General features: G+C 63.0%; 50 protein-coding genes and 1 pseudogene. 13 read left to right on the top strand and 38 right to left on the bottom strand.

What is annotated here, in order from left to right:
* Both DNX69_RS25300 and DNX69_RS25295 read right to left on the bottom strand, forming a co-directional pair.
* A partial coding sequence (locus DNX69_RS25300) for a mannose-1-phosphate guanylyltransferase/mannose-6-phosphate isomerase (protein WP_110788758.1) occupies window positions 1-1,325 on the bottom strand: 1,325 nt, incomplete at its 3' end.
* A 209-nt stretch (window positions 1,326-1,534) separates the two neighbouring features.
* Window positions 1,535-2,224 (bottom strand): annotated as a pseudogene (locus tag DNX69_RS25295) (IS5 family transposase); the annotation flags it as partial.
* Window positions 2,225-2,432: 208 nt separating this feature from the next.
* Between DNX69_RS25295 and DNX69_RS25290 the strand changes: the two are divergent.
* The 3 genes from DNX69_RS25290 to DNX69_RS25280 are packed head-to-tail and all read left to right on the top strand — an operon-like array spanning window position 2,433 to window position 4,539.
* Complete coding sequence (locus tag DNX69_RS25290; protein WP_110788757.1) at window positions 2,433-3,128, top strand: class I SAM-dependent methyltransferase; 696 nt, start codon at window positions 2,433-2,435, stop codon at window positions 3,126-3,128.
* A 3-nt stretch (window positions 3,129-3,131) separates the two neighbouring features.
* Window positions 3,132-3,512, top strand: coding sequence for a GtrA family protein (locus DNX69_RS25285; RefSeq protein ID WP_110788756.1), 381 nt, complete (start codon window positions 3,132-3,134; stop codon window positions 3,510-3,512).
* Between the two features lie 10 nt (window positions 3,513-3,522).
* Window positions 3,523-4,539 carry a glycosyltransferase family 2 protein gene (locus tag DNX69_RS25280; RefSeq protein ID WP_110788755.1) on the top strand — a complete coding sequence of 339 codons (1,017 nt, stop codon included), beginning with the start codon at window positions 3,523-3,525 and terminating at the stop codon, window positions 4,537-4,539.
* 738 nt (window positions 4,540-5,277) lie between these two features.
* Here the strand turns inward: DNX69_RS25280 and DNX69_RS25275 are convergent.
* From DNX69_RS25275 to DNX69_RS25200, 16 genes are all read right to left on the bottom strand, one after another.
* Window positions 5,278-6,744 carry a hypothetical protein gene (locus DNX69_RS25275; RefSeq protein WP_133256047.1) on the bottom strand — a complete coding sequence of 489 codons (1,467 nt, stop codon included), beginning with the start codon at window positions 6,742-6,744 and terminating at the stop codon, window positions 5,278-5,280.
* Between the two features lie 361 nt (window positions 6,745-7,105).
* Window positions 7,106-8,635 (bottom strand): hypothetical protein, encoded by a 1,530-nt coding sequence (locus DNX69_RS25270; protein WP_133256046.1) that lies wholly within the window; start codon window positions 8,633-8,635, stop codon window positions 7,106-7,108.
* Between the two features lie 25 nt (window positions 8,636-8,660).
* A complete protein-coding gene (locus tag DNX69_RS25265) occupies window positions 8,661-9,461 on the bottom strand; it encodes a glycosyltransferase family 2 protein (protein WP_234827075.1) in 801 nt (266 codons plus the stop codon).
* The gene (gene fcl / locus DNX69_RS25260) at window positions 9,427-10,365 is read right to left on the bottom strand and encodes a GDP-L-fucose synthase (protein WP_110788782.1); all 939 of its coding nucleotides are present in this window, start codon (window positions 10,363-10,365) and stop codon (window positions 9,427-9,429) included. The genes DNX69_RS25265 and fcl overlap by 35 nt, the downstream gene beginning before the upstream one ends.
* A 3-nt stretch (window positions 10,366-10,368) precedes the next feature.
* Complete coding sequence (gene gmd, locus DNX69_RS25255; protein WP_110788752.1) at window positions 10,369-11,451, bottom strand: GDP-mannose 4,6-dehydratase; 1,083 nt, start codon at window positions 11,449-11,451, stop codon at window positions 10,369-10,371.
* Between the two features lie 9 nt (window positions 11,452-11,460).
* The gene (locus tag DNX69_RS25250; RefSeq protein WP_110788751.1) at window positions 11,461-12,477 is read right to left on the bottom strand and encodes a GDP-mannose 4,6-dehydratase; all 1,017 of its coding nucleotides are present in this window, start codon (window positions 12,475-12,477) and stop codon (window positions 11,461-11,463) included.
* A gap of 40 nt (window positions 12,478-12,517) precedes the next feature.
* Window positions 12,518-15,511, bottom strand: coding sequence for a glycosyltransferase (locus tag DNX69_RS25245; protein ID WP_110788750.1), 2,994 nt, complete (start codon window positions 15,509-15,511; stop codon window positions 12,518-12,520).
* 17 nt (window positions 15,512-15,528) lie between these two features.
* Complete coding sequence (locus DNX69_RS25240) at window positions 15,529-16,608, bottom strand: class I SAM-dependent methyltransferase (RefSeq protein WP_133256045.1); 1,080 nt, start codon at window positions 16,606-16,608, stop codon at window positions 15,529-15,531.
* Window positions 16,563-17,393: a class I SAM-dependent methyltransferase gene (locus DNX69_RS25235; protein WP_110788748.1), complete on the bottom strand. Its 831-nt coding sequence runs from the start codon at window positions 17,391-17,393 to the stop codon at window positions 16,563-16,565. The genes DNX69_RS25240 and DNX69_RS25235 overlap by 46 nt, the downstream gene beginning before the upstream one ends.
* A gap of 5 nt (window positions 17,394-17,398) precedes the next feature.
* Window positions 17,399-18,820: an ABC transporter ATP-binding protein gene (locus DNX69_RS25230; RefSeq protein ID WP_110788747.1), complete on the bottom strand. Its 1,422-nt coding sequence runs from the start codon at window positions 18,818-18,820 to the stop codon at window positions 17,399-17,401.
* On the bottom strand, window positions 18,810-19,628 hold the full coding sequence (locus DNX69_RS25225; RefSeq protein WP_110788746.1) for an ABC transporter permease: 819 nt from the start codon (window positions 19,626-19,628) through the stop codon (window positions 18,810-18,812). Before DNX69_RS25225 ends, DNX69_RS25230 begins: the two co-directional genes overlap by 11 nt.
* Before the next feature lie 620 nt (window positions 19,629-20,248).
* Window positions 20,249-21,406 (bottom strand): glycosyltransferase, encoded by a 1,158-nt coding sequence (locus tag DNX69_RS25220; RefSeq protein WP_110788745.1) that lies wholly within the window; start codon window positions 21,404-21,406, stop codon window positions 20,249-20,251.
* 185 nt (window positions 21,407-21,591) lie between these two features.
* Complete coding sequence (locus tag DNX69_RS25215) at window positions 21,592-22,434, bottom strand: ABC transporter ATP-binding protein (RefSeq protein ID WP_110788744.1); 843 nt, start codon at window positions 22,432-22,434, stop codon at window positions 21,592-21,594.
* 249 nt (window positions 22,435-22,683) lie between these two features.
* Window positions 22,684-23,964 carry an ABC transporter substrate-binding protein gene (locus DNX69_RS25210; RefSeq protein WP_110788743.1) on the bottom strand — a complete coding sequence of 427 codons (1,281 nt, stop codon included), beginning with the start codon at window positions 23,962-23,964 and terminating at the stop codon, window positions 22,684-22,686.
* 56 nt (window positions 23,965-24,020) lie between these two features.
* Entirely contained in the window at window positions 24,021-25,094 is a 1,074-nt protein-coding gene (locus DNX69_RS25205) for a branched-chain amino acid ABC transporter permease (protein ID WP_110788742.1), read from the bottom strand.
* A 4-nt stretch (window positions 25,095-25,098) separates the two neighbouring features.
* A complete protein-coding gene (locus tag DNX69_RS25200) occupies window positions 25,099-25,992 on the bottom strand; it encodes a branched-chain amino acid ABC transporter permease (RefSeq protein WP_110788741.1) in 894 nt (297 codons plus the stop codon).
* Between the two features lie 80 nt (window positions 25,993-26,072).
* Between DNX69_RS25200 and DNX69_RS25195 the strand changes: the two genes are divergently transcribed.
* A complete protein-coding gene (locus tag DNX69_RS25195; RefSeq protein ID WP_110788781.1) occupies window positions 26,073-26,438 on the top strand; it encodes an endonuclease domain-containing protein in 366 nt (121 codons plus the stop codon).
* A gap of 203 nt (window positions 26,439-26,641) precedes the next feature.
* Here DNX69_RS25195 and DNX69_RS25190 read toward each other — a convergent pair whose 3' ends face one another.
* The 12 genes from DNX69_RS25190 to DNX69_RS25135 all read right to left on the bottom strand — a co-directional run bounded on the left by DNX69_RS25190 (window position 26,642) and on the right by DNX69_RS25135 (window position 39,453).
* Window positions 26,642-28,573 (bottom strand): long-chain fatty acid--CoA ligase, encoded by a 1,932-nt coding sequence (locus tag DNX69_RS25190; RefSeq protein ID WP_110788740.1) that lies wholly within the window; start codon window positions 28,571-28,573, stop codon window positions 26,642-26,644.
* Window positions 28,570-29,388: an ABC transporter ATP-binding protein gene (locus tag DNX69_RS25185; protein ID WP_110788739.1), complete on the bottom strand. Its 819-nt coding sequence runs from the start codon at window positions 29,386-29,388 to the stop codon at window positions 28,570-28,572. Before DNX69_RS25185 ends, DNX69_RS25190 begins: the two co-directional genes overlap by 4 nt.
* 282 nt (window positions 29,389-29,670) lie before the next feature.
* Complete coding sequence (locus DNX69_RS25180; protein WP_234827073.1) at window positions 29,671-31,491, bottom strand: glycosyltransferase family 39 protein; 1,821 nt, start codon at window positions 31,489-31,491, stop codon at window positions 29,671-29,673.
* A gap of 208 nt (window positions 31,492-31,699) precedes the next feature.
* Window positions 31,700-32,302 carry a hypothetical protein gene (locus DNX69_RS25175; protein WP_110788738.1) on the bottom strand — a complete coding sequence of 201 codons (603 nt, stop codon included), beginning with the start codon at window positions 32,300-32,302 and terminating at the stop codon, window positions 31,700-31,702.
* A gap of 105 nt (window positions 32,303-32,407) precedes the next feature.
* Window positions 32,408-32,821, bottom strand: a complete 414-nt coding sequence (locus DNX69_RS25170; protein ID WP_110788737.1) for a carboxymuconolactone decarboxylase family protein — start codon at window positions 32,819-32,821, stop codon at window positions 32,408-32,410.
* Complete coding sequence (locus DNX69_RS25165; RefSeq protein ID WP_110788736.1) at window positions 32,754-33,188, bottom strand: MerR family transcriptional regulator; 435 nt, start codon at window positions 33,186-33,188, stop codon at window positions 32,754-32,756. Before DNX69_RS25165 ends, DNX69_RS25170 begins: the two co-directional genes overlap by 68 nt.
* Window positions 33,189-33,290: 102 nt before the next feature.
* Window positions 33,291-33,986, bottom strand: coding sequence for an ABC transporter ATP-binding protein (locus DNX69_RS25160; protein ID WP_110788779.1), 696 nt, complete (start codon window positions 33,984-33,986; stop codon window positions 33,291-33,293).
* Window positions 33,987-33,988: 2 nt separating this feature from the next.
* The gene (locus DNX69_RS25155) at window positions 33,989-34,738 is read right to left on the bottom strand and encodes an ABC transporter ATP-binding protein (protein WP_110788735.1); all 750 of its coding nucleotides are present in this window, start codon (window positions 34,736-34,738) and stop codon (window positions 33,989-33,991) included.
* Window positions 34,735-36,036: a branched-chain amino acid ABC transporter permease gene (locus DNX69_RS25150; protein WP_110788734.1), complete on the bottom strand. Its 1,302-nt coding sequence runs from the start codon at window positions 36,034-36,036 to the stop codon at window positions 34,735-34,737. Before DNX69_RS25150 ends, DNX69_RS25155 begins: the two co-directional genes overlap by 4 nt.
* The gene (locus DNX69_RS25145; RefSeq protein ID WP_110788733.1) at window positions 36,033-36,980 is read right to left on the bottom strand and encodes a branched-chain amino acid ABC transporter permease; all 948 of its coding nucleotides are present in this window, start codon (window positions 36,978-36,980) and stop codon (window positions 36,033-36,035) included. The genes DNX69_RS25150 and DNX69_RS25145 overlap by 4 nt, the downstream gene beginning before the upstream one ends.
* 131 nt (window positions 36,981-37,111) lie before the next feature.
* Window positions 37,112-38,344 (bottom strand): branched-chain amino acid ABC transporter substrate-binding protein, encoded by a 1,233-nt coding sequence (locus DNX69_RS25140; RefSeq protein WP_110788732.1) that lies wholly within the window; start codon window positions 38,342-38,344, stop codon window positions 37,112-37,114.
* A gap of 263 nt (window positions 38,345-38,607) precedes the next feature.
* Window positions 38,608-39,453 (bottom strand): uroporphyrinogen-III synthase, encoded by an 846-nt coding sequence (locus tag DNX69_RS25135; RefSeq protein ID WP_110788731.1) that lies wholly within the window; start codon window positions 39,451-39,453, stop codon window positions 38,608-38,610.
* 133 nt (window positions 39,454-39,586) lie between these two features.
* Between DNX69_RS25135 and purU the strand changes: the two genes are divergently transcribed.
* Window positions 39,587-40,450 (top strand): formyltetrahydrofolate deformylase, encoded by an 864-nt coding sequence (gene purU / locus DNX69_RS25130; protein ID WP_110788778.1) that lies wholly within the window; start codon window positions 39,587-39,589, stop codon window positions 40,448-40,450.
* A 3-nt stretch (window positions 40,451-40,453) separates the two neighbouring features.
* On the opposite strand, the gene DNX69_RS25125 is transcribed toward purU, so the two are convergent.
* Window positions 40,454-41,041 (bottom strand): DUF2939 domain-containing protein, encoded by a 588-nt coding sequence (locus DNX69_RS25125; protein ID WP_110788730.1) that lies wholly within the window; start codon window positions 41,039-41,041, stop codon window positions 40,454-40,456.
* Between the two features lie 52 nt (window positions 41,042-41,093).
* Complete coding sequence (locus tag DNX69_RS25120) at window positions 41,094-41,390, bottom strand: hypothetical protein (RefSeq protein WP_110788729.1); 297 nt, start codon at window positions 41,388-41,390, stop codon at window positions 41,094-41,096.
* 245 nt (window positions 41,391-41,635) lie between these two features.
* On the opposite strand from DNX69_RS25120, the gene DNX69_RS25115 reads away from it, so the two are divergent.
* From DNX69_RS25115 to DNX69_RS25090, 6 genes are all read left to right on the top strand, one after another.
* Entirely contained in the window at window positions 41,636-42,814 is a 1,179-nt protein-coding gene (locus DNX69_RS25115) for an ABC transporter substrate-binding protein (RefSeq protein WP_110788728.1), read from the top strand.
* Window positions 42,815-42,964: 150 nt separating this feature from the next.
* The gene (locus tag DNX69_RS25110) at window positions 42,965-43,831 is read left to right on the top strand and encodes a branched-chain amino acid ABC transporter permease (protein WP_110788727.1); all 867 of its coding nucleotides are present in this window, start codon (window positions 42,965-42,967) and stop codon (window positions 43,829-43,831) included.
* Window positions 43,831-44,859, top strand: a complete 1,029-nt coding sequence (locus tag DNX69_RS25105; protein WP_165825324.1) for a branched-chain amino acid ABC transporter permease — start codon at window positions 43,831-43,833, stop codon at window positions 44,857-44,859. Before DNX69_RS25110 ends, DNX69_RS25105 begins: the two co-directional genes overlap by 1 nt.
* On the top strand, window positions 44,856-45,608 hold the full coding sequence (locus tag DNX69_RS25100) for an ABC transporter ATP-binding protein (RefSeq protein ID WP_110788726.1): 753 nt from the start codon (window positions 44,856-44,858) through the stop codon (window positions 45,606-45,608). The genes DNX69_RS25105 and DNX69_RS25100 overlap by 4 nt, the downstream gene beginning before the upstream one ends.
* Window positions 45,601-46,317, top strand: a complete 717-nt coding sequence (locus DNX69_RS25095; RefSeq protein WP_110788776.1) for an ABC transporter ATP-binding protein — start codon at window positions 45,601-45,603, stop codon at window positions 46,315-46,317. Before DNX69_RS25100 ends, DNX69_RS25095 begins: the two co-directional genes overlap by 8 nt.
* 15 nt (window positions 46,318-46,332) lie before the next feature.
* Entirely contained in the window at window positions 46,333-47,454 is a 1,122-nt protein-coding gene (locus DNX69_RS25090) for a cobalamin-independent methionine synthase II family protein (protein WP_110788725.1), read from the top strand.
* A gap of 231 nt (window positions 47,455-47,685) precedes the next feature.
* On the opposite strand, the gene DNX69_RS25085 is transcribed toward DNX69_RS25090, so the two are convergent.
* The 6 genes from DNX69_RS25085 to DNX69_RS25060 form a co-directional block, all read right to left on the bottom strand.
* Window positions 47,686-48,390, bottom strand: coding sequence for an ABC transporter ATP-binding protein (locus DNX69_RS25085; RefSeq protein WP_110788724.1), 705 nt, complete (start codon window positions 48,388-48,390; stop codon window positions 47,686-47,688).
* Window positions 48,383-49,165, bottom strand: coding sequence for an ABC transporter ATP-binding protein (locus DNX69_RS25080; protein ID WP_110788723.1), 783 nt, complete (start codon window positions 49,163-49,165; stop codon window positions 48,383-48,385). Before DNX69_RS25080 ends, DNX69_RS25085 begins: the two co-directional genes overlap by 8 nt.
* A complete protein-coding gene (locus DNX69_RS25075; protein WP_110788722.1) occupies window positions 49,162-50,106 on the bottom strand; it encodes a branched-chain amino acid ABC transporter permease in 945 nt (314 codons plus the stop codon). The genes DNX69_RS25080 and DNX69_RS25075 overlap by 4 nt, the downstream gene beginning before the upstream one ends.
* Window positions 50,107-50,109: 3 nt before the next feature.
* The gene (locus DNX69_RS25070) at window positions 50,110-50,982 is read right to left on the bottom strand and encodes a branched-chain amino acid ABC transporter permease (protein WP_110788721.1); all 873 of its coding nucleotides are present in this window, start codon (window positions 50,980-50,982) and stop codon (window positions 50,110-50,112) included.
* 168 nt (window positions 50,983-51,150) lie between these two features.
* Window positions 51,151-52,332 (bottom strand): ABC transporter substrate-binding protein, encoded by a 1,182-nt coding sequence (locus tag DNX69_RS25065; protein WP_110788720.1) that lies wholly within the window; start codon window positions 52,330-52,332, stop codon window positions 51,151-51,153.
* A gap of 275 nt (window positions 52,333-52,607) precedes the next feature.
* Window positions 52,608-53,918 carry a UDP-glucose dehydrogenase family protein gene (locus tag DNX69_RS25060; RefSeq protein WP_110788719.1) on the bottom strand — a complete coding sequence of 437 codons (1,311 nt, stop codon included), beginning with the start codon at window positions 53,916-53,918 and terminating at the stop codon, window positions 52,608-52,610.
* Between the two features lie 205 nt (window positions 53,919-54,123).
* On the opposite strand from DNX69_RS25060, the gene DNX69_RS25055 reads away from it, so the two are divergent.
* Window positions 54,124-55,476, top strand: a complete 1,353-nt coding sequence (locus DNX69_RS25055; RefSeq protein ID WP_110788718.1) for a hypothetical protein — start codon at window positions 54,124-54,126, stop codon at window positions 55,474-55,476.
* Window positions 55,477-55,542: 66 nt separating this feature from the next.
* On the top strand, window positions 55,543-56,739 hold the full coding sequence (gene metK, locus DNX69_RS25050; RefSeq protein ID WP_110788775.1) for a methionine adenosyltransferase: 1,197 nt from the start codon (window positions 55,543-55,545) through the stop codon (window positions 56,737-56,739).
* Window positions 56,740-56,799 lie beyond the last annotated feature (60 nt).

Genomic DNA, 56,799 nt, shown 5'->3' with positions numbered 1-56,799 from the left:
ATCTTGCCGGGGTTCTCCAGCCGGTGCGTCGCGCCGATCGGAATGTAGATCGACTCGTTCTCGTGGATGGTCTTGACCAGTGCGTCCACCGTCACCTGTGCGGTGCCGCGCACCACGATCCAGTGCTCGGAACGGTGGTGGTGCTTCTGCAGCGACAGCCGCTCTCCCGGCTTGACGATGATGCGCTTGACCTGATGCCGGTCGCCTGAATCGAGCGAGCGGTAGGAGCCCCAAGGACGGTGAACTTGGGCGTGATGGTCGGTGACCTCGGGCGCCGCCGCCTTGACCTTGGCAACCAGCCGCTTCAGCCCGTTACCGTCCTTTTGCCGGGACACCAGAACGGCGTCCTGGGTCGCGATCACCACCAGATCGTCGACGCCTTCGAGAGCCACAAGGGTGTTGTCGCTGGAGACGTGACAGTTGCGGGAGTCTTCAAACACCGCAGGACCTTGTGCGGCATTGCCGCCGCCGTCCTTGGCCGACAGCTCCCACACCGCACGCCAGGAGCCGACGTCCGACCAGCCGCAGTCGACCGGCACCACGGCGGCGCGCTTGGTCTTCTCCATCACCGCGTAATCGATCGAGATCGGCTTGGCTTTGCCGAACGAGGCTTCAGGCAATGTCACGAAGCCAAGGTCGCGGCCGGCCGACGTCACAGCGTCGGTGATCGCGGCAACGCTGTCGGGATCGACCGCATTGTACTCGTCAAGCAAGGCTGCGGCAGGGAACATGAAGTTGCCGCTGTTCCACAGATAGCCCGACTCGACATAGCTTTCGGCGGTGGCGAGGTCCGGCTTCTCGACGAACTTGGCGACATTGCGGACCTTGCCGACGATCGCGTCGCCGGGACAGATATAGCCGTATTCGGTCGCCGGACGCTCCGGCTTCACCCCGAAGGTCACGATCCGGCCCTCGGCCACGCCGGCCAGCCCGTCGCGGCAGGCCGCAACAAAAGCATCGTTATTCTGCACGATGTGATCGGCCGCCAGCGCCAGCACAATCGCTCCCGCCTCACGCTGTTCGGCGAACACCGCGCCCGCAACGATCGCGGGGCCCGAGTCGCGCCGGGCCGGCTCCAGCAGGACGTCTGCCCCGATCCCGATCTCGGCCAATTGGTCGCGCACCATAAAGCGATAGGCGGCGTTGGTGATGATGATCGGGCGCCCGAACAGTGCCGGATCCGACACCCTTAAAAGCGTCTCCTGAAACGTCGAGCGTGCCCCAAACAGCGGCAGAAACTGCTTCGGAAGCACCTCCCGCGACGCCGGCCACAGCCGCGTCCCGGCACCGCCGCACATGATCAGGGGGGTGATGCGCGCGATCATTTGTTCCAATTCCCCTTGTTCTGCGCCACTTATTGACGGCCCCTGGGCCTTCGTCAAGTCATGCGCCGACGGTCCTCTGACACCCCACGCTGCCCTTTGCGAGACCTCTGCGAAACTGGCCGAGTTTGTTATTTTTGGTTGGTGAGGAGGCGATCTCGGGATGCGATGCGAGCGACGAGGACGGCTGAGCGGCCCTGGCGGCTGCCTGATCAGCGGATGGCGGCTGCGGTGCGCAGGTTGTAGGCGATCGAGATCAGATCGAGGTGGAATGTGTTGGCGGTGATGCCTGCGTAGCGCATGCGGGTGAAGCCGTAGCGGCCTTTGAGCTGAGCGAATGTGCGTTCGATCGCCTGCCGCACGCACCCGATCAGCTTGTTGCGTACGGCCTGCCATCGCGGCAGTGCCTTCTGGTGCTTGTTGCGACGATGTTGGATGCGATCCTTGATACCGCGGGCTTTGAGAGCTTGGCGCCGAGCCCGTTTCTCGTAGGCCTTGTCGGCATAGACAGCCTTCTCGTCGCCGAGGACGAGCTCGTCGGCGACTTCGCTCTCATACGTCTTCGCCCCGGTCAGTTTGCGAGCCCGGATCAGGCCCGATCCCTGATCGATCGCGATGTGAGCCTTGTAGCCGAAGAACAGTTGGCGCTTTGGGCCCTGCCTTGTCCAGTTGGCTTCCGGATCGTGTGACGAGCGGCTCTCGATCCCGCGTGGTGTCGATCCCGACGCCGGCGTTCGCCCCGAACTCTGAACCAGGGTGGCGTCGATCAACGTCTCCGTCTTCAGGACATATCCTGCCGCCTCGAGCTGCCGGAGAACTTCCTTAAACAGAGCGTCCCCAAGGCTTGCCTGCTGCAAGGCATTGCGAAACCGGCAAAGCGTCGTCTCATCGGGCGTCTGCGCAAGTCGAGTTTCTCTCGGAGTCAATCCGAACGTGCGGTTCCATAGGCTCATCACCATCTAAAGAAGCGCTTCGAGAGAACTGCAGTCGCGAAGGTTTCGGTCGAGGTCAGCGGGTAGCTGGAGTAAAGCTTCGGCGCTTGCCACGATGCTGCAGCGTCTTTAGAACCTTCGCATAGACACTCCTGGGCTGCAGTTAGGGCTTCCCCACATGGACCAAACTGAATTCGACCTTTTCGCCGACAACTACTACGAGCAGCACGTACGGAACATCTCGATTACCGGCGAGGGGCCTGAGTATTTTGCCGAGTATAAAATCAATGCGCTGAAGCAGATTGCCGACCGAGCGAAGTTGTCGCCATCGCGGATCTTCGACTTTGGCGCGGGGATCGGTAATTCAATCCCATTTTTCAGGAAGTATTTTCCAGGTGCACAGATCGCCTCCGCCGATGTTTCCGCGCGGAGTTTGGAGATCTGCAGGGAACGGTTCCCAGACGCTGACAACCTACTGCTGATCGAGGAAGACCGTATTCCTCCGCTTGGAGAATTGTACGACATCGTGTTCTCGGCCTGCGTCTTTCACCATATTCCGCACGACGAGCACCGGCATTGGCTAATGGAGCTGCGTCGGATCACGCGGCCAGGTGGGATGATCGCTATCTTTGAGCACAATCCACTTAACCCCCTCACAGTACGAGCAGTCAGGACCTGTCCTTTCGACGAGAACGCAAGATTGCTCTTTGCTCGGACGCTTATGAAGCGGCTGCGAAGCGCAGGTTGGAATGAAGGTGCCGTGCATTACAACGTGTTCTTTCCCCGGTCACTGGCGGCGCTCCGACCGCTTGAAGAGCGGCTGGGATGGTTGCCGTTCGGCGCTCAATATGTAGCGGTAGCGCGAAAGGATTGAAGTATGCAGCTTCTTAGGTATGGGCTGGCGGGGATTTTTAATACAGCTATCGGTATCAGTGTGATTTATGTTGCTATGTACGCCCTCCGCCTGAATTACGTCTATGCCAATATTGCCGGCTACGCGGTGGGTATTGGGGTTGCTTTCCTTCTCAACCGCACTTGGACGTTCCAGCATTCGGGGGCGTGGTTAAGCAGCTTCATCCGATGGTTGCTCGTCGTCGGGACGGCGTATTTGTTCAATCTCGGGGTAATCGTTGGAATGCGCCAAGGCTTTGGAATGGATCCGTATCTGGTGCAGGCTGCAGGTATATTTACCTATACAACGATTTCGTTTCTCGGCGGGCGATACTTTGCTTTCGCAACTCCCGCCCGTGGCGTCTAGGAGTGGGGTCATGAGTGCCCATCCGCCAATACTCAGCGTTGTCGTACCGTGCTTCAACGAAGAGGAGGTTCTTCCCGAAACGGCTCGACGATTGGATGAGCTGTTCCATCGGTTGATCGACGAAGGCATGGTCGATCCGCAAAGCCGAGTCTATTTCGTCGATGATGGTTCGCGGGATCTGACTTGGTCTTTGATCGGTGGCCTCCATCGCGGCAATCCGCGGTTTGGTGGCATCAAGCTATCCCGCAACCGAGGGCACCAAAATGCGTTGCTTGCAGGCCTCTTATCGGTACCTGGTGACATGGTACTGTCAATCGACGCTGATCTTCAGGACGACCTCACTGCCATCGAACGCATGCTGCAAGCCGCAGCGGGGGGAGCCGACATCGTGTTCGGTGTCCGAAGCGATCGCAGCTCAGATACGTTTTTCAAACGCATGACGGCGCAGGGATATTATTCTCTGATCGGAAAGCTTGGCGTCGAGATCGTCAGTAACCACGCCGATTTTCGGCTGATGAGCCGGCGCGCAATTGAAGCGCTACGTGATTATAACGAGACCAATCTGTTCTTGCGGGCTCTAATCATTCAACTAGGCTTTGCTACCGCCATAGTGACTTACGAGCGTTCCGAGCGGTTTGCCGGAACGTCCAAATACCCCCTTCGCAAGATGTTGTCGTTGGCTGTTCAGGGGGTTACGTCGTTTTCGATACAGCCTCTTCGGGCGATTACCTGGCTAGGCCTGGCGGTATCGATCGTCTCGTTCTTACTGGGAATCTGGGCTCTGCTCTCGGCTCTTACCTTAGGCAGTACGGTATCGGGCTGGGCATCGACGGTGATCCCGATTTACATGATCTGCGGGGTACAGATGCTGTGTCTGGGGATCATTGGCGAGTATATTGGTAAGATCTACATTGAAACGAAGCGGCGACCGCGGTTCCACATAGAGGCGGCGCTTGGCGGTGCAGAAGTCTACGCTGGGGGAAGGCTAGACTTGGCGGACAAGCCGCTGACGCGAGTAGAATCTTGAGAAATGGTGGTTGCTCTAGAATCATTGCGGAGGAAGGCCCAGAACTTTGTGGCACGAGACGCGACTGTTACGATCGACCGATGTCGATGAGCGATTCATGTTCCGATGGAAACGATATCCCGTATCGACGAAATAATTGCTGCGTATCATCGAATACAAGCCTTTCTTACGACATGGGCGCAGGCGGCTTCGATCGTGAGTTTCCCTGCTGCTCGCATTAGGTGGCGGGTGTTGGACAGAGCAGCTGAGTCAGAGTGAGATGTGGGTGCGGCGGTGGATACTAAGGCCTAGTGACTTTCCGGATGATGGTTGGCGACTTTGGCTGCCAAGGTTCTCCTTCACGATCATGTCTCCTGGCTTGAGCGCTCCGATGTGTTTCTCCTCAACATAGGCGCCCGGTCGGTGGCCGGCCTGCCGAACAGGAACAGAGCCAGTCAGCCGGCTGCAGCGAAGTGCGTCCAAGGAAGGTCAGCGTTCGTTGCTGGCACGCGCGAAGCCGATTGCTTTTTGTCTCCGGCCGCGCAGTGGGCCATGTTGTTCTTGGTGGAGGTCTCTCCCTTTAGACGCGCACCTGCTCAGATGTGAGCGATCCTGTAAGCTGTGATAGCTCCGTCGCGGCGCATTTGTCGGCTTGGCCCTGCTCAAGCGCAATACTGTCCTATTAAAGCTCTCGCCAATAAATTCCTCCTGATCGCGTGTGCCGAGATTTTCCTATTACGAATGGGCCACCACGGCACCTTACTGTGCGGCGGTCGAGCAAGATGTGCGAACAAAAAGCGTTGGAGGGTCCGCTGCTTCAATCTGGTGTTCTGTCCACGCAGGATCGCCTCTGAGCCAAACCTTGACTTGGTCGTAGAATTCGATTCCTGGAAGGTGCTGATTACGAGATTCAGTCGTGCCAGCCCCGTTTGGCAGCAGGACGAAGTTCGCGTGCTTCAGGCTGGCTGTGATCGAGTCCAAACTGCGAGCCATAAAGAGGTGCTGCAAAGAGAGATCCATGTTGTATTTTTGTGCCACGCTAAGTGCGACAGCCTCGGCGGTGACAGGATACGCTCCTATGGTTGCATAAACATACTTGGTCCCGAGGCAATTATCGCGTCCCAGTGCATTCGTTTTGACGATGGACACGATTTGCTGGAGCATCGGCGCCGTCTGGTTACGCCAAATTCCTTGCTGGTATGTGTGCGCGGGGCTGACCGAAAAACTGACTGTCCCCACAACGATGACAGAAGCGTACATTGAGTATTTCGGGAACCTCCCGATAAGCCTGGCGCAAGCTAACACCGAGCTTACGATGAACGGAAAAAAGAAAAAACTGCTCTGGTAAACGCTTTTATCGGCCGTAAAAATAAGACCGACGAATATCAATGTTGTCCATAAATAATATGAGACTACTCGCTTCGGAAGGTCTCGTTTGACCAGAGAGTAAATCAAATCAGACACAATCAATGCCATTCCTATAAAAAGAGAATAGCCTAAAGCCGCGTATCCGCCAGTTCCGGTCAAATTGTACCCGATGTGGAACAGCCATCCGCCCGGTGTGTGCCAGATGTCCTTGTTTGTCACCAGTGTTTGATAAATATAAGCATAGGTCTGGGGCCCCCATACGATCGAAACAGGAACTACAACCGTGGCTGCGGAAATTAGCATTACTAGTAGATTAGTGGTTTCTTTCTTCCAGCTTTTCCCTGCAAGAAAGAATCTTGCAATTGCCGCCAATCCAATCATGGGAATTGTCAGTACGGCGGCGGACAATTTGATTGTGACGGCAAACGCACAGACGAGGCCGATGACAAGTGCAAACTTAATGCTTTGCGGCTTCATTTCGGAAACTAAAAGCAAGTACCCGGCGAAAGCAAAGAAGAGTCCGGCAATCATGTCGGGCCGTAGCTCGGTTATGATAGCGCCCGCCGCCGGCACGAACATTGCGGCGACCGCGATTAGCAAGGCAGGCCGCGCCTCGATCCAAGCGGAGGCAACCGTAAACATCATGGCGGCGTAGGCGAGCAGTCCCCAATAGTTTGCTATGTAAGGTCCGGCATTGTGGGGTCCGAAAAGCCAAAAGCCGATCATAGCCGTCAAGGTCTCTACCGGTGCATGGGGAGGATTGTTTATGAAATCCGCGATCAGAGTGCGAAGCGACCAGACATGATTGAATGCGATGCGTTTGAATGCGTCTAGTAAATAGCCGTTGTCGTCGTACACCGGAGGCGCTGCTAACGCTCCGACGACAGTCGCGAGCGAAACGTTGAGAGCTGTGAAAATGGCTGCGATGATAGCCAGGAGCGCACAGTAGGGCCTTGGGATTCTGCTCATTGATCCAATCTACTATTTTGGCAACGGTGTGAGCTCGAGGAGCGTGCGCCTTAAGCCGTCGTTGGTCCGTATTGGCTTTGATCGTGCTGCGTGACCCAACGCGACGGCGTGCTGATATTCCGCCAGCGTAGCAGGTGCCCCTTTAGCGGCGAAGAGATCGTGCCCGAACTCGATCCTCGAAAATCCTAAAGTTTATGACGAGGCCATTTTCTTCATCGGGCACCGGCTGGTCAGGAGCCACCGTACGGATTTACGGGTCTCCGGGGAGACCCAAATAGTGCCAGGCAAATTTTACGATGCTTTGAGCACCGCCGTTATAAGTGGCGTACTGGGAGGTAATCTTGGTGCTCGGCTCATGTCCGATCGTGGGGCCTCGGTCAAAAAAAGCTGCCTGATGGGGGTATGCAGCTGGCGCTATAACCGTCACGAGAGCTGGTTTTGTTTCTCCTTCCCCAAGGAGAGACTCTTGCACAAATTTCAGCTCCTCACGATTCAGGTGAGTTAGTCCGATCGCATTATCTCGACCTATGAGGGAGAGTATGACGGCGAGGCCGCCAACTAAAGCTATAGATGCTTTTTTATCAAGGTGCGCGATCAAGGCGGCGGGGCCGATGCTCAAGAGTGCGGTAAGGCAAATTTTTGACCTTAAGTCGATTGCGCCCTGTGCGAGGATAGGCACCATGATCAGGAGCGTAATTGCTGCATAAATCATCAAGGCTTCGATCCGCTGCCTGCATTCAGCTAACCGAAGGCAGACGGCTCCCAAGGCGACTACCTGTATAGCTATAAGCGCCCATAGTGTCGTATAGAGGATGTTCTCAGAAGACCCCGACCAATAATATGTGGCAAGTTGCATCTGCGACGAGGCGAACCGAGCAGCCAGATCTGCGAATGTACGGGTATTGACTAAGGACTGAGTGCGGCCTGTTGCTTCAATCCCGTCGAGAGATAGGTACAGAAAAAAGATGACCAAATAGATTAGGATAGCCAAAATCAAGGCTGCGATCGCGCCGATTGCGGCATAGCGTCTCGTGTGCCAATTCTCATTAGTGGCAGTCAAGATCGAGAATGCTAAGGGCACCAGAATAAGAAACGCTGAGACCTGATAAATTGAGAGGGAAACTACCAGCATCAACAGCGCGATACAAAACCTCTCCTTGTTTAGTGAATATGCGATAACTAGCCATGCTCCAATCGCAAGAAGGTGAGCAGGTATATGTATAGCAAGCGTCAGCCACGTCACTGAAACCGCCCACGGGACGGACGCGAGGGTTAGTAGGACCGCCAAAGCTGGGGCTGCTCCTTTCCCCGAGAGGGATTTGGCAAACGATTGCCAAAGAATTACCGCCAATGCGCAATAGCCAAGGACGATGGTCCCGCGCAGAGCCCAGTACGTGCTAGGAAGATTTTCGTAGATTAGCCATTTATAGGCCAAATAAGTTAGAAATCTTCCGTGAGAGGATAGCCAGGCGGGGCCCAAGCCGAGGCTGTACACCCAAGGGTCGTCCATCGTGAGGTAAAGTGATGAAGATGCGCCAGCGTACATAATCAGCGTAGCGGCTATGATTAAGACGATCCAGGGCAGACGCTTGTGGGTGCTCATGGCTTTCGTTCTACGGGCGACATATTTAGTGGTCAATGCCGCAGAACTGTGGATTTCAGCAAAACCCAACCGAGATTTCAGTGGATTGTAAAGTGAATGCTTGAGGATCGAGTACTGTTGCGGACCTGACGTCGAATCTGAGGCCTTCTCTTTTCCAGCGACGGGAATGAGTTTCAATTAGTGCATACAGGCGGTCGGCATTTCAGCCAAGTTGGCCCAAAAGCCACTTCACCCCTCCCTTGAACCACACCGCATAGGGTTGGGCGATCCACCATTTCAGCGGCACGTGGCCGTGATGTTTGCGGACGAGTGCGATCGCTTCTTTGTAGTGGAGGCGGCGCTGGTTGCGGGTCTTGGTGCCGTCGTGGACGCGGTTCACCGCGACGAAGTCCTCGATGAATAGCGGCGGGCCGTTCGCCTTGTAGAGCCGCCACCACAGATCGTAATCCATCGTCATGTGCAGCTTGGGGTCGACGCCGCCGACCTTGTCCCAGCAAGGGCGGCGGATTAGCGTCGCCGGCTGCGAGATGATGCAGCGGAGTGCCAACCGGCTCTCTTGGAACGGTTCCACCCACACGCGGCGGCGGGCACCTGTTGCTTCGTCGTGATTCCAGCAGCGGCCGTAGGCCATCGGCGCCTCGGGGCTGCGCTCCAGCGCCGCCATCAGCCGCGCCAGCGCGCCGGGCAGCAACCAGTCGTCGCTGTTCAGCCAGCAGACGTAGGGGGCGCTCCCGCGTGCGATACCTTCGTTGATGGCGGCCGCCTGCCCGTCGTCCTTGTTGCTGCGCCAGCCGGCGAGACGATCCTCGAATCTGGAAATCACCTCTAGCGAGTTATCGGTCGAACCGCCGTCGACGACGAACACTTCGAGCGGCACGTCCTGGGCGAGCAGCGACGCCAGCGCCTGCTCGAGGAAATGTCCCTGGTTGAACGAAGGGACTGCGACAGTGACCAGGGGGGCGCTCAGCTTAGACCTCTCTATATTTGGCGAGGAAGTCGGCATAGGCGAGGGCGATGCCGTCGCGCAGAGAGGTCCTGGCTTGCCAGCCGAGATTGCGCAGCCTGTCGACGTTGAGTAGCTTGCGCGGGGTGCCGTCCGGCTTGCTGGCGTCGAACACGATCTCGCCGTCGAAGCCGACGACCTGCATCACGGTCTCGGCCAGCTCGCGAATCGTGACGTCGACGCCGGTTCCGACATTGAACAGCCCGGCGTCGATCGCTTCGTTCTCCATCAGGAAGACGCAGGCATCCGCCATGTCGTCGACGTAGAGAAACTCGCGCATCGGGCGGCCGGATCCCCACACCTCGTACGTCTTGTCGCCGCGGCGCTTTGCTTCATACACCTTGCGGATCAGTGCCGGAAGTACGTGGCTTGTGGCGAGATCGTAATTGTCGTTGGGGCCGTACAGGTTGGTCGGCATCGCCGAGACGTATTTGGTCCCATATTGCCGGTTGTAGCTCTCGCACAGCTTGACGCCGGCGATCTTGGCGATCGCGTAGGGCTCGTTCGTCGGCTCCAGCGGTCCGGTGAGCAGATGGTCTTCCCGGATCGGCTGCGGGCAGTCGCGCGGATAGATGCAGCTAGAGCCGAGGAACAGCATGCGCTGGGTGCCGGCGGCGTAGGCGGCCTGGACGATGTTCGCCTCGATGATCAGGTTCTGGTAAATGAAGTCGGCGCGATAGACGTTGTTGGCATGGATGCCGCCGACCTTGGCGGCCGCCATGAAGATGTAGTCAGGCTGCTCGGCGTTCAGAAACCGGCTGACCTCGGCCTGTTGTGTCAGGTCGAGTTCATGGCGCGAGCGCGTCACCACGTTCGTATAGCCGGCCGCTGCGAGCCGCCGGACAATGGCCGAGCCGACCATCCCCCGATGCCCGGCAACGAAGATCTTCGCGCCTTTGTCCATCATTTACTCGTGGTAGCTGAACGTATTGTAGCCGTGCTTCTTGACCACCTCGTCGCGCTCCGCCGACTTGAGGTCTTCGCGCATCATTTCGGTGACGAGCTCTTCAAAGCTGATCTTGGGCGACCATCCCAGCTTCTGGTGAGCCTTGCCCGGATCGCCGAGCAGCGTCTCCACCTCGGTGGGGCGGAAGTAGCGCGGGTCGACCGAGACGATGCACTTGCCGTTCTGGTCGAGGCCGCGCTCGTTCTCGCCCGTGCCGCTCCAGTCGATCTTTATATCGATCTCGGCAGCGGCCGCATTGACGAAATCGCGGACGCTGTACTGGACGCCGGTAGCGATCACGAAATCGTCGGGCTCCTCCTGCTGCAGCATCAGCCACTGCATCTCGACGTAGTCTTTGGCGTGGCCCCAGTCGCGCTTGGCGTCGAGATTGCCGAGATACAGGCAGTCTTGCAGCCCGAGCTTGATGCGTGCGAGCGCCCGGGTAATCTTGCGCGTGACGAAAGTCTCGCCGCGCACCGGACTCTCGTGATTGAACAGGATGCCGTTGCAGGCGTAGATGCCGTAGGCTTCGCGATAGTTGACGGTGATCCAGTAGGCGTAGAGCTTGGCGACGGCGTAAGGCGAGCGCGGATAGAACGGCGTCGTTTCACGCTGCGGGATCTCCTGCACCAGACCGTACAGCTCCGACGTCGAGGCCTGGTAGAACTTGGTCTTCTTCTCAAGCCCCAGGATGCGGATCGCTTCGAGCAGCCGCAGCGCACCGAGGCCGTCGGAGTTCGCCGTGTATTCCGGCTCTTCGAACGACACGGCGACATGCGACTGCGCGGCGAGATTGTAGATCTCGTCCGGTTGCACCTGCTGAATGATCCTGATCAGGCTCGACGAATCGGTCAGGTCGCCATGGTGTAAGATGAACTTGCGATTGCCTTCGTGCGGATCGACATAAAGATGATCGATCCGGTCGGTGTTGAACAGCGAGGTGCGGCGCTTGATGCCGTGCACCTCGTAGCCTTTGCTCAGCAAAAGTTCCGCCAGATAAGATCCGTCTTGACCGGTCACGCCGGTGACGAGCGCCCTCTTCATCGGTGCCTCTCAGTTGTCTATTAATGATTGCAGGCGCTTGACCTGAGCTCTGACCATCTTGGCGACCATCTCCTCGAAGCTTACGGTCGGTTGCCAGCCAAGCACCTTCCGGGCCCTGGAAGGGTCCGCCAAACTGCTTCCCGGCTCCAGCGGTCTGACCAAGGCAGGATCGCTGAACACGCATTGTTCCCAGTCAAGGCCGATACAGCGATAAGCCGCTTCACACAAGTCGTTCAGCGTGTGCAATTTTCCCGTGCCGATGACGAAATCCGTGGGCTTTTCCTGTTGCAGGATCATCCACATCGCCCGCACGAAGTCGGGCGCATAGCCCCAATCCCTTGCCACCGCCAGATTACCCAATGCCAGCTTGCCGTCCTCGACGATCGGGCGACCCCGTTCGTTGCGGTCCGGTGAGTTGGCGATTCCAAGCGACGCACAGGCAGCGCCGTAGGCAACCTTCTGCGCGAGGAAATGCAGCGGACGACGCTCACTTTCATGATTGAACAGAATACCGTTGGCGATATACAGACCATAACTGTCGCGGTAGATCGCCGCCATATGATGGGCGTAGACCTTCGCGGCCGCGTAAGGATTGGCTGGGTTGAAGGCGGTGCTTTCGTTCTGCGGCCCGGATGCGGTACGACCGTACATTTCCGACGACGACGCATGATAGACGCGTGCGTTGGGCTTGTTGTGGCGAACCGACTCGAAAAGGCGGACCGCGCCGAGACCGTTTACCAGTAGAGTCTCGGGCGCAGTGGCCCAAGATTCGCCGGGGCGCGACTGCGAAGCCAGATTATAGATCTCGTCGGGCTTGGATTCCTGGATGGCGTTGCCGATGTCGGTGCCCTCCGTCATGTCGCCGAACAGCACAGTAAGGCGGTGGGCGAGATGGCTGGCACAGTTCGGTCGATACCAGCTCGTCTGGCGCGCGAAGCCGAATACCTCGTAGCCCTTGTCAAGCAGGAATTCGGCAAGATAGGAGCCGTCCTGGCCGGTGATGCCGGTGATCAGCGCCCGCGTCACGTCGCGCCCTCCCGCTGCTGGGTCTGGTCCGGAGCGCGCATCAACGGAATTGCCTTCGTGCCGCCGAGGCAGTGATCACCGCCTTCCGGATCATCCGGCTGAGGAATAGCGAACGTCGCCCGATCGCCTCGTACAGCGAACGAGCGACGTAGCGAAGCGTCACCGGATTGCTCGCCAGCGTCAGGGCTTGGCTGCTGAAATGAAGCACCGCTGGAAACCGATAGAGGTGGGGTGCGAGGGCGCGCAGACGCTCGCCGCCGCGCCAGCTCTCGTAAAACCGATAGGACCACAGGCCGAAGAAATAGTTCAAGCTCACATATCCGCCGTGGCGGCCGCAGATATCGAAGATCTCCTGGTAGATGATACCACGCATCGCCAGCGTCTTGGCGTCTTCGTGTAGCCGCGACTGCGCCAGCTTCCGGGGCGTGTGGCGGATAATGCCACCGGAGGTCGCGATCCGCAGCCAGTAGTCGTAGTCCATCGCGGTCTGCAGCGAGGCGTCGAACGTGCCGATCCGGTCGGCAATGCGCCGTCGCCAGAACGCCGCAGGCTGGCAGACGCAGCAATCGTGCATCAGCCGGTCCAGCGAGTAGTCGGCGGTGGCGTAGGCGCCGATGACCCGGCCGTCGACATCGATGTAGTCGGCGTTGCCGTAGATCATGTCGCATTCCGGATGCTCGCGAAAGCACGCCACCGCGGCCGCGACCGCGCCCGGAAGAAGGATGTCGTCCGAATTGAGGTAGGCGACGATGTCTCCGTGGAGCCGGGCGATGCCTTTGTTGATCGCGTCCGCCTGGCCCTTGTCCGGCTCGGAGATCCAGCGGATGCGGTCGCCATAGCTGTTCAGGATGTCGACGGTGTCGTCGGTCGAGGCACCGTCCATCACGAGAAATTCGATGTTGGGGTAGTCCTGGCTCAGCACGCTGTCGATCGAGGCGCGGATGAAACGGCCGTGGTTGCGGGTCGGCATAACGATGCTGACCAGCGGCTCCCATTTGCGCGGTTCGGCTTCGTTGCGGGCCAGACGTTCCAGCGCCGCGTGCAGCTCCCTGGCGGGGCCGGCCCAATTATAGGCTGCGAGCCTTGCAGCGGCCTTGTCGGCGAGGCTGCTCCGCAGCGTGGGATCGGCTGCGGCGCGGACCATCAACGCCGCCATCGCCGACACGTCGGTGGGGTCGCACGACAACACGGCATCGCCGCCGACTTCCGGCAGCGCGGTGGTGTTGCTGCACAGCACCGGCGTGCCGTGTTGGAACGCCTCCAGCACCGGCATTCCGAAGCCCTCGAACAACGAGAAGTACACAAGAGCCGTAGCGCGGCTGAATAGCGCACTGATCTGCTTGTGTGGCACGAAGCCGAGATGCGCGATCGGCAGATCGGCGAAATCCTTGACGAGTTCGCCGAACCCGTCGGCGTTGCCGGTGAGGACCAGCCCGGTGTTCGGTGGCAAATTCGGCAGCGCCAGCCTGAAGGCCGCGAGCAGCCGGCGGTGATTCTTGTGGGCCCACAGGTTGGCGGGCATGAAGAAAAAGCCCGAAAAGGCGGCGGCCTGCGTCGGCAGATCGGAAGCATCCGCGGCGTCCTTGAGTTCTTCGGGAAGCGCGGCCGGCATCAGGAACACGTCGTCGGTCGAGGTCCAGGCGTTCTCCACCACGGTGCGGCGGGAATGCTCGGTCATGGTCGCGATCGCGCCGCCGCGCGACAGGGCGTGAGCGAAGGCCCGCCGCCGCGCCGCCAACACCCCCTTGGAGAAGAATTCGGGGAAGTACTCGTGCTGGATATCGGGAATAACGATGACCTGCTTGGCGAACGGGAAATCGGGATGCTCCTCGGTCGGATAACTCCTGATCATCACGTCGAAACGCGCGGCTTCGCAATGGCGCGTCAGCTCCGCGTAGAAAGCGGTCGGGTGCTCGTCAAGAGGGACGAGTTCCACATTCGGTCCATCGACCAGGATCGGCGGCCTGCCCGGCCGATGGAACATCACGATGCGATCGTCGGGATAAAGACGCACCAGCTCGCGCAGCACGCCCTCGATCCAGGGCACGATGCCGCCGGAAACGCCAGCGACGATCGGATGCAGATCGACCGCGATGATCAGGTAGTCTCGGCTCGAAATTCCCTGAAAGACCGGAAGCCGGATCTTTTTCAGTGGTTGTGAAAGTGGTAGCGGGTTGCCGGCGACATCGACGCCAATGTCCTGCATGTCCTTTTGGACAAGATACCAGAGGTGCTGCAAAGCGTGCTTCGTTGCTGGGCCGAAAGCGTCTGACTGTGAGCGCATAAAGGATGACATGTTGTCGATCCAGTAGCACAGCGCGCCCGGAGTCATCGGGCTGCCGCTGTGCTGCTCCGCAACGCGCCGCAGTTCCTCGGCGCGGCGGAAGCCGCCATTGGCCGTCAGCGTGTCTCCCCATTCACGCGTCGCCGCCAGTTTGGCGTCGATCGCATAGGGCGCCGCGAGCTTGGCGAGCCTGATCCAGAGATCCCAGTCGAAGCTCCAGCGCAAGTTGGCGTCTAGCCCACCGGCAGCCTTGAGCACGGCGTGATTCATGAACGTCGACGGTTGCAGAATGTAGTCCAGACCCTCGACCAGCGCGCGATGGCTGTAGACCGGCTTGGCGTTGCTGAAGGCGCTCTTCTCGGTGCCCAGCTCGTCGACGCGAATGCCGTTGCCGAACCAGAAGCTCGCGTCCGGTTCGTTGTGGTAGGCCGCTGCGATCTGCTCGAAAGCTCCTGGCAAGTAGAAGTCGTCGGCGTTCAGCCAAGCGACGATATCGCCAGTGCAACGCGCAAGCCCCTTGTTGATCGCGTCAGCAGCGCCCTTGTCTGACTCGCTCACATAGCCGGTCAGATGGTCGGCGTTGCGCCGAATTATCTCCATCGTGTCGTCGGTGGAGCCGCCGTCGATGATGAAATGCTCGAGGTTCGGCCACTGCTGGGCGCGAATGGAATCGATGCAGTCCTGCAAGAACCGTCCCTGGTTGAGGGATGGAGTCACGATGGAGATCTTCGGGGGGCTGGTGTTCGACATCCGGAATTTGTCTTCGGCTACTGTCGCCGCTCGGTCGTCGTATTCGACATGCTCTTGACCTGTTCGATCAGCGCGTCGGTCGCCGATTGCGACTCGTGAACCATCTTGGTGAGCGCGTGGATCTGGGCCAGCCTTGCTTCGCGGTCGGCGTTGATCGTCACGATTTCAGCCTCCAAGCGCTTGATGTGACTTTCCTGGTCGAGCAGCGCCTGCACGAAACGCCCCTTCGGCGTCGCGAGGGCCTCGGCGACCTCCGCCTCGGGCAGCGGCGTGATCGGCTGCCGGCCGACGAGGAAGAACATGTCGTGTTGGGGGAATATGGGATTCTCGAAAATCATGTGGTGTGCGCCGAGGTCGCGAAACAGCTTCGTCGCCGAGCTTTTGGTGAACAGGTACAGATGCTCCTCGGGAATCAGCATCCGTACGAAATCCGGGTGGGCTTTTTGAATGTCCTCGATCGTTTCGGCGGACGGAAACGCCGGTGTTTGGAGTAGGATAAAACCTTCTGGCTTCAGCAAGTCGAGAGCCCGCCGCATCGTATCCACCGGCGAGGGAAGATGCTCCAGAACGTCCATCAAGACGACCACGTCGAACTTCGTTCCTGCCGCCGACGCGGCGTCCACGGTTCCGTGCACCACCGGAACATCGAATGTCTTGGCCGCGTATTCGACCACCCATCGGCTCATCTCCGTGCCGGACGCTTGATAGCCAGCCTGCCGGAGCAAGGCTACGAAGCTGCCGTGCGAACATCCCAGTTCCAGAACGTCTGCCGGAGGCAGTTTGTAGCGAAGAAGCGTGCGAAGCCAATACAGATTCCGATCCAGTAGGTCCGTTTTCGATCGTTGGAAGATGTTGGGAAGACTGAGATCGCCGCCCTGATGTCCAATCCAATAATCCTTTCCGTAGAACTTCGACTCGTCGTCCGAGGCCTGGTAGGTGTCGTCGGGAAGGCCGGCGATCGAGACGAGCGTGCCGCACACGCCACAGCGGACGTACTCTGAACTGAATTCGATTTCGATTTCGCCGGAACACCAGCAGCGTCTGCGAGTCATCACGCTTTCCTTGCTCTGAACACGGCGCCGCTGCAGTTGTGCCAATCCGTTTCCATTTCGAGCAGGCCTTCGATGATCTTACGAAACGCCGCGGGAAAACGAGGGTTGGATGCCAAATATGGGTGGATGACGTCTCCCAGTTCGCCTCCGCTTCCGCGCTGGACGTGCCAGAGGCTGTCCATCAGCAGGAAAGCGCCGCTGTTGTTCCTGGGCAGGATCGGGATATGAAGATCGACTTCGAAGCCGGCGGCTTCGAACGTCGCGACCCAGCGATCCACCGGGAAAGGGTTCGCCAGATGATGATACGCTAGGAACTTTTCCTGCAAGATCCTGCCGACCTCATCGAATCCCGCTTCCTTGATCAGAAATGGCAGCAGCGACCATTCCTCGAACCTGTTACTTACAACGCTGCAGGACAGGGTGCCTCCCTTCTTCAGGCAGCGGAAGATGTCTCGCAAAACGCCCTCAATGTGATCCATATGCTCAAGCGAGCAATTGGCGAAGGCATTGTCGAAGACGGCGTCGCATTCCGGTATCTGGTGCGCGGGGCCAACGTGTACGGTGTGGTACACGCCACTGCCGCGCGCCCGCTCGGCCACGCCTGCATCGAGGTCTATGCCGACCACCTCTCTGGCGTGTGGCCAGATCAGCCTGAAATACTGACCGTCGCCACAGCCGATATCAAGGATGCGGCCGTCGATGTGATGGTATTTGTAGGACGCGTACTCCCAAGCCCGCCAATGGCTCAGCGACGGCGTATAGGGATAGAGCTGCGCAACCGCATCATATCCAGCCAGAATTTCATGGCTTTGCAGGATGATGGTTTTCATATTGCTCAAGAGGTCCTGTTGAAGTCGAAATACACCGAGCCGGGCAAGTCCGCCAGGCCGTGATGGGTAAGCGGAGGGCCGTTGTGTGTCCGCCGCCAGCCGACCGCGAGGAAGCCGGCCTTGGGCAGGTGGCAGACGCGCACGATCCTGGAGAAGATCTGCTCGTGATTGAGCGTGCTCATCGCAGCGTAGGTTGCCGCGTCGATCGTGGCGAGCCCGAGCTCGAAAGTGTACTCGCCGAGTTCCAGCTGCAGTTTGACGGTTTGACGACAGCGGATGACGGTGCCGGCTTCGAGACGATGGGGCGCCGCCACGGCATATTCGAGCGATCCCTTGCCGTGGACGTTGAGGCCGCGGTCGTTCTGCAGCACGATTCCGGTCAGCGGCACGCCCATCGGCTCGGCGACGACGAATTCCGAATAGAAGCGGGCCTCTTCGCCCTGCTCGAAGCTCGGCGAGCGGACACCGGCGGCGTTGCAGACCGCGAACCGCGTACACCTCGCCCATCCGTTGCCGACCTGAACGACGCCCTCGGCGGAGACGAACTGCGAGTCGTCGGGCCAGGAGTCGATCTCGCCGATGTCGTCGCCCGCGACGATCGCCGGGGAGGCGACAGCCGGCGCGTCGAACACCGCCCGGGAGGCGGTTTGGTGGAGCTGATAATAGCGCTTGGCGGCCTCGCTGGCGTCGCCGGCGAACAGCATCTTGCCGTGATCGAGCAAGATCGCCCGGTCGCAGAATTGCTCGATGTCGGTCATGGCGTGGGACACTAGCAGCACGGCGGCACCCGAGGCGCGGATGTCTTCCAGCCGCGCGTAGCACTTCTGCCGGAAGAACACGTCGCCGACTGCGAGCGCCTCGTCGATGATGACGATCGACGCGTCGATGTGGGCCTGCACGGCGAAGGCGAGCCGGACGAACATGCCACTCGAATAGGTCTTTACGGGCTGATCGATGAAGTCACCGATGTCGGCGAAGGCGGCGATCTGGTCGTAGCGTTCGGCGATCTGATCACGACTCAATCCCAAAATCCGGGCATTGAGCAGCACGTTCTCGCGCCCGGTAAATTCCGGGTTGAACCCGCTGCCGAGCTCGAGCAGCGCGGCGACCCGCCCGGTGACGGTCACCTCGCCGTGCGTCGGCGCCAGGGTACCGGCGATGATCTGGAGCAGCGTGCTTTTCCCGCTGCCATTGCGGCCGATGATGCCGAGCGTTTCGCCGGGGCGGACCTGGAACGACAGCTCCTGCAGCGCCCAGAATTCCCGGTGATAGATCGGCGGTTGCGCGTGCCGGGCGAGCCCGATTTTGTTGGCGGTCTGGATCAGGCGCGGGACGACGATCTGCTTGAGCCGGTCGCGCGGATTTTCGTAAACGTCGTAGCGTTTGGACACGCCGCGGACGTCGATGACGATTTCGTCAGAGGACATCGGCGAATCCCCTCCGGGTCTTCTGAAACCAGACGAAGCCGAAATAGAAGATCGCCGCGCCCGCGATCAGACTGATGGTCCACGCGAGCCAGTTGATCGAATCCCCCCACAGCAATGCGCTGCGCAGCGTGATCACCGGCAGCGTGATCGGATTAAGCACCAGCAGCGACTGGAACAGCGGCGGCAGCGCGGTGATCGGATAGAAGATCGGCGACAGGAACAGCGCGATCGTGGTGACCATGCCTATCAACTGGGCGAAATCCCGCAGATAGACGCCGAGCGACGCCAGCATCCAGCTCAGACCGAGGATCGTCAGCAGCAGCGGCAGCAGCAGCACCGGCAGCAGCAGGCCGGTCGCATGCAAAGGCGTCCCCGACAACAGGCAGAACACGAGCAGCACGGCCAGGCTGACGGCGAAATTGCCGAGCGCCGAGCCCATCGTCACCAGCGGCAGGATTTCCAGCGGAAACACGACCTTCTTGACGTAGTTCGGGTTCGCGGTGATCAGACTCGGCGCCCGGGTCAGGCATTCGGCGAACAACCCGTGGACGATCAGCCCGGAGAACAACACGATCGCGAACCCGATCTTGCCATCGTCAGCGGTGCCCCACCGGGCCTTGAACGCCACGCTGAACACGAAGGTATAGATCGCCAACATCAGCAGCGGGGTGAACAGTGACCACGCCACGCCGAACACCGAGCCCTTGTAGCGCTGGACGAAATCCCGCTTCGTCAGCTCCCAGAGCAGCCCGGCATTGGCGGCGAGGCCGTTGGCCGCTGCGGCCAAGTCGGTTGAATAAGGATTCATATTTAGGCCGTCGCCGAGGCCGGTGGCGCTCGATCGGTCGTGGCGACCACGACGGCGTGCCGCCTCACTGGCATCTGCATTCAAGGTCCTAGGTCAGAAAGCCGCGCAACTAGGTGCGCAAACGAGCGCGCCGCCACCGCCGCCGACACATACGGCGACAGCACCTGTGTTTAATCAAGCGCGTCGCAACAGTCCATAAGCAGGGCCCCCGGCGCGTGGCGGCTCCAGTTCCGGTGCCGCAACGCATCTGCCAGGCCGTGCAGGGACGCCGTTGGCGGGTGTTGGTGCAGCGAGCCTTAAGCTGACCGAAACTCGAACTGAATTCCCAGAGACTTTGTTAAATTGCATAGTTTGCTCGCGAATTCCGTCATGGCCGGGCTTGTCCCGGCCATCCACGCCTTTCTTGCGTTTACGTCAGCAGGACGTGGATGCACGGGACAAGGCCGGCACGACGGATTGATGCACAAGTGGTTGAATTCATTGAGAACATTTTCGGTAGCACTCTAGGTGCCAGATCCGAACCAATATACAATGGCGTGGAATCGGCCGAAAGGCAGCCGCCGCGTCACCCGCTCGGCGGAGCCAGCCCGTCTCGTTACCGGAACCGCCCGCCGCAACCCTCAGGAGGCGTGTGCGACTGTACTGACGCCGCGCCCGCGCCTGAGAATGGTTGCCTGGTAGATGTCGCGCACCGCCGATTGGAAGACGGCGTGGTCATAAACCTCACTCACCCGCCGACGGCCGGCCTGGCCGTAGGCGGTCGCCAATTCCGGGTCATCCAGCAGGCGGGTGATCGCGTTGGCGAGTGCGTCCGGGTTGACAACGGGTACGGTGAGACCTTCGGATCCGTGCCGCGCAATGGTCGGAACTGCCGTAGGTAGCGCGGTATTTACAACCGGCAGGCCGACCGCCATCGCCTCGATCTGGACGAGCCCGAACGCTTCGGCCGCCGTCACCGACGGCAAGGCGAACACCTTCGCGGCATGCAGATACGCTTTCATTTCGTCGTGCGGGAGGAAGCCGGGCAGCATCACTCGGTCGGCGACCCCGAGCTGTTGGGCGAGTGCCTCGAGATCGGCCCGTTCGCTGCCTTCGCCGATGATCACCACCTCGGCGTCGATCTTCGTCATGGCCTGAAGCAGCACGGCGAAGCCCTTGTAGGGAACCAGCCGCCCGATCGCGACGATCAGGCGGGGGTGCTTGTGCTTCAGCTCGTCGATGCGGCGGCGCACCGTTTCGTCGGTTTGCTGCCAGGCGGACGCCTGTACGCCATAGGGGATCGCGACACACTTGGCTGCATGCGGCTCCAGGAATGCGGAGCCGTTGAGGATCGACGGATGCGACACGATGATCCGATCGGCGCGGTCGAGGGTGCGTCGGATCAGCGGGGCGAGCACCGGCATGACCAGTCCACGGCCGAGAATATCGGCGTGCCAATGCACCACGACCGCGACGTCGTCGGGAACGCCCAGAGCGACGCCGAGGTCGTTGAGCGGAAACGGCGCGTGCAACGCCAGGACATCGAACCGCGACGCCGCGCGGTGAAGTGCGAAGGCGAAGCCAGGCGCGATCGGCATCGACCACAACGTGCCGAGCGAGCCGACCGCGCGCACGGCACAGCCGTCGAGGACGAACCGGCGCGGCCAGCCGCGATCGCGCGCCACCAGGATTTCGGCCTTGTCTCCGGAGCTGCTCGGCTGCGTCAGCTTGGCGATGACTTCGGGGATGCCGCCATCGACATCGGGACGATAGACCTTATAGGCGTGCAGAACGTGCATGATCTTATGGGACGCAGGAGTACACGGCGTGCGCTTTAACACCGAATGGGTCGCGTCCCAAGGGGCCGATTGTCAGCGCCAGCGGCAAATGGCCGAAGATTCGATCCAGGGCCACGTCGGTTCGGTGATTTGAAGGAGGCTGTCATCGCCCCGCACCGCCGTCTCTCCGGGCTGCGCCATCGCCATTACAGCCACCTCTTCCTCCTCTTGAAGCTCTTCAAGTTCTTGAAGCTCTTCCGCTGCTCCCCAGCTCCGCCCAGGTAGAATTCCTTGACGTCTTCGTTGTCGCGGAGTTCGTCGGCGGTGCCGTCGAGGACGACTTTGCCTTGTTCCATGATGTAGCCATGGCTGGCGACGGAGAGGGCGGCGCGGGCGTTCTGTTCGACCAGGAGGATGGTGACGCCGAGGTCGCGGTTGATCTGTTGGATGATCGAGAACACCTCCTTCACCAGGAGCGGCGAGAGGCCCATCGAGGGCTCGTCCATCAGGATCATCTTCGGCCGTGCCATCAGCGCCCGGCCGATCGCCAGCATCTGCTGCTCGCCGCCGGAGAGATAGCCGGCGAGGCCGGTGCGCTCCTTCAGCCGCGGGAAATAGCGGTAGACCATCTCGATGTCGCGGCCGACCTCGCGGTCGCTGCGGGTGAAGGCGCCGAGCCGCAGGTTTTCCAGCGAAGTCATGTCGGAGACGATGCGGCGGCCTTCCATCACCTGGAAAATACCGCGGCGGACGATGCGGTCCGGATCAGTTCCGTTGATCCGCTCCCCATCGAACACGATCTCGCCGCGGGTGACCTCGCCATCCTCGGTCTTCAGGAGGCCCGAGATCGCCTTGAGCGTGGTCGACTTGCCGGCGCCGTTGGCGCCGAGCAGCGCCACGATCGCGCCCTGCGGCACGTCGAGGCTGAGGCCGCGCAGCACCAGGATGACGTCGTCATAGACCACCTCGATGTTGCGAACACTGAGCAGGGGGGCGGTGGCGGTCCCAGCGCCGGCGGAGGGACGATGGAGTTCGGCGGCTTCGGTCATGGGGCGTCCTAACGTTCTCGAATGCGCTGAACCTGGTAGTGGGGGCATTCCGCCCCCACCCACCGCCGTCATTGCCCGCGTATACGGGTGATCCAGTATTCCAGTGCACCAGACCTCGATCGCGACGCCGCGGCGTACTGGATCCCCGCCTGCGCGGGGATGACGGTCTTTGGAGCGGAAGCGCCGCGGCTCAAAGCGGATGCGGCGCCTCCAATCGCCCGCGGCTGAGGGCAGCCGCGCCGTTTCAGCTCACCACCCGGCCCATTCCGGCTTGCGCGGCAGGTCGATGGTCTTGACCTTCTCCAGCTTGATGGTGCCCTTGGCGATCAGGTCCTTGAGGTCGCCGTCGGTCGGGCCGGAGACCTTCGCGCGGTACAGGTCGATCTTCATGGTGCCGCGGTGGTCCTTGGCGGTCCAGGTCGACGGGTTGCAGACGCCATCCATCCCGGCCGGCACCCAGTCCTTCTTCTGATAGAAGCCCTTGGCGGCGTTCTCGCCGGTTGCGCCGCCGTTCTTGGCGGCCCATTCGATCGCCTCTTTCATATACAGTGCCGAGCACACGCCGGCGACGTAATGCACCGGCCGATAGGCGGTGCCGGCCGGATCGGACATCTTGGAGATCGCCTCGACGGTCTTCATGCCGGGCGCGTTGCCGCCCCAGGCCACCGCAGTGCGCAGCGGGAAGATCACGCCGTCGGCGGCATCGCCGGCGGTCTTGGCGGCGTTCTCGTCCATGCCCCAGACGTTACTCATGAACTGGACGTCGACCCCTGCCGCCTTGCAGGCCTTCATGACCGAGATGTTGGAGGCGGCGGTGTTGCCGAGATAGGCGTAGTTGGCGCCGGAGCTCTTCAGCGACAGGCACTGCGCGCTGTAGTCGCCCGGCGACAGCGCGAACACCAAGGGCGGCAGCACCTCGAAGCCGAGCTCCTTGGCCATCGCCTCACCCGCTGCCTTCGGGGCGTTGGGGTAGGGATGGTTGGCGCCCATGTGGACGAATTTCGGCTTGCCGGGCTTGCCCTTAGCCTTCCAGTCTTCCGCCGCCCACATCAGTTCGGCGCGCACCGCATCCGAATAGGACGGGCCGTAGAAGAAATTGTAGGGCGCCGGCTTGGCCTTGCCACTGGTGCCTTCCGGATCGGTCAGCGCCGCGGCGTAGGAGCCGGAGATGTCTGGGATCTTGTCGTTGGCGAGGAAGCCGGTCAGCGCCTCGGTGTCGGCGGTGCCCCAGCCCATGATCGCCGCGACCTTGTCGCCGCTCGACCATTTCTTGTACAGCGCGATCGCGCGCGGCACCTGGTAGCCGTAGTCGTTGGTGTCGACATTGAGCTGCTTGCCGGCGACCCCGCCGTTCTTGTTGACCCAGGCGAAGGTGTCGGCGACGGCGTGGCCATAGGGCGTGCCGACGTCCGAGGTTCCGCCCGAATAGTCGGCAAGATGGCCGATCGCGATCTGCGCCTGCGCCGTGGCGGAAGCCGCGGCCATCACCAAGGTCAGCGACGCCGTGCTCAAAAGGGATTTCAGTGTCATGGGTCGTCCTCCGATCATGTTGGTCGAGGTTTTATTGTTGCTCCCCTGCGCCAACCTCAATGCGAGAAGGGGTAGAGTTTCCAGTACGCCTTGATCTGCCGCCAGCGATGCGCCAGCCCGTCGGGCTCGAACACCAGGAAGGCGATAATGATCAGGCCGATCGCGATCTCGCGCAGGAAGGTCAGGTTGTTGTTGAGCGCCAGCGCGCGGTCGATCGCGCCGCCCTTCAGCGCCTCGCTCAGCCATTCCATCACCTCCGGCAGCAGCACCACGAAGGCGGTGCCCATCAGCGTGCCAGAGATCGAGCCGATGCCGCCGATGATGATCATCGCCAAGAACAGGATCGAGCGCTCGATGCCGAAGCCCTCGTTGGAGACGACGAGCTGATAATGCCCGTACAGCGCGCCGGCGATCCCGGCGAAGAAGGCCGCCAGCCCGAACGACAGCGTGCGGTATTTGGTGAGGTTGATGCCCATGATCTCGGCGGAGAGATAATGGTCGCGCACCGCCACCAGCGCCCGGCCGTCGCGCGTCCGCATCAGATTTGTGACCAGGATGTAGCTGACCAGCACATAGGCGAGCACGACGTAGAAATACTGCTTGTCGCCCTGCAGCACCCAGCCGAACAGCGAGAACGGATTGGCCATCGCCGGCACCGAACCACCGGAGAACCATTCGGCGCGCGAGAAGAAGTCGATCAGGATGTACTGCGCCGCCAGCGTGGCGATCACGAGATACAGTCCCTTCAGCCGCGCGGCCGGCAGGCCGAACACCAGCCCGACCAGCGCCGCGACGATGCCGGCGAGCGGGATCGCGAACGCCACCGGAATCGGAAAGTGGTTGTTGAGATAGGCCGAGGTATAGGCGCCGAGCAGGAAGAACGCGGCATGGCCGATCGAGATCTGGCCGGTGAAGCCGACCAGGATGTTCAGTCCGAGCGCGGCGATGCCGAAGATCCCGATCTGGATCAGGATGCTGAGCCAATAGCTCGACAGCACGAACGGTGCGAAGCACACCAGCACGATGCCGAGGATCGCCGCATTGCGGCTGGTCCGGGTCGGGAAGATCGTGGTGTCGGCGGCGTAGGAGGTGCGGAAATCGCCGGCGGGGATCAGGGATGCATTGGCCATGGGGTCAGATACGCTCGATGTCCTTGGTGCCGAACAGGCCGTAGGGCTTGATCATCAGGATGATGATCAGCACGTAGAACGGCGCGATTTCGTAGAGATTGCCCCAGTGCAGATATTCGCTGTCGATGTACTGGGCGATGTTCTCGAGAAGGCCGATGATGATGCCGCCGAGCACGGCGCCGCCGATCGAGTCGAGGCCGCCGAGGATCGCGGCCGGAAACACCTTGATTCCGTAGGCGGACAGGCCCGAGGATACGCCGTTGACCACGGCGACGACGACGCCGGCGACCGCCGACACCGTCGCCGAGATCGCCCAGGCCATCGCGAACACGCTCTTCACCGAGATGCCCAGCGATTGCGCGACCTGCTGGTTGAACGCGGTGGCGCGCATGGCGAGGCCGTATTTCGACACTTTGAAGAACCACGCCATCCCGATCATCATCGCGACCGAAACCACCAGGCTCATCACATAGACGGTCTGGATCTGCAGGCTGCCGATCGTGACCGATTGGGTGGCGAACACCTGCGGGAACGGCTGCGGGCTGACACCGAAGATCCACTTCAGCGCCGCCTGGAACACGGTCGACAGCGCGATCGTCACCATGATCACCGAGATGATCGGTTCGCCGATCATCGGCCGCAGCACCACGATCTGCACCGCGATGCCGAACACGAACATGAACACCAGCGTCAGCGGCATGCCGAGCCAGAACGGAACTTGGTATTTGGCGAGCAGCGCCCAGCACACCCAGGCGCCGATCAGCAAAAGCTCGCCTTGCGCGAAATTGACGACCTGGGTCGCCTTGTAGATCAGCACGAAACTCATCGCGACCACGCCGTACAGCGTGCCGACGACGAGACCGTTGACCAGAAGCTGGATCAGGAGCGTGGAGTTCATGCGACGGCCACGGCGTGGTAGCCTCTCCGCGCTTGCGGGGAGAGGTCGGCGCAAAGTGCCGGGTGAGGGGGCGTCTCGACATGCGCGAGGCGAGAGAGCTTCAAACGCGACGAGCCAGGCGGTTGCGTCAGAATGCGACCGACGCGGAGAATGCGTTGTGGCAGCGGCTGCGATCCCGATCGTTGCTCGGCTTCAAATTTGTGCGGCAGGAGCCGATCGGACCCTACACGGTCGATTTCTTGTGCCGGGAGCGCCGTTTGATTGTGGAGGTCGACGGCGGGCAGCATGCGGACAGTCCGCGAGATTTGGTGCGCGACGTGTGGCTGCGCGCGCACAATTATCGGATCGTGCGGTTCTGGAATAATGACGTCCTCGGCAACATTGAAGGTGTCTTGGAGAGCCTCGCCGCCGCGCTCGTGGAGGCGCCCCCTCACCCGGATCGCTGACGCGATCCGACCTCTCCCCGCAAGCGGGGAGAGGTTAGGGCGCCGTTCGCTCGGCTGTTTCGGCATTTCGGCGCACGCGGTGCACCTCTCCCCGCGCGCGGGGAGAGGTCGGATCATCGCAACGCGATGACCCGGGTGAGGGGGCACCTCAACGCGGCCGAGCCTTGCCGAACGGTTATGATGCTTGGAGGTAAGCAAATAGCTCATTCCGCCGCCTCCGCATGGGCGTGGCCGCCGCCGAGGTCCACCACCTTCAGCGTCGTTCTGATCCGCTGCGTCGTGCCGTCCTGGAATTGGATGGTGGTGTCGACCGGGATGTCGCGCTGGCCGCCGTAGATGCCGTCGATGATGTCGGCGTATTTGTCGTTGATGACGCTGCGGCGGACTTTTCGGGTCCGGGTCAGTTCGCCATCGTCGGCGTCGAGCTCCTTGTACAGCAGCAGGAAGCGGGCGATCCGTTGCGCCGGTGGCAGCGTGGCGTTGACGCTCTCGACCTCGCGGCGCAGCAGTTCGTAGACTTCGGGACGCGAGGCGAGGTCCGAATAGGTGGTGAAGGAGATCCGCTTCCTCTCTGCCCATTTCGAGATGATCGAGTAGCGGATGCAGATCATGGCCGCGAGCATGTCGCGGCCGGCGCCGAGGATCACCGCTTCGGCGACGTAAGGCGAAAATTTCAGCTTGTTCTCGATGTATTGCGGCGAGAACCGCTCGCCGTGCGACAGTTCGGCGAGGTCCTTGATGCGGTCGATGATGACGAGCTGGCCGCTCGCGTTGAAATAGCCGGCGTCGCCGGATTGCATCCAGCCGTCCTTGATATCGGCGGTCGAGGCCTCCGGGTTCTTGTAGTAGCCGAGGAACATGTTGGGGTGGCGGACCACGACCTCCCCGATGCCCTGGACGTCCGGGTTCTCGATCTTGATCTCGATTTCCGCGCCCATCGGCACGCCGGTGGTGTCGGGATCGACCGCGTCCGGCTGGTGCAGCGTGTAGGCGCCGAGCAGTTCGGTCTGGCCGTACAGCGTACGTAGCGGCACGCCCATGGCGCGGAAGAATCGGAATGTATCCGGCCCGAGCGCGGCGCCGCCGGTTGCCGCCGAGCGCAGCCGGGTGAAGCCGAGCCGGTCGCGCAGCGCGCGGAACAGCAGGACATCGGCGACGGTCGAATGCTGGCCGCGGTCGAGCGCCGCCAGGCCGGCCTTCATGCCGGTCTCGTACAGCCGCTGCTTCAGCGGCGAGGCGTCCATCACCCGGGCCCGGACGTCGGCCGCGATGCCTTCCCAGACCCGCGGCGCGAACAGCACGAAGGTCGGCGCGATCTCGCGGAAGTCGTTCATCATGGTGTCGGGCTCTTCGACGAAGTTGACCTTCATCCGGCACAGCAGCCCTTTGCCGAGCGCGTAGACCTGCTCCATGATCCACGGCAGCGGCAGCACCGAAACGTATTCGTCTTCCGGCCCCTTTGGGTCGAACGACAGATAGGTCGCGCAATGCTTCAGCACCCGGCCCGCCGCCAGCATCGCCAGCTTGGGATGCGCGGTGGTGCCCGAGGTGCTGCACAGGATCGCGACGTCCTCACCCTGGGTGGCGTCGACCAGCCGGTCGTACAGCCCGGGCTCGCGCCCGGCCCGGTCGCGGCCCAGCTCGGCGAGCTTGTCGGCCGGCAGCAGCCGCGGATCGTCGTATTTGCGCATCCCGCGCGGATCGGAAAAGACGATGTGCTTCAGGTGCGGCACGCGCTCGGCGAGCACGAGCAATTTGTCGACCTGTTCCTCGTCCTCGGCGAACACCAGCCTGGCCTCGCCGTAGCTCAGCAGATACTCGGCTTCCTCGTCGAGCACATCGCGATACAGGCCGAGACTCATCGCGCCGGCCGCGTGGGCGGCGATCTCGGCCGCGACCCAGTCGGGACGATTGTCGCCGATGATGCCGATCACGTCACCGCGGCCGAGGCCGAGCTCGACCATGCCGAGTGCGAAATCGTGGACGCGGGCCTGATAGTCGGCCCAGGTGAACACGCGCCACAGCCCGAGATCCTTTTCGCGCAGCGCGATCTGGTCGCCGAATTCCTTCGCATTGAGCCGCAGCAGCTTCGGAAACGTGTCGGCTGCCGCGACGCGGCCGGCATAGTCCATCATGCCACGCGCTCCGAAGCCGCCGGCGCATCGTCCGGATCGACCAGCACCTCGTCCTCTTCGCCGAGATAAGCGCGCCGGACGTGGGGATCGGCCAGCACCTCGGCCGGGTCGCCCTCGGCGATCTTGCGGCCGAAATCCAGCACCACCACGCGGTTGGAAATGTCCATCACCACGCCCATGTCGTGCTCGATCATCACCACCGTCATGCCGAATTCTTCGTTGAGATCGACGATGTAGCGGGCCATGTCCTCCTTCTCTTCGAAGTTCATGCCGGCCATCGGCTCGTCGAGCAGGATTAGCTTGGGCTCCAGCGCCATCGCGCGGGCGAGTTCGACGCGCTTGCGCAGACCGTAGGACAGCGTACCGGCGGTCGCCTTCCGCACCGACTGCAGGTCGAGAAAGTCGATGATCTCCTCGACCTTCTGGCGGTGCTCCAGCTCCTCGCGCCGGGCGCCGAACCAGTACAGCGCGCCGGTGAGAAAGTTGTTCTTCAGGAGGTGATGGCGGCCGACCATGATGTTGTCGAGCACGCTCATGTGGTGAAACAGCGCGAGATTCTGGAAGGTGCGGCCGATGCCGAGCGAGGCGCGGGCATTCGGCTTCAGCCCGGTAATGTCGCGTCCGCCAAACAGCAACTGGCCCTCGCTCGGCTGGTAGCGGCCGGAGATGCAGTTGACCACGGAGGTCTTGCCGGCGCCGTTCGGGCCGATGATCGAAAACAGCTCGCCGTCGTTCACGGCAAAGCTCACCTCGCTCAGCGCGCGGACGCCGCCAAAGCGCAAGGAGACATTGCGCACTTCCAATGCGTGTTCCAAGCCCGATTTCCTCCCCGGCATCTGCCGGCGCGTTGTTCGCGCCTGGACCTGATGCCGCAGCGTTCTTTGGGGCTCGCCTTGTTGTCAGGCGATGCCGTCGCTCAGCTAAGCCTATTCTGGCGATCAGACCAACGATATTCGACTATTTGAGTTTTGGAAGAGAGACTCGACGCAAGCCTCAGACAAAGCCGGCTATCGTTACCAGCGTTGCTGCCGAATCGCCGCATGAGCGACCGGATGTCGCATCGGTTCGCTGCCTGTTGCGATGCAGCAGGCCCGAGACTAACGGCGGCGCCAGATCGTTGCAGTCGCGTCGCCGATCGGAAGTGCGTAGCTGTTGCCGCGAACGTAGCGGGTCTGGTCGGCCATGGCGTCGATGATGCCGACCATCTTGGCATGAACCCAGCCGAACGCAGGGCTCTCGTCTCGGCTGTGGGGGGCATCGATCGTCACGATGATGTCGGCGGTCGAATGCTCGATCCGGTCGGCCATCAGCGCCCGCGCCGCCTCGCGCGAGGGAACGCCAGCGATGAACGGGTCGCCGACGATGGTGCGGCAGCGGCAGCGTGCGCGGATGACCCAGGCGAACAGCTTGCTCATGCCAAAAGTGGTGAACATCGCGATCTCATGCGCGCCGTCGAGCTCCGCCAGATAAGGGCGGATCAGCTCGAGATCGCTCGGGCCGGAGGCGTCCTGCAGGGCGTAGATCGCGGCCGCTTTCGGCGTCGGCGAGGCCAGGTTGACGGCGAGCAGCGCCGCAGCCAGCGTGGCGGCCACCGCGCCGCGCCAGAGCGGTGACAGCCAGGCACGGGTCATTGAGAGCAGTACGCCAGCGCCGGCACCGGCGCAGATCCACACCGCGAACACCCAGGTCGACATGAACCGGCCCTGGTGCTGCGGATGTATGATCACGCCGATCCAAGCCAGCAGTGCGAAAAGGAAGACGGCCCGGGCGCCGGGCGTCAGCTTCGGGATCGCGATCACGCCGATCAATGCCAGCGCGATGGCGATCGGCGCGAGCCACGGCGCCTGATGGAAGCCATCGGCAAACACGGTCCAATAGAATTGGCCTCCCTTGATCAGGCTGTAATTGGGGTCGACGTTGTTGGCCGGGCCGACGAACCACAGAAATTTCGATAGCCGATGCGGCAGCAGAAACGAGATCGCGACCGGTGTCAGGTGCCAATACAGGAGTGCCCGTCCGGCGGTACCGAGGGTGCGGTCGATCGCGGTGCGGTGCCGGAGCCAGGTGAAGGTCCACCACAGGAAAGCCAGGGCGTAGGCGGCGGTGGTCAGGTTCTCCGGCGGATACAGCGACACCGAGCGGCCGAACAGCTCCAGCGCCATTGGCCCCTGCGCGTAGATTGCCGCTACCAAGCTGGTCACCAAGGCAGCGAGAAGGAGGAGCGGCGAGCCGACAGTCGCTTTGAGCACCGTCCTCGCGTCTGTTGCCGTCCAGATCGTCCGCGCCACCGTCGCGAGCTCCAGCCAATGGCTGGTGGCGTAGGCGACCGCTAGCGGCGCGATCAACAGTCCCCAATAGTTGCCCTTGTGAAAGAACAGGATGGTCAGGATCAGGGCCAGCAGCCGCCAGCGCCGGGGCGAATCCGGCCTAGCCTCGGCATGTAGATAGGCCCACAGTCCGGCCGCCGACAGTCCGGCACCGAGCCCTTCCAGCATCACGTCGGTGCTGATCAGGCGGAAGGTCGGGCTTGCGGCGGTGAAGATCACGGCGACCGTTGCGGCGAACAGGCCGCTTTGGCGGTCGACGAACAGCCGGCGCGCGATCAGCCAGGCGAACGCGATCGTCATCACCCAGCCGATCAGGCTGGGAACGACGCCAAGGCGATGATCGATGCCGCCAAGCAGCAGTACAGCGCTCAGCACCACGCCGTGGAACGGCGGCCAGACCTTGGCCTTTTCGAGCTCGCCGAAGAACCATCCCGGATCGAGGTCGCGGGCCGCCAGCGCCAGATCGAGCCCGAAGCTGTAGTGCGAGCTGCGGTCGTGGTGAAAACCTCGCCACAACAGATCGGGCGCGTGATAGTAGGTCGCATACATTGTCCCGGCGATGCCGATCGCCGCGGCGAGCGTGATTAGCAACGCGGTGATCTCGGGCCAACTCCGAGAAGTGCCGATTGCCGCACGCGGCAGTTCTGCCGGTGCAAAGGCCGCTCCGTTGTCCTGCCGCCCAATATCGACCATCGAGAGCCCTAGCGATGGCGCCGCCGCTGCCATGCGGCGACTGCAATCACCTGATATCACGCCTGAGGCGGCCGTGATAAGGCGGGAGCGTTTCTCGAATTCTCTGTTAGTGTCGGGATAATGGTGCGCTGGATGAGTGACCGGTCGGTTCTGTGAATAGCCGCGAGAACACCATCCCGACGAAGATCGAGATCATCGCGGCGCTGAACGCGTTCATCGACAGCAGCCCAGCGTATTCGGCCGGTTGATAGCTGTGCGGCGGCGGCTCGTAGCGATTGTGCAGGAATAGGTAGGCAGCGACCGGCAGGCCGGCCAGCGGGAGCATCAACAGCCGCTCGCTCGGCCGGAACAGGACGCTGGCGAGCATCGCGCAGGGTAGCAGAAACAATTCGACACCGGCGGGCACGCCGAGCAGCCAAGTACAGAAGATGGTATTTCCAGTCGCGACCAAGGACAACGTCACCCGTCCGAGTCGCGAATGCACTCGTGCCAAGGTCGGCACCGCGAGAAACAGCGGGAACGACAGCAGCGTCAGCAGCAGCCACGGCATGCCGCCGGTGCCGGCGACGAAGGCGACGTACAGCGGATAGAACGGTCCGTTGCCGGCCAGCACCAGCGCCACGAGATTACCGGCGGCGGCAAGCGGATCGGAATTGTCGGCGTAGGCGCGAAACCAGTCGGCGGCGCGCATCAGGGCAGGTGGCAGCATCAGGCTCACGATCGCTCAACGAGTGAACCGAAATGGTAGCCCGGAAACCATCCGTCAGGGAAGTGTCACACGCGAGCGTGACCACCGGCGTCGTCATCCTCGGCTTCAGTCATGCTCCTGTTCTGCCGCAGCGCGACTCGCGAACACCTCCTTGGCTGCGAACAATCCGTTCAGCGCTGCGGGGAAGCCGGCATAGACCGCCATCTGCATGATGATTTCGACAACCTCGTCGGAGCTGAGTCCGACGTTCAGTCCGGCCTCGATATGAACCTTGAGCTGCGGCGTGGCATTACCCATCGCCGTGAGGGCGGCGATGGTCGCGATCTCCCGTGCGCGCAGGTCGAGGCTAGGGCGGCTGTAGATGTCGCCGAACGGAAACTCGATCAGATAGCGGGCGAAATCCGGCGCGATGTCGGCCAGCGAATCGACGACCTTGTGGCCGGCGGCTCCGTCAATCGCCGCGAGCGCGCGCAGGCCGCGCTCGTATCTTTCGTTCTGGTCGGTTGTGAGTTGCGTCATCGTCCGTCTCCACCTCGCTGGCGCCGGCGGCATAGCCGGCGATCTTGGTGTCGAGGACGGTCAGGCAGGCCTGAAGTTCAGCGACATCCGCCTGCACCTTGTCGCGGTGCTGCTGCAGCAGGACGCGACGGGCGTCCTCTGTTGCGGCTCCGCGTGCGCGCAGTTTGGCGTAAGCCAGCATGTCCCGGATCGGCATCCCGGTGGTCTTGAGACGACTGAGAAACGCGATCCAGGTCAGGATCGACGCATCGTAGTCACGCTGGCCGGAAGAATCGCGAGAGGCGCGGGGCAACAGCCCGATCCGCTCGTAGTAGCGCAGCGTGTGAGCCGTCAGTCCGGTTCGCCTGGCGAGGTCGCCGATCTTCATGGTCTGCTCTGTCCGTCACGACGCCCTGTTGCTACAGGTTAGAGCACGCTCTAAGTCAAGCGCCAATCTCGCGCGGGCGCAGACGGTGTCGGGGCCGTCGCCTCAGACCTCCAGCCACTCCTTGCGGACGGCGGCGTTGGCTTTCAGATCGTCAGGGCTACCTTCGAACACGATCTTGCCGTGGCCCATCACATAGACCCGGTGCGAGATTCGCATCGCGATCGACAGCTTCTGCTCGACCAACAGGATGGCGACGCCGCGGCGGGCGATTTCGGCGATCAAGTCACCGACCTGCTGGACGATGATCGGCGCCAGCCCTTCGGTAGGCTCGTCGATCATCACCAGTTCGGGATCGCCCATCAGCGTCCGGCAGATCGTCAGCATCTGTTTCTCGCCGCCGGACAGCACGCCTGCCGGGGTATCGGCGCGTTCTTTCAGATTGGAGAACATGTCGAGCATGTCCTCCAGTCGCCATTTGCCGGGATTGCGCGGGTTCTTGACGCCGAGCATCAGGTTCTGGCGGACCGTCAGTCCTGGGAAGATGTCGCGATGCTCGGGCACATATCCGAGGCCGAGATGCGCGATCTTGTAGCTCGGCAGTCCGGCGATGTTTTTACCCTTGAACAGGATGTGGCCGTGCGGCGGCACCTCACCCATGATCGCCTTGACGGTGGTAGAGCGGCCAACACCGTTGCGACCGAGCAGGCTGACCACCTCGCCGGCGTCGATGTGCATATCGACGCCTTGCAGGATATGGCTCTTGCCGTAATAGGCGTGGAGATCCTTGACCTCGAGCATCATCAGGCCGCTTCCTCGCCCAGATAGGCTTCCTTGACCTTCGGATTGCCGCGGATTTCGTCCGGCGTGCCCGAAGCGATGATCTGGCCGTAAACCAGCACCGAGATCCGGTCGGCGAGGCCGAACACCACGCTCATGTCGTGCTCGACGATCAGCAGCGTCCGGCCTTCGGTGAGGCGGCGGATCAGCGTCACGGCGCGTTCGGTCTCGGCGTTGCTCATACCGGCGGTCGGCTCGTCGAGCAGGATGACGTTGGCGCCACCCGCGATGGTGATGCCGATCTCGAGCGCGCGCTGCTCGGCGTAGGTGAGCAGACCCGCGGGCACGTCTCGGCGTGAGGTGAGGTGGATGTCCTCGAGAATTTGCGCGGTCCGCTCGCGCACCACCGGCAGGTTATCGACATTCTTCCAGAAGGCGTAGCGGTGCCCGGTCGCCCACAGCACGGCGCAGCGGAGATTCTCCCACACCGTCATGTTGGCGAACACGTTGGTCACCTGGAACGAGCGCGACAGCCCGCGGCGGTTGATCTGGAAAGGCTTCATCCCGGCGATCTCTTCGCCGCGCAGCAGGATGCTGCCGGTGGTCGGACGCATATAGCCGCTGATCAGGTTGAAGGTGGTCGACTTGCCGGCGCCGTTGGGGCCGATCAGCGCATGGCGTTCGCCCTGCGCGATCGTCAAGTTGATGTTCTGGATGACCTTGGTGACGCCGAAGCTCTTTTCGACGCCGCGGAGTTCGATCGCGGTGCTCATAGGGCGTGAACCTTGGCGCGGGCGGCGGTGAGGGTGATGTCCCAGGTCTCGCCGACCCGGCTCCAGGCCCGCCGCGCAAGAAGAAAACCGCCGACGATCAGCACCGCGGACACGACCCAGGTCACCGGGCTTGCTGCGTCGAACGGGATGCCGAACGCCTGGATGTGCGGATCCTCGTTCGGATTGACGGTGTAATGCACGATGGTCTCGATCATCAGCATCAAGCCGACGCACAGCGCCAGGGTCGGCAGCGCGGCGATCGCGTAGCTCGGCAGCATACGGGTCAGCATGCCGGCGCGGATCAGCGGCCGGTGCATCATCAACAGACCGGTGATGCCGCCGGGCGCGAACAGCACCACGGCGATGAAAAACAGGCCGAAATACAGCTGCCAGACCTGGGTGAGGTCGGACAGGCCGAGCGACAGGATGGTGACGAAGATCGCACCGACGATCGGACCGATGAAGAAGCCGATGCCGCCGATATAGGCCGCAAACAGCACGGTGCCGGACTGCACCGCGCCGAGATAGGCCGAATTGGCGATCTCGAAATTGATCGCGGCCAGCGCACCGGCGACGCCGGCGAAGAAGCCGGAGAAGCAGAATGCCAGATAGCGCACCACGTGCGGATCGTAGCCGACGAACTGCACCCGCTCGGGGTTGTCGCGCACCGCGTTGCACATCCGGCCCAGCGGGGTGCGGGTCAGCGCGTACATCGCGATGATCGCGATCAAGGTCCAGGCGGCGATCAGATAATAGATCTGGATCTGCGGGCCGAACGACAGTCCGAACACCTTGAACAGCTTGGTGCGGTTGGCCGAGATGCCGGCTTCACCCCCGAAGAAGCTGCGCAGGATCAGCGCCGAGGAGGCAACCAGTTCGGCGAGGCCGAGCGAGATCATCGCGAACGCGGTTCCTGATCGCTGCGTCATCACCCAGCCGATCAGCGCGGCGAAAAACAACCCCGCCACGCCGCCGATCAGCGGCATCAGCGGCAGCGGAATCGGCCATTTGTGGAAGCCGACGATGTTGATGGCGTGGATCGCGAGGAAGCCGCCGAGGCCGTAATACACCGCGTGACCGAACGACAGCATGCCGGTCTGGCCGAGCAGGATGTTGTACGACAGCGCGAAGATGATCGAGATGCCGACCAGGCTGAAGGTCGTCATCGAGCCGCCGGAGGAGAACACCTTCGGCAACAGCAGCAGCACCAGCGCGGTGAGGATCCAGATCCCGTAGAATTTTACGCGGTCGGACAGCGTCGGCCGGGGCGGCGCGACGCTGGAGGCGAGGTCGGTCATGTTTCGCGGGTTCCCAACAGCCCCATCGGTCGGAAGATCAGAATGAGTACGAGCAGTAGATACGGCATGATCGGCGCGATCTGCGCGACCGTGACGTTCCAGATGTCGTTGAGCCAGGTGGTCGCCAGGTCAGGGCCCAGCGGGCCAAACAGTGACGCTGGCGAAGCGTTGATCGAGACGGCGAAGGTCTGCAACAGGCCGATCAGCAGCGACGCGAGGAACGCGCCGGACAGCGAGCCGAGCCCGCCGACCACGACCACGACGAACAGGATCGGGCCGAGCAGCGCCGCCATGTTGGACTGCGTCACCAGCGACGGACCGGCGATCACGCCGGCGACGGCGGCGAGCGCGGTGCCGACCCCGAAAACCAGCATGAAGATGCGTTCGACGTTGTGACCGAGATGGCCGACCATGTGCGGGTGGGTCAGTGCAGCCTGAACGATCAGGCCGATCCGGGTCTTCTTCAGCGCCAGCAGCAGCCCGATGAAGATGACGACCGACACCGCCAGCATGAACATCTTGTAGGCCGGATAGTTGGTCGAGAAGATCGTGAATGCCGGGAAGTCCAGAATGTCGGGCTGGCGATAGTCGACCGGGACCTTGCCCCAGATGATGCCGACGATTTCCTCGATCGCGAAGGCGAGGCCGAAGGTGAACAACAGCTCGGCGACATGGCCGTTCTTGTGGACGCGGCGCAGACCGAAGCGCTCGACCGCGGCGCCGATCGCGCCGGCGAGCAGCGGGGCGATCAGCAGCGCGGGCCAGAACCCGAACCAGTGACTGATCTGAAATCCGAAGAAGGCCCCCAGCATATAGAAGCTGGCATGGGCGAAGTTCAGCACCCCGAGCATGCTGAAGATCACCGTCAGGCCGCTCGCCATAAGGAACAGCAGCATGCCGTACAGGACGCCGTTGAGAGTTGAGATGACGATCAGCTCGAGCATGATGGGATTGGGCTGCCTGACGATATGAGGTCGTCATGGCCGGGCGTGTCCCGGCCATCCACGGTTGTTGTGTCGTTTCGCTGGAGACGGTGATGCCCGGCACGAGGCCGGGCATCACGTCGGATTCAAAGTTACGGCCGGTCCATCTTGCAGGTGGTCGGCACGATGGTCTGCTGGGTGTCGACCTTTGCGACCTGGGTCCAGCCCCAGCCGGTGTTCTCTTCGTCGAACTGGCCCGGCTTGATCTCGCCGAACGAGGAAATGTAGATCGGCTGGAAGAACTGATGGTCGTCGGCGCGCATGAAGCCTTCACCGCCGTCCAGCACCTCGAACTTCATGCCCTCGAGCGCCTTGCCGACCTTGACCGGGTCGAGCGACTTGGCCTTCTCGGCGGCGGCAGCGAACATCCGCATTTCGTTGACGGCGCGCGGATACCAAAGGCTCAAGCCGACCTTGGCCCGGAACGCCTTCTCGTAGTCCTGAGACGCCTTGTGGTCGACGTTGGCGAAGCCCTCTGTGATCTGGAACACCTTGTGGTCGAGGCCGGCCTGCTTGATCGCGGTCGGGCCGCCGGCGCCGCCGGCATAATAGGTGTACCAGTTGACCTTGAGGCCGGCGTCGGCGGCCGCCTTCAGCAGCAGCGCGATGTCCTGGCCCCAGTTGCCAGTCACCACCGAGTCGGCGCCGGACGCCTTGATCTTGGCGATATAGGGCGCGAAGTCGGTGATCTTCAGCAGCGGATGCAGCTCGTCGCCGACGATCTGAATATCCGGGCGCTTCTTCGCCAGCATCGCCCGCGCGGTGGAACGCACCGATTGACCGAAAGAATAGTCCTGATTGATCAGGTACACTTTCTTGATCGCAGGCGTGTCCTTCATGTAGTTGGTCAGCGCCTCCATCTTGATGTCGGAGTTCGCGTCCCAGCGGAAGTGCCAGAAGCTGCACTTTTCATTGGTGAGCACCGGATCGACCGCGGCATAGTTGAAGTACAGCACTTCCTTGCCGGGATTGCGCTCGTTGTATTTGGTGAGGAAGTCCGACAGCGCGCCCGCGACCGAGGAGCCGTTGCCCTGGGTGACGTAGCGGACGCCGGCGTCGATCGCCTTTTGTGCCTGGATCAGACTTTCCTGTGGGTTGGTCTTATTGTCGAGCGGGACGATCTCCACCTTCTTGCCGAGGATGCCGCCCTTGGCGTTGAGCTCGTCGGCCAGATATTGGAACGTCTTCAGACCGCCTTCGCCGACGCTGGCACCACCGCCGGACAAGGGATCGATGTAGCCGAGCTTGACGGTCTCTTGTGCGACCGCCACTGAGCCGAGCATCGGCATTGCGATGGCAACGGCCGCGAGCAGAATTTTCCGCATATATCAGTCCTCCCTGAAACGTGTTCGTTTGATCGTTGATCCGGTGTTAGCGCAGATCAGTCATGCGTTTCAACCGCCGTCTGATGGTAAGTGGAAATAAGTAGAATGTTATGAGTGACAAAAAGCGGAGGGACCTGTGATCGGTAGCTCATTGCCGAGGATTGCGCCGTGCCGTCCGAAAGATGGACGAAGCGCCCGCTCAAATTCCGTCGAATGGAACTGCTCAATGTCGAGGCGCTGCGGTCTGGCAGGAAGCCCGCGCATCATTGGGCATCGGCACCATGGGGGCGACGGCTGCCGAGTGCGACGATCATCGCGTTGATCAGCGGCTTCATGAAGAACGCCTCGTTGGGGGGCGTGATCGCCGGCGTGAAGCCGCGGGCAGCGAGTTCCTCGCTCACCACCGGCCCCACCGAGGCGATCGGCGTGACGCGCAGCGCTTCATGCAAGCGCTCCTCGCAATGGTGTGCCTTGGCGACATCGAACAATCTCCGCACCTGCCCGGAACTGGTCAGTGCCAGCACGTCGACGCGGCCCAGCGCCATCTCGTTGATCGCCGTCACCACCGTGTCCTCGGCGGCGCGGGCGTCGTAGGCATAAGGCAGAACGGCCTCGACTATGGCGCCCTGGCCCGCGATCGCGCCGAGCAGTCCGGCGTGATCGCGTTCCGGATAGAGCTGCACGCCGACGCGACGGCCGGCGAGCTCGTAGCGTTTCAGCGTGGCGGCGACGCCGTCCGAGGTCGGTGCTTCGGCCGTCACCTGCGGCTCGAGCCCGATCTCGCGTAAGGCCCGGCCGGGCTTCGGACCGCGGATGAAAGTCCGTGCCCGGCCTACGGAGGTTATGAAAGCTTGCTCGCGGCCGGTGGTGCGAGCGAGCTTGGTCAGCCGCCGCAGCCCTTCGCCGGTGAGCAGCACGAGGTCGTCGAATGGCTCGGCGATCAGCCGGTCGATCCAGGCCAAGACCGGCGCCGGATCCGGCGCGTCGCAGATCTGGAACATCGGGCATTGCAGGACATCGGCGCCCTGGTCGGCCAGCAGCCGGGCGAATTGGGCCTCTTCGCGGGTCTCCAGGATCAAAATACGGTTGCCTTGGAGCCGTCCGGCCATTGAATTGCTCGTCCTTCGCCCTTTGTCGAAGCATCTTGCGCCGGCCAGCGGGATTGGCGCAAGCGATGCGGCGGTGCTACAGCAGGGCACCGCAACGAGTTCCAGCGCCTGCGGCGCTGCTACCAAAATCGCCATGCCCCATCATCAATATGTCCTGACCCTGTCCTGCCCGGATCGCGCCGGCATCGTGTCCGCCGTGAGCACGTTCCTGTTCGAGAACGGGCAGAACATCCTCGACGCGCAGCAATACAACGATACCGAGAGTGGCCACTTCTTCATGCGGGTGGTGTTCAACGCCGCCGACAAGGTGATTCCGCTGGCGGCGCTGCGCACTGGTTTCGGCGTGATCGCGGCGAAGTTCACGATGGGCTGGCACATGCGCGACCGCGAGACCCGGCGCAAAGTGATGCTGCTGGTGTCGCAGTCCGACCATTGCCTGGCCGACATCCTGTATCGCTGGCGGGTCGGCGACCTGCACATGATCCCGACCGCGATCGTCTCCAACCACCCGCGCGAGACTTTCAGCGGGTTCGATTTCGGTGAGATCCCATTCTACCATTTCCCGGTCAACAAGGAGACGAGGCGTCAGCAGGAGGCGGCGATCACCGCGCTGGTCGCGCAGACCCACACCGATCTGGTGGTGCTGGCGCGTTACATGCAGATCCTGTCGGACGAGATGTCAGCGCGGCTCGCCGGCCGCTGCATCAACATTCATCACTCGTTCCTGCCGGGCTTCAAGGGTGCGAAGCCGTACCACCAGGCGTTCGATCGAGGTGTCAAGCTGATCGGCGCCACCGCGCATTACGTCACCAGCGCGCTCGACGAGGGCCCGATCATCGATCAGGACGTTGAACGCATCAGCCATCGCGACACGCCGGCCGATCTGGTGCGCAAGGGCCGCGATATCGAACGCCGGGTGCTGTCCCGGGCGCTGCATTATCACCTCGACGACCGGGTCATCCTCAATGGCCGCAAGACGGTGGTGTTTACCGATTGAGGCCTATTTCGCCGGCAGCGTAGCTGCGAGCTCGCGAGCGACGCGGTTCGGTAGCACCAGACCGGCGAGCTTCCAGCCCGAACCGGCGAAGTGCAGCCTGATTTCGCTGTAGGCATCGTCCTCGGTGGTGTCGCTGATCCTGACTGCGAATTCGACCGGCTCGACGAAGCGGAACCGGTTGAGCGTCGCCAGCACGTTCCTCGTGTCGATATCGCCGAGCTGAGGCAGGCCCGCGATCGGCGGCAGATCCTGGACGCCCTGGAGCTTCCCGGTCTTGAGCAGCTTTGTCAGGTTGTCCGGCGTCATCATCTTGGCGATCATCGCGTCGGCGAGGCCGAGGCCGGCGGCGCGCACCAGCATGCGCTCCGTGGCGCGCACCTCGCGGGTCTGTCCGATCCGGTCGAGATAGGCCGCGACGATCTGATCGGCCAAAGACTGCGTCAGCGATTTGACGTCGGTGCGGGCGATCACTGCGGCGCCGTCGCCGTTCCGCACCGCATCGGCGAGGCCGCCGAGCGACACCAACGCAGAGCCGAGATAGAGTCCGAGCAGAATGACGAGCGCGGCGAGGCCGCCGAAAAACCAGCGCATGGTGTCCAGACTCCGGGATGCGGGAGGAGCGGACGACCGCTGGCGTTCGTCCTTACCGGGCGGACGCGCCCGGTGCCGGGCGCCCGGATTCGGCTGCCTTTGCCGCTTCGAGTCGTTCCCGCTCGGCCGCCGGCATCTTCCGGAGCCGCTCCTGCTCCTGCATATAGGCGTCGTACTTGGCGGTACCAGGGCGCGGTGGCGCGTCCGGCGGCAGTCCGCCGGCCCACTGCGGCACATAATCTGCCATGCCGGTGGTCAATGCGCTGTTGATGCTGCCGCAGCCTGTCAGCGTGCTCAACATCACGATAGCGCCGACAACGCGCAGTCCACTCGGCAACCCAATTCGCATCGACACTCTCGACCTCGCTTGTCGCCGGCTGCAAGGCGCCGACGCATCTGTTTACCGCGTCTGCCCGATCGGTCCAAACCGTCGCCTGTTATCGGATAGCGGCATACCTGTTATTGCGCCATCATTTTAGTTTCCATGGCAATGATAAGGCGCGAGGGACAGCGCTGCGCGATGTCGGCTATGGTGGACGGATAAAGCCTCGAAAAAGAGGCGAGAAACAAAACTCAGAGGAAAAGGAAACATCCATGCGGATAGGCAGACGAACGCTGTTGCAGGCCGCCTGCATCGCTCTGGCAGGCGCCGCGCCGATCGCGGTGGCGCACGCCGAGGACACCGTGAAGATCGGCCTGATCGTGCCGATGACCAGCGGCCAAGCTTCGACCGGCAAGCAGATCGACAATGCCGTCAAGCTTTACATGAAACAGCACGGCGACACCGTCGCCGGCAAGAAGATCGAAGTCATCCTGAAGGACGACGCCGCGGTGCCGGACAACACCAAGCGGCTCGCCCAGGAATTGATCGTCAACGACAAGGTCAACATCATCGCCGGCTTCGGCATCACGCCTGCGGCGCTCGCTGCCGCTCCGCTGGCGACGCAGGCCAAGGTACCGGAAGTGGTGATGGCGGCCGGCACCTCGATTATCACCGAGCGCTCGCCCTACATCGTCCGCACCTCGTTCACGCTGCCGCAATCCTCCACCGTGATCGGCGACTGGGCGGCGAAGAACGGCATCAAGAAGGTGGTGACGCTGACCTCCGACTACGCGCCCGGCAACGACGCGCTGAAGGCGTTCAAGGAGCACTTCACGGCCGGCGGCGGCCAGATCGTCGAAGAGGTCAAGGTGCCGCTGGCGAATCCGGACTTCGCCCCGTTCCTGCAGCGCGCCAAGGACGCCAAGCCGGATGCGATGTTCGTGTTCGTGCCGGCCGGGCAGGGCGGCAACTTCATGAAGCAGTTCGCCGAGCGCGGCCTCGACAAGTCGGGCATCAAAGTGATCGGCCCCGGCGACGTGATGGACGACGATCTGTTGAACAGCATGGGCGATGCCGCGATCGGCGTGGTCACCGCGCACATCTATTCGGCGGCGCATCCGTCGGAGCTGAACAAGAAATTCGTCGAAGCCTATAAGAAGGACTACGGCCAGCGGCCGGGCTTCATGGCGGTCGGCGGCTACGACGGCATGCAATTGATCTACGAAGCGCTGAAGAAGACCGGTGGCAAGGCCGACGGCGATTCGCTTGTAGCGGCGATGAAGGGCATGGCCTGGGAAAGCCCGCGCGGCCCGATCTCGATCGATCCCGACACCCGCGACATCGTCCAGAATGTCTACATCCGCAAGGTCGAGAAGGTCGACGGCGAGCTCTACAACGTCGAGTTCGACAAGGTCGACGCGGTGAAGGACCCGGGCAAGACGAAGAAGTAGGCGACTGCGCGCTCCGATTTGGCTTTCGTCATTCCGGGGCGCGCGCAGCGCGAGCCCGGAATCCATGACCCCTGCAGGGAGTATGGATTCCGGGCCTGCGCCCCAACAGGGGCGCATCCCGGAATGACGAACGCTGATGATTGAATCGCGATGACCCTGCTCACTATTCTGTTCGACGGTGTCGCCTACGGCATGCTGCTGTTCGTGCTTGCGTGCGGGCTGGCGGTGACGCTGGGGCTGATGAATTTCGTCAACCTCGCCCACGGCGCGTTCGCGATGGCCGGCGGCTATGTCTGCGCCGTGCTGGTCAATCAGGCAGGCTGGCCGTTCCTTGCGGCGCTGCCGCTCGCCTTCCTCGCCAGCGCCGCGATCGGCGCGGTGCTGGAGCGGCTGCTGTATCGGCATCTCTACACGCGCTCCCACCTCGACCAGGTTCTGTTCAGTGTCGGTCTGGTGTTCATGTCGGTCGCCGCGGTCGACTACATCATGGGATCGTCCCGCGTGTTCATGCAGCTGCCGGAGGCGCTGCAAGGGCAGATCGACCTATTCGGCGTCGGTATCGGTCGCTACCGGCTGATGATCATCGTGATCTGCGGTCTCTTGACGGTCGGGCTGCAATTGACGCTGGCGAAGACGCGGTTCGGCAGCCGGCTGCGCGCCGCGGTCGATGATCCGCGCGTCGCATCCGGCCTCGGCATCAACGTGCCGCAGGTGTTCGCACTGACCTTTGCGTTTGGGTGTGGGCTCGCCGGGTTCGGCGGCGCGCTCAGCGCCGAAATCCTTGGGCTCGATCCGTATTTCCCGCTGAAATTCATGATCTACTTTCTGATCGTCGTTACCGTCGGCGGCTCGTCCTCGATCACCGGGCCGTTCCTCGCCTCGCTGATGCTCGGCATCGGCGACGTCGCCGGCAAATACTATTTGCCCAAGCTCGGGCCGTTCGTGATCTACACCATCATGATCGTGATCCTGATCTGGCGTCCCAACGGCCTGTTCGGCCGCACCGCGGCGCGCTGATGACCATGTCGACCCCTCCCGAAATCGTTGGCTTCCACGCTCGTCGCAGCGCGCGCTGGCACTGGTCTGAATTGGCGTTCTGGGCCGTGCTGATCGGCTGTGGCCTGCTGTTTCCGTCCCGCTATCTGATCATGACCGAGATCGTGCGGCTCGGGCTGTTCGCGCTGTCGCTCGACCTGATCCTCGGCTATGCCGGGATCGTCTCGCTCGGCCATGCGGCGTTCTTCGGCGTCGGCGCCTACAGCGCCGGCCTGCTCGCGCTGCACGGCATCGTCGGCGAGCCGGTGCTGGCGCTGCTGGTCGCGGGCCTCGCTGCGGCGGTGCTCGGCTTCGCCACCAGCTTCCTCGTCATCCGCGGTGTCGATCTCACCCGGCTGATGGTGACCCTCGGCATCGCGCTGTTGCTGGAAGCGCTGGCGGAGCGGTTCTCCGACATCACCGGCGGCACCGATGGCCTGCAGGGCATCGTGATGCAGCCGTTGCTCGGCGTGTTCGAGTTCGACATCTTCGGCAAGGTCGGGTTCTGGTACACGCTCGCGGTGCTGTTTGTGCTGTTCCTGCTGGCACGCCGGGTGGTGCATTCGCCGTTCGGCCTGAGCTTGCGCGCGATCCGCAACAATCCGCTGCGCGCCTCGGCGGTCGGCATCCCGGTCAACACCCGGCTGGTGGCGATCTATAGCTTCGCGGCGTTCTACGCCGGCATCGCCGGCGCGCTGTTCACCCAGACCACCCAGCTCGCCTCGCTCGACGTGTTTTCGTTCGAGCGCTCGGCCGATCTGATCCTGGTGCTGGTGCTCGGCGGCACCGGTTATCTGTACGGCGGACTGATCGGCGCGGTGGTGTTCAAGCTGCTGCAGGAGACGTTCTCGATCCTGACGCCGCAATATTGGCTGTTCTGGATCGGGCTGGTGCTGGTGGTGATCGTGATGATCGGCCGCGAGCGGCTGCATCGCTGGGTGCTGTTCTTGCCGCGCAGGATCGCGCGCGCGGTGCGGGACGGCAAGCCGGCGGCGGGAGGCGCGGAATGACCCTGGCGCTGCAGACCATTGGCCTGGAAAAGCACTTCGGCGGTCTCGCCGTCACCCGTGATCTGTCGCTGAACGTCGAAGCCGGCGCGCGCCACGCGCTGATCGGCCCGAACGGCGCCGGCAAGACCACGGTGATCAACCAGCTCACCGGCGTGCTCAAGCCGAACGGCGGCCGCATCCTGCTCGAAGGCCACGACATCACCCATATGCCGGTGCACAAGAGGGTGCTGCGCGGGCTGTCACGCACCTTCCAGATCAACCAGCTCTATGCCGATCTGACACCGCTCGAGACCATTGGGCTTGCCGTGTCGGAGCGCTCGGGCCATGGCGGCGATTGGTGGAGGCGGATGGGCACCCGCGCCGACATCAACGGCGAGATCGCCGAGAACCTCGAGCGCTTCAAGCTGCTCGACGTGATGAACGAGCCGACCGGCACGCTACCCTATGGCAAGCAGCGGCTGCTCGAGATCGCGGTGGCGATCGCCACCAAACCAAGGGTGCTGCTGCTCGACGAGCCTGCCGCCGGCGTGCCGGAAAGCGAGCGCCATGACATTCTCGCCGCGGTCGCCGGCCTGCCGCGCGAGGTGACGGTGCTGCTGATCGAGCACGACATGGACCTGGTGTTTTCGTTCGCCGACCGGATCTCGGTGCTGGTCTCCGGTGCGCTGCTGACCGAAGGCACGCCCGACGAAGTGGCGCGGGATCCGCAAGTGAAGGCGGTGTATCTCGGCGAGGATGCCGATGTCTGATCTGCTTGCGATCGATAAGCTCCGCGCCGGCTATGGCGAGGCGGTGGTGCTGCCGTCGATGTCGCTGCGTCTCGCCGAAGGCGAAGTGCTGGCGTTGCTTGGCCGCAACGGCACCGGCAAGACCACGCTGATCAATTCCATCGTCGGCGTCACCCGCCGCTTCTCCGGCACCCTTGCGGTCGGCGGCGTCGACGTCACCGCGCTGCGCCCGGATCAGCGGGCGCGCGCCGGCATCGGCTGGGTGCCGCAGGAGCGCAACATCTTCAAGTCGCTCACCGTGGAAGAGAATCTCACCGCGGTGGCGCAGCCTGGGCCATGGACGGTGGCGCGGGTCTACGAGATGTTTCCGCGGCTCGAGGAGCGCCGCAGCAATTTCGGCAATCAGCTCTCCGGCGGCGAACAGCAGATGCTGGCGATCGGCCGTGCGCTGACGCTCAATCCGAAGGTGCTGCTGCTCGACGAGCCGACCGAGGGGCTGGCGCCGATCATCGTTGACGAATTGCTAACCGCGCTCGGCAGCATCACCCGATCCGGCGGCATCTGCTCGATCATCGTCGAGCAGAACGCGCGAAAAATCCTCCGGCTCGCCGATCGGGTTGTGATATTGGAACGCGGCGCGATCGTGCATGATGCGGCGAGTGCGGCGCTGAAGGACGATGCCGCGACGCTGGAGCGCTATCTGGGCGTCTCCGGCGGGGCCAAGAGCTGACTTTGGGGAGTTGAAATGACGCAAAGAACAAAGCCACCGTTCCGCGCCGACGAGGTCGGCAGCCTGCTGCGGCCGCAAAAGATCAAGGAAGCCCGCGCCAAGCTGGAGAAGGGCGAGATCACCGCCGCCGAGCTGAAGGCGGTCGAGGACATGGAGATCGAAAAAGTCGTCCACAAGCAATCGGCGATCGGGCTGAAGCTGGCGACCGACGGCGAGTTCCGCCGCTCGTGGTGGCACTTCGATTTCCTCAGCCATCTCACCGGTTGCGAACTCTACCATCCCGACACCGGCATTCAGTTCGCCGGCGTGCAGACCCGCAACGATTCGATCCGCGTCGTCGGCAAGCTCGACTTCCCCGACGATCATCCGATGCTCGATCACTTCCGCTTCCTGAAGAAGCACGCCGAGATCGCGCATGTGACGCCGAAGATGACGATTCCGTCGCCGGCGGTGCTGCACTTCCGCGGCGGCCGCAAGGCGATCTCCAGTGACGTCTATCCGGATCTCGACGGCTTCTTCGAGGATCTCGCCAAGACCTATCGCAAGGCGGTGAAGGCGTTCTACGACGCCGGCTGCCGCTATCTGCAGTTCGACGACACCGTGTGGGCGTATCTTTGCTCGCAGGACGAACTGCAGAAGGCGCGCGCCCGCGGCGACAATCCGGACAATCTGCAACAGATCTACGCTCGGGTGATCAACTACGCGATCGCCGACCGGCCGTCCGACATGGTGATCACCACCCACGTCTGCCGCGGCAATTTCCGCTCGACCTGGATCTCGTCGGGCGGCTACGAGCCGGTGGCCGAGACGCTGCTCGCCGGCATCAACTACGACGGCTACTTCCTGGAATACGATTCCGAGCGTGCCGGCGGCTTCGAACCGCTGCGCTTCCTGCCGAAGGGCAACAAGGTCGTGGTGGTCGGGGTCATCACCTCGAAGTTCGGCGAACTGGAGAGCAAGGACGCGATCAAGCGCCGGCTCGAAGAGGCGTCGAAGTTCGTGCCGCTCGAGCAGCTCGCGCTCTCGCCGCAATGCGGCTTCGCCTCGACCGAAGAAGGCAACATCCTGTCCGAGCAGGAGCAGTGGGACAAGCTGCGCCTCGCGGTGGAAGTCTCCTGGGACGTTTGGGGGAAGTAGCGTCTTCTTTCGAGCCTTTGGATCTGCGTGATGGCCGGGCTCGTCCCGGCCATTTGCGTTTTTTTGGTCCAGCGTCATTCCGGGGCGCTCGCGAAGCGAGCGAACCCAGAATCCAGATGTTGTTGCGACTCCGGGTGCGCCACAACCGCGAGATTCCGGGTTCGCGAGCTGGCGCTCGCGCCCCGGAATGACCGTGTGGGGTGGAATGACGACGTGCCTGATCGGTCGCCGTCAGTCGATGCCCAGATACGCCGCCTTCACCTTCGGATCGGTGAGCAGCTCTGCGGCGGGGCCGCTGTGCACGATCCGGCCGGTTTCGATGACGTAGCCACGGTCGGCGATTTCGAGAGCGGCCGCGGCGTTCTGTTCGACCAGCATGATGGTGATGCCACTGTTGCGCATTGCCACCACGGCGTCGAGGATCTGGTCGACCAGGATCGGCGACAGCCCGAGCGAGGGCTCGTCGAGCAGCAGCAATTTGGGTTTGCCCATCAGCGCCCGGCCGATCGCCAGCATCTGCTGTTGGCCGCCGGACAGGCCGCTGGCTTGCTGGTCGCGCTTGTCCTTCAGGATCGGAAACATCGAATAGACGCGCTCGCGGTCGGCCTCGATGCCGTCGTCCCTGCGCAAATAAGCGCCGAGCCTGAGATTGTCGGCGACACTGAGCGGGCCGAATATCTGCCGGCCTTCGGGCGACTGGGTGATGCCGAGGCCGACGCGCTTGTGCGGCGCCAGCTTGTCGATGCGTTGGCCGAGAAACCGGATTTCTCCGCCGGACACCGGCTGCACGCCGGACAGCGCCCGCAGCAGCGTTGTCTTGCCGGCGCCGTTGGAGCCGATCAGCGCGACGACTTCACCGGCGCGTACCTCGAGGCCGATGCCCTTGAGCACGTCGATCCGGCCGTAGCCGCTGTGCAGGTCCTTCACCTCAAGCACGCGCCGCCTCCCGCGCGCCGTGGCGGCCGAGATAGGCTTCCGCCACCAGCGGATTGTGCCGGACTTCTTCAGGCGTGCCTTCGACCAGCATCCGGCCCTGATTGAGCACCAGGATGCGATGCGAGATCTTCATCACCAGCTTCATGTCGTGTTCGACCAGCACCACCGCGATGCCCTGGTCGGCGACGCGGCAGATCAGCCGGTCGATTTCCTCGGTCTCGACCGAATTGCACCCGGCTGCCGGCTCGTCGAGCAGCAGCACCCGCGGCTCGGCGGCGAGCGCGCGGGCAATCTCCAGCCGCTTGCTTGCGCCATACGACAGGGAGCCCGCCGCGACGTCGGCGACATCGCGCAGCCCGACCTGATCGAGGAGCGTCAGCGCCGCCGCGCGGGTGGCTTGGTTCTGCCGCGTCACCGAGGGCAGGCGCAGCAGATCGGCGAACAGGCTGCAGCGCTCCTGCAGATGCCGGCCGACCATCACGTTCTCGGCGGCGGTCATACGGTGAAAGATCTGCAGGTTCTGGAAGGTGCGCGACAGGCCGCGGCTGGCAAGCGAGTCCGGAGGCAGGCCGGTGACGTCGCGGCCGTCGAGCTCGATCCGGCCGTGATCGGCGGCGTACATGCCGGAGACGACGTTGAACAGCGTGGTCTTGCCGGCGCCGTTCGGGCCGATGATCGACAGGATCTCGCCGGGCGCGACCGAAAAGCCGACGCCGTCGATCGCCTTGACGCCGCCGAACGAGATGCCGACATCGCTGGCCTTCAGCAGGCTCATGACCGCGCTCTCCTTGCCAGCTTCGCCAGCATCGGAACCATGCCGTCGCGCATGAAGATCATCGACACGATGATGATCAGACCAAGCAGGAAATGCTCGTAGTCCTGAAACACGGTGAGCAATTGCGGCAGCACCACCAGCAGGGCGGCGCCGACGATACTGCCGACGATCGAGCCGAGGCCGCCGAGCACCACCATCGTCACCAGCTCGACCGAATGCAGGAAGCCGGCCTGATCCGGATTGACGAAGCCGTTCATCATCGCCAGCGCCGAGCCGGCGATCGAGGCGTACACCGCGGCGATGACGAACGCCTGCAGCTTGAACCTTTCGACATGCACGCCGGCGGTGCGTGCCGCGACCTCGCTGTCGTGCAACGCGCGGAACGCGCGCCCCGTCGGCGTGTCGTCGAGGTTGAGCGCGAACCAGGTGCCGATCAGCAGGAGCCCGGCCGTGATCCAGTACCAGGTCGTCGAGCCGGAGACGCGCCAGCCGAACAGGCTGAGCTTCGGCACCGGCATCCCATCGGGGCCGCCGGTCCAGCCGCTTTCGGTGGTGATCACCATCGCCACCAGCACGCCGAGCCCGAGCGTGGCGATGGCGAGATAATGCCCCTTCAGCCGCAGGATCGGCCGGCCAACCAGAAAGGCGAGCAGGGCGGACAGCAGGGCGCCGGCCAGCACCGCGAGCAGTGCGTTGAGGCCGAGATGCATCGGCAGAATCGCCACCGCATAGGCGCCGATGCCGAAGAAGCCGGCGTGGCCCAGGCTGACCTGGCCGGCCTTGCCCATCAGAATGTTGAGCCCGATCGCCGCCAGCGCCGACACCCACACCAGCGCGGCGACGCGGAAGTAATAGCTCGACGGAAACAGCAGCGGCAGCACCGCCATCACCAGCGCGAGCGCGATCAGAATGGCGGACCGGCGGCCGAGCAGGTTCGGCATCGCTCAGACCCGCTCGACGTTGCGGCGGCCGACCAGCCCTTGGGGCGCGACGAACAGCACGGCGAGGATGACGATGAAGGCGATGGCGTCCTTGTAGGTCGACGACACATAGCCGGCGCCGAAGGATTCCAAGAGGCCGAGTAGCAGCCCGCCGATCACCGCGCCGAGCGGGTTGCCCATGCCCCCTAACATCGCCGCGGCGAAGCCCTTCAGCGCCAGCAGAGTGCCGACGTCGTAGCTGGTCAGGGTGATCGGCGTGATCAGAATGCCGGCGATGGCGCCGATCGCGGCCGAGCCGCCGAACGCCAGCGCCATCACGGTGGCGACGTTGACGCCGACCAGCTGCGCCGCCAGCCGGTTCGCGGCGGTGGCGACCACCGCCTTGCCGATCAGCGTCCGCTCCATCACGTAATACAGCGTCAGCACCACCAGCGCCGCGCCGCCGAGCACCCATAGGCTCTGCGGCTGGATCACTGCGCCGAGCAGATGGATCGGCGCGTCGCCGGAGAACGCCGGCAGCTTGTGGAACTGCTTGTCGAACACGATCTGCGCCGCGCCGCGCAGCAGGATCGAGGCGCCGATGGTGATGATGATCAGCGACACCGCCGAGGCGCCGCGTGCCGGCGCGATCGCCAGCCAATACAGCAACAGGCCGACGATCACCGCGGCGATCACCGCCAGCACGGCCGCCAGCGGCAGCGGCACGCCGGCCGCATAGGCGATCACGGTGACCATGCCGCCGAGCATGACGAATTCGCCCTGCGCGAAATTGACGACATCGGCGGCGTGATAGACCAGCGTGAAGCCGAGCGCGACCAGCGCATACACCGCTCCGACGGTCAGCCCCGAGATCAGGAATTGCAGAAGTTCGGACATGGCGCTCGGAGTGACTTTCAGATCGATTGAACGCGCGGCGGATCGCCCAGGGCACTCGTCATTCCGGGGCGCGCGTGAGACGCGCGAACCCGGAATCCAGACGTTGTTGGGTCGAGATTCCGGGTTCGCGGGCTGGCGCCTGCGCCCCGGAATGACTCGCGATTGTGCTCAGCTTCCCGGCTGTACCAGCGTCCAGTCGCCGTTCTTGACCTCGAGCATCCGGAACGCCGACAGGTCGAGGCCGAGGTGGTCGGTCGGCGACATGGTGACGATGCCGCCGGTGCCGACGAAGCCCTTGGTCTTTTCGATCTCGTCGCGGACCTTCTTCGGGTCGGTCGATTTCGTCCGCTTCATGGCGTCGACCAGGATGTACAGGCCGTCATAGGCATGGCCGCCGAAGGTCGAAACCGGCTGCTTGGTGGTGTCTTCGTAGGTCTTCTTGTAGTCGGCCACGACCTTCTTCTGCGGGTCGTTGTCCGGCAGCTTGTCGGCGACCAGCAGGGCCGCGGCGGGCAGTCGCACGCCTTCGGCCGCGGGGCCGGCGAGTTCGATGAAGCTCTTCGAGGCGACGCCGTGGCTCTGGTAGAACGGCGTCGACGACATCCCGAGCTGTGCGTAGTTGCGGGTGACGATCGCTGGGCCCTGACCGAAGCCGGGATTGACCACCGCCTCGACGCCGGCGGTGTTCTTGATCTTGGTGAGCTGCGCCGTCATGTCGCTGTCGCGCGGGCCGTAGGTTTCTTCGGCCACGATGCTGACGCCGTAGTTTGGTGCGACCTTGAGGCACTGCGCCCGCATCGACGAGCCGAAGCCGTCGGTGCCGGAGATCATCGCCACCTTGGTCAATTTGCGCGCCTTGATGTTCTCGAAGATCTTCTCGCACGCCATCTTGTCGGTGTGCGGCGTCTTGAACACGTATTTGCGTACCGGATCGATGATCTCGACCGCGCCGGCGAACGAGATGAACGGGATCTGCGCCTCCTCGAACACCGGGATCATCGCCATGGTGGTGCCGGTGGTGGAGCCGCCGATCATCGCCACCACCTTGTCGTCCTCGACCAGGCGGGTGGCGAAGGTGCGCGCCTTGTTGGCGTCGCCGCCGTCGTCATAGACGACCAGCTCGATCTTCTGGCCGTCGACGCCGCCGGCGGCGTTGATCTTGTCGACGTACATCTTCAGCGTCTTGTCCTCGGGATCGCCGAGAAACGACGCCGGGCCGGTGATCGACAGCACCGAGCCGAGCTTGATGGTCGAGGCCGCCAAAGCGGTGTGCATCAGCGAAAAGCTCGACAGCGCCAAGGCCGTCGCGCCGACGGCGACGCTGCGCAGGACATGCGTGTAGTGAGCCATGAATCCGTTTCCTCCGTTGCAGGCCCGCGCGCTTCTTCCGAGCGTCTTCGGCCTGATCCAATCCCGGTGTCTTATACGACGCCGACCGCGCCGATCGCACCTTATGCTTTCTGCTGATCGTAATGCTTAACCGAACGGTCGGTCAATAGTGTTGCGTAAACGCGCGCGTGTACGCCCGCTCGCGCTAAGCGAGATCGGATCTGACGACGGGGAGGGAAGAAGACCGCGCGACCGCAGGGACTTCCCAGCGGAATCAGCGGCTCCAATGCGCGCGACTACGCGTCGCCGCGGCCGACGCTGTGATAGCTGAAGCCGTGCTCGGCCATTTCGGCGGGGCGGTAGATGTTGCGCAGGTCGACGACGATCGGCTGCGCCATCGCGGCTTTCAGCCGCGGCAGGTCGAGCGCACGGAATTGCACCCATTCGGTGACGATCACCAGCGCGTCGGCACCCTTGGCGCAGTCGTAGGCGTCGTCGCAATAGGTGATGTCCGGCAGCTCGGCCTTGGCGTGGTCCATGCCGGCGGGATCGAACGCCTTCACCTTGGCGCCCATGTCGAGCAGGCCGGTCACCAGCGGGATCGACGGCGCCTCGCGCATGTCGTCGGTGTCCGGCTTGAAGGTGAGGCCGAGCACCGCGACGGTCTTGCCGCGCATGTTGCCGCCGAGCGCTGCTGACACCTTGCGTGCCATCGCGCGCTTGCGGTTGTCGTTGACCGCCATCACCGCCTCGACGATGCGCAGCGGCGCCTCGTAATCGAGGCCGATCTTCACCAGCGCGCGGGTGTCCTTGGGGAAGCACGAGCCGCCGAAGCCGGGGCCAGCGTGCAGGAATTTGGCGCCGATCCGGTTGTCCATGCCGATGCCGCGGGCGACGTCCTGGACGTCGGCGCCGACCTTTTCGGCGAGGTCCGCCATCTCGTTGATGAAGGTGATCTTGGTCGCCAGGAAGGCGTTGGCGGCGTATTTGATCAGCTCGGCGGTGCGCCGCGCGGTGTACATCAGCGGGCCCTGGTTCAGCGACAGCGGACGGTAGATCTCGCCCATCACCTTGCGGGCGCGCTCGTCATTGGTGCCGATCACGATGCGGTCCGGGAACTTGAAGTCGCGGATCGCCGCGCCCTCGCGCAGGAACTCCGGATTCGAGGCGACCGCCGCGTCAGCGGTGGGATTGGTCTCGCGGATCAGCCGCTCGACCTCGTCGCCGGTGCCGACCGGGACCGTCGACTTGGTCACCACGACCGTGAAGCCCTGCAGGGCAGCGGCGATTTCCTTTGCGGCCGCATACACATAGGACAGGTCTGCATGGCCGTCGCCGCGCCGCGACGGGGTCCCAACGGCGATGAACACCGCGTCCGCTTCGCCCACCGGGGCGGTCAGGTCGGTGGTGAAGTCGAGCCGCCCGGCCTTGACGTTGGCCGCCACCAGCTCGTCAAGTCCTGGTTCGTAGATGGGAATTTCGCCGCGATGCAGGGCCGCGATCTTGCCGGCATCCTTGTCGACGCAGGTCACCTGGTGGCCGAAATCGGCGAAACATGCCCCCGATACCAGTCCGACATAACCCGTTCCGATCATCGTGATGCGCATGGCTCGATCCGTCTCGTGAGGCGCCCGGACCCGCCGGACTCGCCCGCGTCTTAGCAGACGGATTGCGGTTTCCCAATGACAGTTTGTTAGGTTCAAGTCGAAGTTTGTACCGAAATATCGACGGTATCCGTCCGATCGTTGCACTTCCGGCGGTGGGAAATGCGTGCTAAGAGGGGTGATCAATTCGGAACTGCCCACCCGCCGCATGAACAACGACCAGCTTCTCAGCCGGATATCCGACTACTGCCGTCAGGCCGGGATGGCCGAGACGACATTCGGCCGGCGTGCGGTCAATGACGGCAAGCTGGTGTACCGGCTGCGCGAGGGCAAACGCATTACGCTGGATACGTTGGAGCGGATTGAGGCTTTTGTTGCTGCTGGGCTGGGCGTTGCGCCGCCGCCGCGGGGGCTGGTGGTGCCGCTGGAGCGCCGCGACCCGCGCAGCAACTTCCGGTTCTTCGAGAACCGCCAGAAATATCTATTGTTCGTCCACACTTGCGGGGAAAAGCGGGTGGTGGCGGACCGCGTCGCGCTGGAGCTCGCCAACATCCACCCGCGCCCGCCCGCGCTGCGCGTGTTCGATGCGGGCTGCGGCGACGGCACGGTGCTGGCGCGCGTGCTGCGTGCGATGCATGGGCGGTTTCCGCAGATACCGTTCTACGTCTCCGGCAAGGAGCTCAGCGTCGAGGACCTGCGGCTGACGCTCGACAAGGTGCCGGACCGGCTGTTCGAGCACCCGGCCTCGGTGTTCGTGTTCACCAACATGAACTACGCCGAGGCGCCGTGGCTGACGCCGGCGTCGTCCGCGGCCGCCGCCGGGATGATCTGGCACGAGGTGGCGCTGCGCGGCGGCTCCTCGGGCGAATTCGAAACCCAGATCGCCGAGCTGGCGCCGTTCCTGCAGGACAATTGGCGCGCCAATGTCAGCCCGCGCACCGGGATGCCGGTGTACGAGCGCCCGGTCGCGATCGTACTGTACCGCGAGGACCACCGCTTCCTGCTCGACGCGGTGATCCCGCGCGCCGGCCGCACCGAGGCCAATTTCGACCTGATCGTCGCCTCGCAGCCGTACCGGGCAAAATCATCCGTCAACTTCCGGGCCAAGCGGATCATCGCGCCGCTGGCCCGTGCGCTGCGCCCCGGCGGCCGGCTGATCGGCATCCACTCCCACGGCCACGATCCCGGATTGGAAATCGTCCAATCGATCTGGCCCGACGAGAACCCGTTCTCGGTCAGCCGCCACGAATTGTTGCGCGCGGTCAAATACGAGCTCGGCTCGGCTGGTAGAGACCTGAACTTCAACGCCTACGCCGATAACCGCTCGATCTTTCGCTACGACATGGAGGCTTTGCCCAATGAGGTCACCGGACCGATCGGCAATTCGACGGCCTTTGCAGCATGGAATGCCGCGGTGTATGTCGCGCAGATCGAGGACGATCGGATCACCGAGGTGACCCGGGACGGCCAGTACTTGGAAGCCACCAGAGAGGTTCTGCGCAAGCACAGCGGTCTCTGGTTCAACGACGAATCCTACGTCATCTCGCGCAGGCGCGACTGACATCTCGACAGGATGACTATCTTTCACGAAAACACCGCCGAAGCTCCGGCGGACAAGGGGTTACTGATGCGCGCGTCTTATATGTTCACGAGTGAGTCCGTGTCCGAAGGCCATCCGGACAAGGTCTGCGACCGGATCTCCGACGAGATCGTCGATCTGTTCTACCGCGAGGGGCCGAAGGCCGGCATCGATCCGTGGGCGATCCGTGCCGCCTGCGAGACGCTCGCGACCACCAACAAGGTGGTGATCGCCGGTGAGACCCGCGGCCCGGCCTCGGTCACCAACGAGCAGATCGAGCAGGTGGTGCGCGACGCCATCAAGGACATCGGCTACGAGCAGGACGGCTTCCACTGGAAGACCTGCGACATCGAGATCCTGCTGCATCCGCAGTCGGCCGACATCGCGCAGGGCGTCGACGCGCTGCAGCCCGGCACCAACAAGGAAGAGGGCGCCGGCGACCAGGGCATCATGTTCGGCTACGCCACCAACGAGACCCCGGACCTGATGCCGGCGCCGATCTTCTACGCCCACAAGATCCTGCGGCTGATCTCGGAAGCCCGCCACTCCGGCAAGGAGAAGATTCTCGGCCCCGACTCCAAGAGCCAGGTGACGATCCAGTACGAGAACGGCAAGCCGCAATACGTCCGCGAGATCGTGGTGTCGCATCAGCATTTGGTCGAGGATCTGACCTCGAACCAGGTTCGCGACTGCGTCGAGCCCTATGTGCGTCAGGCGCTGCCCGACGGCTGGATCACCGACAAGACGATCTGGCACATCAACCCGACCGGCAAGTTCTTCATCGGCGGCCCGGACGGCGACTCCGGCCTTACCGGCCGTAAGATCATCGTCGATACTTACGGCGGCGCGGCCCCGCATGGCGGCGGTGCGTTCTCCGGCAAGGACCCGACCAAGGTCGACCGCTCGGCGGCCTATGCGGCGCGCTACCTCGCCAAGAACGTCGTCGCCGCCGGCCTCGCCGACAAATGCACCCTGCAGCTCGCTTACGCGATCGGCGTGGCGCGGCCGCTGTCGATCTACATCGACACCCACGGCACCGGAAAGGTGTCCGAGGACAAGCTCGAGACCATCGTGGCCGAGGTGATGGACCTGACCCCGCGCGGCATCCGCACCCATCTCGACCTCAACAAGCCGATCTACGCCCGGACCTCGTCCTACGGCCATTTCGGCCGCACCCCGGACGCCGACGGCGGCTTCTCCTGGGAGAAGACCGATCTTGCCGACGCCATGAAGCGTGCGGTGTAAGTGAGAAAGTAAGCCCACGGCCGGCGTCTCACCTCTCCCCGCGCGCGGGGAGAGGTCGGC

The organism is Rhodopseudomonas palustris (assembly GCF_003226555.1).
GTDB lineage: Bacteria > Pseudomonadota > Alphaproteobacteria > Rhizobiales > Xanthobacteraceae > Rhodopseudomonas > Rhodopseudomonas palustris_I.
This window is presented reverse-complemented; position numbering and strand designations above follow the sequence as displayed.

What these genes read in the sequence shown, in the direction of transcription:
- DNX69_RS25155 (WP_110788735.1), bottom strand. Translation starts at nt 34,738, where the DNA reads ATGAGCACCGCGATCGAACTCCGCGGCGTCGAAAAGAGCTTCGGCGTC.
- DNX69_RS25190 (WP_110788740.1), bottom strand. Translation starts at nt 28,573, where the DNA reads ATGATGGACTATGCCGGCCGCGTCGCGGCAGCCGACACGTTTCCGAAG.
- DNX69_RS25090 (WP_110788725.1), top strand. Translation starts at nt 46,333, where the DNA reads ATGACGCAAAGAACAAAGCCACCGTTCCGCGCCGACGAGGTCGGCAGC.
- DNX69_RS25055 (WP_110788718.1), top strand. Translation starts at nt 54,124, where the DNA reads ATGAACAACGACCAGCTTCTCAGCCGGATATCCGACTACTGCCGTCAG.
- DNX69_RS25115 (WP_110788728.1), top strand. Translation starts at nt 41,636, where the DNA reads ATGCGGATAGGCAGACGAACGCTGTTGCAGGCCGCCTGCATCGCTCTG.
- DNX69_RS25225 (WP_110788746.1), bottom strand. Translation starts at nt 19,628, where the DNA reads ATGAATCCTTATTCAACCGACTTGGCCGCAGCGGCCAACGGCCTCGCC.
- DNX69_RS25095 (WP_110788776.1), top strand. Translation starts at nt 45,601, where the DNA reads ATGTCTGATCTGCTTGCGATCGATAAGCTCCGCGCCGGCTATGGCGAG.
- DNX69_RS25120 (WP_110788729.1), bottom strand. Translation starts at nt 41,390, where the DNA reads ATGCGAATTGGGTTGCCGAGTGGACTGCGCGTTGTCGGCGCTATCGTG.
- DNX69_RS25170 (WP_110788737.1), bottom strand. Translation starts at nt 32,821, where the DNA reads ATGACGCAACTCACAACCGACCAGAACGAAAGATACGAGCGCGGCCTG.
- DNX69_RS25200 (WP_110788741.1), bottom strand. Translation starts at nt 25,992, where the DNA reads ATGAACTCCACGCTCCTGATCCAGCTTCTGGTCAACGGTCTCGTCGTC.
- DNX69_RS25160 (WP_110788779.1), bottom strand. Translation starts at nt 33,986, where the DNA reads ATGCTCGAGGTCAAGGATCTCCACGCCTATTACGGCAAGAGCCATATC.
- DNX69_RS25245 (WP_110788750.1), bottom strand. Translation starts at nt 15,511, where the DNA reads ATGTCGAACACCAGCCCCCCGAAGATCTCCATCGTGACTCCATCCCTC.
- DNX69_RS25195 (WP_110788781.1), top strand. Translation starts at nt 26,073, where the DNA reads ATGCGCGAGGCGAGAGAGCTTCAAACGCGACGAGCCAGGCGGTTGCGT.
- DNX69_RS25215 (WP_110788744.1), bottom strand. Translation starts at nt 22,434, where the DNA reads ATGACCGAAGCCGCCGAACTCCATCGTCCCTCCGCCGGCGCTGGGACC.
- gmd (WP_110788752.1), bottom strand. Translation starts at nt 11,451, where the DNA reads ATGAAGAGGGCGCTCGTCACCGGCGTGACCGGTCAAGACGGATCTTAT.
- DNX69_RS25080 (WP_110788723.1), bottom strand. Translation starts at nt 49,165, where the DNA reads ATGAGCCTGCTGAAGGCCAGCGATGTCGGCATCTCGTTCGGCGGCGTC.
- DNX69_RS25280 (WP_110788755.1), top strand. Translation starts at nt 3,523, where the DNA reads ATGAGTGCCCATCCGCCAATACTCAGCGTTGTCGTACCGTGCTTCAAC.
- DNX69_RS25150 (WP_110788734.1), bottom strand. Translation starts at nt 36,036, where the DNA reads ATGACCGACCTCGCCTCCAGCGTCGCGCCGCCCCGGCCGACGCTGTCC.
- DNX69_RS25105 (WP_165825324.1), top strand. Translation starts at nt 43,831, where the DNA reads ATGACCATGTCGACCCCTCCCGAAATCGTTGGCTTCCACGCTCGTCGC.
- DNX69_RS25065 (WP_110788720.1), bottom strand. Translation starts at nt 52,332, where the DNA reads ATGGCTCACTACACGCATGTCCTGCGCAGCGTCGCCGTCGGCGCGACG.
- DNX69_RS25230 (WP_110788747.1), bottom strand. Translation starts at nt 18,820, where the DNA reads ATGTCCTCTGACGAAATCGTCATCGACGTCCGCGGCGTGTCCAAACGC.
- DNX69_RS25145 (WP_110788733.1), bottom strand. Translation starts at nt 36,980, where the DNA reads ATGCTCGAGCTGATCGTCATCTCAACTCTCAACGGCGTCCTGTACGGC.
- fcl (WP_110788782.1), bottom strand. Translation starts at nt 10,365, where the DNA reads ATGGACAAAGGCGCGAAGATCTTCGTTGCCGGGCATCGGGGGATGGTC.
- DNX69_RS25205 (WP_110788742.1), bottom strand. Translation starts at nt 25,094, where the DNA reads ATGGCCAATGCATCCCTGATCCCCGCCGGCGATTTCCGCACCTCCTAC.
- DNX69_RS25110 (WP_110788727.1), top strand. Translation starts at nt 42,965, where the DNA reads ATGACCCTGCTCACTATTCTGTTCGACGGTGTCGCCTACGGCATGCTG.
- DNX69_RS25175 (WP_110788738.1), bottom strand. Translation starts at nt 32,302, where the DNA reads ATGCTGCCACCTGCCCTGATGCGCGCCGCCGACTGGTTTCGCGCCTAC.
- DNX69_RS25285 (WP_110788756.1), top strand. Translation starts at nt 3,132, where the DNA reads ATGCAGCTTCTTAGGTATGGGCTGGCGGGGATTTTTAATACAGCTATC.
- metK (WP_110788775.1), top strand. Translation starts at nt 55,543, where the DNA reads ATGCGCGCGTCTTATATGTTCACGAGTGAGTCCGTGTCCGAAGGCCAT.
- DNX69_RS25135 (WP_110788731.1), bottom strand. Translation starts at nt 39,453, where the DNA reads ATGGCCGGACGGCTCCAAGGCAACCGTATTTTGATCCTGGAGACCCGC.
- DNX69_RS25235 (WP_110788748.1), bottom strand. Translation starts at nt 17,393, where the DNA reads ATGAAAACCATCATCCTGCAAAGCCATGAAATTCTGGCTGGATATGAT.
- DNX69_RS25060 (WP_110788719.1), bottom strand. Translation starts at nt 53,918, where the DNA reads ATGCGCATCACGATGATCGGAACGGGTTATGTCGGACTGGTATCGGGG.
- DNX69_RS25140 (WP_110788732.1), bottom strand. Translation starts at nt 38,344, where the DNA reads ATGCGGAAAATTCTGCTCGCGGCCGTTGCCATCGCAATGCCGATGCTC.
- purU (WP_110788778.1), top strand. Translation starts at nt 39,587, where the DNA reads ATGCCCCATCATCAATATGTCCTGACCCTGTCCTGCCCGGATCGCGCC.
- DNX69_RS25125 (WP_110788730.1), bottom strand. Translation starts at nt 41,041, where the DNA reads ATGCGCTGGTTTTTCGGCGGCCTCGCCGCGCTCGTCATTCTGCTCGGA.
- DNX69_RS25070 (WP_110788721.1), bottom strand. Translation starts at nt 50,982, where the DNA reads ATGTCCGAACTTCTGCAATTCCTGATCTCGGGGCTGACCGTCGGAGCG.
- DNX69_RS25075 (WP_110788722.1), bottom strand. Translation starts at nt 50,106, where the DNA reads ATGCCGAACCTGCTCGGCCGCCGGTCCGCCATTCTGATCGCGCTCGCG.
- DNX69_RS25290 (WP_110788757.1), top strand. Translation starts at nt 2,433, where the DNA reads ATGGACCAAACTGAATTCGACCTTTTCGCCGACAACTACTACGAGCAG.
- DNX69_RS25100 (WP_110788726.1), top strand. Translation starts at nt 44,856, where the DNA reads ATGACCCTGGCGCTGCAGACCATTGGCCTGGAAAAGCACTTCGGCGGT.
- DNX69_RS25265 (WP_234827075.1), bottom strand. Translation starts at nt 9,461, where the DNA reads ATGCCGACTTCCTCGCCAAATATAGAGAGGTCTAAGCTGAGCGCCCCC.
- DNX69_RS25210 (WP_110788743.1), bottom strand. Translation starts at nt 23,964, where the DNA reads ATGACACTGAAATCCCTTTTGAGCACGGCGTCGCTGACCTTGGTGATG.
- DNX69_RS25165 (WP_110788736.1), bottom strand. Translation starts at nt 33,188, where the DNA reads ATGAAGATCGGCGACCTCGCCAGGCGAACCGGACTGACGGCTCACACG.
- DNX69_RS25220 (WP_110788745.1), bottom strand. Translation starts at nt 21,406, where the DNA reads ATGCACGTTCTGCACGCCTATAAGGTCTATCGTCCCGATGTCGATGGC.